Genomic DNA, 57,671 nt, shown 5'->3' on the forward strand with positions numbered 1-57,671 from the left:
CAATTCTGCCATTTTTTAATGTCCTATAACCAAAGGCCGGCATCCAGCGCCAGCCGCACCCGGAGCAAGGCGGTTCGGGCCTGTGGCGTGAAGGCCGGCGTCAACAATTCCTTAGCCCAGGGCCAGATGGTCCAGCCTGAAGCTGGCTTTAACAAGAAGCGGTTGTTTTTAAATTCTAGCTCAAGCTCATCTTTTTAAAAAGAGCGGTTGCTATCTTCGGCAACGGCTCTCTGCGGTGTTCAGCGCGGCGGACGGGCTGAATGGCCGATCATGCGTATCATCAGCCGATAGGCAGGTTTAATGGAGCAGGCGCTATTCCCCGGCCAGTTCCTGTATGCGGTAAAAAACTGCGCCGTTTTCGCTCAGCACATCGGCCAGCCACGGCAGAACAGCTTCCATGTCAGGCTTCAATGTCCAAGGCGGGTTGATCACGATCATGCCGCTGGCGGTCATGCCGTGTTCATTGGTATCGGCCTGAAGGCCCAATTCAAACAACTGGATATTTTTGATGCCGCTGTTTTGAAGAGCCTGTTCCAGTTCTTTATTGCGTCTGCGTTCGACGACTGGATACCAGAGCGCGAAAATGCCGGTGGCAAAGCGCTTGTGCATTTTTACCAAGGTGTCCACGACGTCCTGATAATCGCTCTTCATTTCATAAGACGGATCGATCAAGACAAGGCCGCGGCGCTCGGCCGGCGGCAACAGGCCGATGCTGTTTTTCAAGCCATCTTCATGGAAGACCTTGATGCGCCTGTCCCTGTCAACGGCTTCCGCCAGTAAGGCGATTTCCGTCGAATGCAGTTCGTATAAAAACAGCCGGTCTTTGCTGCGTAATAAATGTTGTGCGATCAACGGCGAGCCTGGATAGCGCGTGAGCTTGTCCAAGCCGTTGAATTGCCTGATCAGCCCGACGTAGGCGGCAACGCTGGCCGGCAGGTCATGCCGTTGCCAGAGTTTGCCGATGCCGTTGTCGAATTCCCTGTTTTTCAGCGCAAAGTCGCTGTCCAGTGCGTAAGCGCCGGGACCAGCATGGGTATCGATGCAACTGAACGGCTTGTCTTTTTTCCTCAGGTATTCAAGAATCTGGATCAGCGTCAGGTGTTTCAGGACATCGGCGAAATTGCCGGCATGGAATGAGTGGCGGTAACTGAGCATAAGGAAAGATTTATAAGGAAATGCAATGGCTGGCAGGAATTCTCAGGCCACTTTTTCAAAAATGGTCATGCCGATTTCAAACGCAATCAGCCAGATGATAATCCATTCCAGTTTTGAAGAATGTCTGTGCTTTTGCTCGTCGGCCAGCATTTCAAACAGTTCATGGATGGTTTCGAGTTTTTTGGATAACACTTCGATGCGTTGCGCTATTTCCAGGTATTTGGCGGCAACGCTGTAAAAAGGTTCATATTCCGGGTATTCCCAAAAAAAATCGGGAATATCGAGCAGGTCGTAGTTCAGGATGATGTCGCTTTTGGTCAGGAACAGTTGGCCGCGGATCTTGGCTATTTCCTGGCGGTTCAACTTGATGCGGCCATTCTGGGCCAGCGATTTCGGAATGTAATTGGTATTGGTGATGGTCCTGAGCGCGTGGGTTTCAAAAAAGGCCAGCTTGATCGATTGCGCCATGCCCTGGGACAATGAAAACAGCAGGATGGGATCGGCAGACTCGATTTCGATATGGTCTTCAATAATGCGCGTCGTCGAGCAGTTGAGCGCGTAGGTGAAGTTATCTTCCTCCACGATATCGAGCGGGTTATCCGCATGTTCCAGCAATAAACGATGGAGCCGGGCCTGCTGCTCCGGATCGATGTTCCAGTGCACGACGGCTCCATACGCGAAAATAACCGACAAGGCCTCGTGATCCTCAACCAGCAATGCACCTTTAATAATCCTGACCTGTTTCGATTCGGAAATTATTTTTGATAACGCGGCAATATCGAAACGCTGCGCCAGGCAGTAGGCCACACATTTCTTGATGGAAAGGTTTTCAGTCATGCGGCATTCTCTAAAGCTCAGCCAGGGCAGGGGATATGTACATCATCAGGCCTGACCGGTGCTTCTCCTTGAATTAAGTTGATTTATTCGGTTATTTTAACCAGCCATCCGTTTTCAGCCTCACACCTTGGCGATTTGGCGTTGACCTTGACGTTAACTCTGGCGGTTACATTTTTCAGCTCGGCCGGCAGTTTGCCTTTTATCAGATAGAAGCTGTCTTTATCTTCGCCAGTGATTTCCACCGGGATCGTTTTTACGGTGACCTCGACTTGATCGGGGCTCTGAATGCCGGTAACCATGAACGAAAATTCCGCTTCCGGCGCAACGGTGGCCATGTGGCCGGGCTGGAATTTGCTGAGACGGGCTTTTACGCAACCCGCCGCGCCACCGCTGCCGGTACCCGGCGTATGGCCGGCATGGCCGCTGGCTCCGGCTATGGCGTCGGTCATGTTAAATAAGGAAAGACTCAATAAAACGACGAGCAAGTTTGGTATTCTCATGATTTCCTCTCTAATTATTATTAATCAGCATTCAAGCGATGCTGTGTTACAGCCACAAAACCTGCGTCGGCACGGATTTCCGTCGGCGGATGCATGACGTCCAACACGTCTGCTTTTTTGGGGCGATGGGTTCGATTATAGAACATTGGCGTAGTCCTGCTCCAGTTGCCGGAAGCTCATCGATGACATAAAGCGGCTGAAGCTCAACCAAGCCGACAGCCCCATCAGGTCCTTGAATTGCGGCGGCAGGAAGCGCGGCGCGATGACGGTTCCTTCTTCAACCAGATCGACCAGCACCCTCATATCCTCGATCATGGTCTTGCCGCAAAACAGCAGCGGGATGCGGTCGGGCTTGCCCGTGCTGACCGCCAGCCGCATGAAGTTATAGGTCAGCACGAAACCTTTGATATAAGTCAGGTCCTTGGTGAAAGGCATGCCGTCCGCGCTGCTGCCTCTGAATACCCGGCTGCTCAGCGTGTAGCTTTCTTCCGGGTCCAACCCCTTGTCCCTGAAAAAATGAAAGATATCCATGAAGTCGGCGCCGTCTTCGGCCAGCGTAATGGCGCGCACACGGTTGATCAGGCGCATCAGCCGGTTAGGGGTGGAGCTGAAGGTCAAAATTTCCATCAACACCGCCAGTCCTTCCTGCGTGACCGCGGACGAAGGCGGGCCTTTGCCGAGAAACGTACAGTAAGGCTGAGCCAGGCCGTTCAGCGTCGTGCCCAGGTGCACCCAGACCTCATGCACTTCAAGTACGCGCAGGTCGCGCATATTGAACAGGGCATCCGCGCGCAGCTTGACGTAATCGGTGCCGGCGGCGGCATCGGCGACGATGCCGTCACTGATCATCGCGCGCAGGCCATTGCCCGGAAACAGATTTTCAATTCTTTCGTTGAGGATGCCTACCGCTTCTTTTGCAGTGATGGTCTTGGGCTCTTCATTCAGGAAATCCAGTTTCAGCAATTGCGACAGCGTTGCTTCCATCATGCTGCCGAGATCGGCGATCGTCGGGTCGCCGACATGGAACACATCGCGCGAGGAGCCGTACAGTTCCTGAGAAATATCGGAGAAGATGGGCGTGCCCCGGGACTCCAGCATACGCACGACGGACTGGTACTCGCGGCAAATCCGGCGCATGATGACGCTGAGCGGATTGAGCTGGCCCAGCTTGCGCGACAAATCCCGCTCGATCTGGTAAAACTCGCGTTTTTTCTCGGTCGGATCAAAGCCCAGAGGGCGCTGCAGATAATAATCGGGCGTTACGAGCGGCGGTTTCTTGCATTTGCCTTCAAAAAAAGCCTGCTTGATGCTGTCGTCCCATTTGGTCGCATCCAGAATGCGTATGGGCTGCTGGGCCTTGACGATACGGTCCGAAAGCATTTTGACTTCAGTCAGATAAGCCGAAGGTTTAGTGGTTTTTTTACTCATCCAATGTTGGTAAGCAGTGAAATGGCCGGAAAATTCTCAGGGCTTAGTTATACCAGTAACTGAGCCACGCCCAGTATATCAATAGATTGATAAAGCCCAATGGAATTCCGATGCGGGCAAACTCGAAAAAGCCCAGTGTTGCTTCGTGTTTCTCGGCATGCTGGATGATGATGACGTTGCTGGCGGCGCCCAGGATCAGGAAATTGCCGGCTACCGTGCTGCCGGCTGCCAGGGCCATCAGCGAGGCGGCATCCGTATGCGTCAGCATGGGCAGATACAACGCGACCAGCGGCACATTGGAGACCAGCTGGCTGAGCGATGCGCTCAGCAGCATGATTGCCGGCACGGTCGTCAGGTCTATCGCCAGATCTTCGACCTGCCGCTGCATGACGCCGGTTTGCCAGACGCTGGCCGTCAACACGAACATCGCGGCAAAAAACACCAGGGTCGCCCAGTCCAGACTCTTCAATAAGTGCAGGCGGGCAGGACTCAGCAATACCGGCGGCAGGGCGGCGATCAAAGCAATATGGCTCAGCTTGATCTGTATCAGGCTGTGCAAGCCGACCAGAATGATTTTGACGATGATCAGGCCGATCAATAAAAACAGCGAGATGCGGCCGAGTTTAGCCAGTTCCGGGTCCAGCAGGCCGACGGGATTATGAGTCAGCGGCAGGCCATTCCTGAACTCGTCCCGGTAAACCCATCGCAATAGTAAATAGGTGACGATCAAATTGATCAGCGTAGGCACGGCCAGGGCCTTAAAAAATGTCTGAAAAGGTGCCGGTAATTCCGCATGCGTGGCAATGAGCAGATTCTGCGGATTGCCGATAGGACTCATCACGCTGCCGAGCGTGATGGCGTAGGCCAGCGTCAGCAAGAACAGTTTGCCGCTGAGTTTATGTTCTAGTGCTAATCGCAATACGAGCGGAGTACCCACTATGGCAAGCGTGTCGTTCATCAGCAGCGCCGAGCTGAAGGCGGCGCCGAACAGGATGCCCAGAAGCAATTGCTGCGCCGACCTGATCCGGTTGAACAAGCGATAGGCCAGGTAATACAGATAACCGCTGGCGACCAGTGTCTGGCCCACAATAAACATGCCCAGCAAAAACAGCATGACGTCGAGGTCTATCGCCCTTAAGGCATCGAGCCAGCTGATTTCGCCAAAGGCCAGTACAATCAAGGCGCCCGCAGTCATCGATTGCCAGATTTTAATCGTAAATCGGCCGATTTTCCGCACGGCGATTAATAAAAAGACTATGAATAGTACAGCTAAAGATAAGTTCATTAATTTTTATGGTCTAAGCGTGATTATCAACTCAGGAGGCATTTTACAGCTTAAGAACGGGCAATCGAATAACGACCTTTCCAATTTAAGTACGAATACTTATTTAAGGTTAGTTTAAGACTTGCAAAAAATAATGACATCTACAGCGGTACAAAAGACAAAACATGAACAGACAGATAGAAAGCCTAGATATTGATGAGGGCGGTTTTGCAACATCAAGGCGAAGGTTTCTGAAGACTATGGCATGTGGTTCTTTGCTGACATTGAGTGGTACCGGAATCGCAAACGCGGCAGCCAGGCGCCTTCCTTCGCATAAATCGCTTTCCTTACTACACGTCTATACCGGCGACAAGCTGAAGCTGACCTATTTTGAACAGGGCGGCTATCTGAAAGACGCCCTGCTGGAAATCAATTATCTGCTTCGCGATTATCATACCGACGACGTTCACCCCATTGATCCGGCATTGCTCGATCAGTTATATGATCTGAAACTTGCGCTCGGAATCAGTCAGCCTTTCCAGATCTTTTCGGGCTATCGTTCCCCGCGTACCAATGCCAGATTGCGCCGACAAATCCGTGGCGTCGCAAAGCACAGTCTGCACATGCAGGGCCGGGCTATTGATATTCATGTGGCCGGAATGGATATGCGAAGAGTCAGAAACGCAGCGCTCGCCATGCGCCGCGGCGGAGTCGGGTATTATCCACGCGCCGATTTTGTGCACCTGGATACGGGCGATTTCAGGTCGTGGTATAAATAGGTATCGGCCTGTTTTCGTGTCTGCCTTAATGATTCAATAACTCATGTTACGCAGTTGGTTGAAGTTAGATCGGTTTAATAAAGTGTCGCTAGCGCGACGGTTGTGTTAATCGGGTTTATCGCACCCGAAGGCGAGATCCTTGCCTTTAACAGCCTACCGCAGCTTTTAGGGGCGGTGCTCGGCGCAGCAAACGGGATGAAACCACCCATGCGTAACATATGTTGGATCAAATCCAGACTTTCAGGCATGAGTCGATTGGTTGCGCTTATCTCACCAACTGGACCGGCTCCGGACCATTGCTGATGAAAAGCAGCTGATCGGACAGGTCGGCCGGTTTTTCAAGCGCGCCCTGTAAAACAGGGTCCTGATCATAAATATCCTGATAGAACATCAGACTGTCATGTTGATCGAAGAAAGACGTCGTATAAAAGAACAGCACCGGTACCGGCTTTTTCAGGACAACGTGTTGCGTTTTAGGCGTCTGCATGGCTGTCTGTATGGTTTCCTTGCTCCACCCTTCCTGGCCTTTCAGAACGAACTCGGCCAGCTGCTGAGGATTTTCGACCCGTACGCAGCCGTGGCTGAAATCCCGGCGCGATTTGCTGAATAAGGCATTGGCCGGCGTGTCATGCAAATAGACATCGCTCTGATTGGGAAAAATGAATTTTACTTTGCCCAGGGCGTTCTTATTGCCGGGGCGCTGCCTGGCTTTTAATGTTCCCTGTTTCAGTTGCGCGATGGAATTGTCGGCAAACGGGACGGGCTTGACTTCATTGCCGAAGTTGGGGACCAGCTCTATATGTTCTTTGGCCAGATAATTCGGATTTTTTATTAATTTGGGCAATACTTCGGTCTTCAGGATGCTATAGGGAATGTTCCAGTAAGGCATAAAATCGATAAAACGCAATTCCGCCATTAATACCGGCGTCTGATTCTTCAGGGCCTTGCCGACGACCACTTTCATGTTCAGCATATCGGCATCCACTCTGCCAAGCGCATTGAACGCCCATAATTGAAAAGCCGGAATATTGACGATAATAGAGGGCCCGGCCGGGAGCTCAGGCAGCCAGCGCAATCTTTCCATCGCCAGTTCAATTTGCGCTGCACGTTGCGTTAACGGCACGCTGAGCGCGGCGGCTGTTTCCTTGCCGATAACGCCGTAAGCGCCAAGACCGTGCCGGTACTGGAATTTTTTAACGCCTTCAACGATTTCACCCGTATAAAGCGATGTTTTTTGGGCTTTGCCGTTATCTTCGGCTTTATCTTCAGGCAGGTCGCCGATTGCGACCAAAAATTGGCGCAGCTCTTCGATTTGCGGCAGTTTATCGCCGGGGTGAATGGTTTTGGTGAGAGTCAGCTTATAGGGCCGGGATTCGGCAGCCAGCCGACGGTAAGCCGCTAAAGCCTGCTTCAGTTTTTGATACTGTTTTAATTTCGGCTCGACCAGTAAAGGCAGTTGGGAAACGGTATCCTGCGCCAGACTGTCCTTGATCAGCGTCGGCAGATCAGCCAGTTTTTTTTTCCTCAGTTTCAGGTTGAAATTGATGCCTTGGGGATTAACGCGGCCGTAATGCACATCGTGCAGAAAACGCAGCAGGGACAGGCTCAGCGCTGTATCGTACAGCGCGATTGAATTATACGCTTCCGGAGCCAGCTTTAAGGCCTCGGGCAATTTTTGCTGCAGCATTTCAGCATCATAATTCGCCGCGCTCAAGCCGTGCTCCGAAGCTTTTGCCAATAGTGCCAGGGCGTCGACAATCTGTTTTTCCGAGCGTCCATGCCCTAGCCATAAGGGCTGATAGCGGGCGATCTTATAAAGATTCTCAAGATCCTCCGCACGATTGAGAAAGCCGGAGCGTTTCAGATATGGATGTTGTTGGGCCGCTATAATGGCCTTGATTTCTTTTTCCATGCCCGGCGGCTGGTCGGCAACGGCTTCGGCATGCAGCCACGGAGCAGGCAAGGCCAGGGACAACAGCATCAGCAGCCGGCTTGCATAGCGCAGGCTCCACAGCTTTAAATCGTTTTTTGGCGGGAATTCGGGAAGGTGGAAAACAGAACTAATCCTGTGATTGTGACCGCTCGCTGATATTACCGGATGCATGCAATGTAACGCCTAATTTTTTTAACTTAACTCTTAATGCCTCACTGAAGCATTAATACTGCCGACAAGCTCAGCATTTTATCACAGAGCTGGCGCGCGGCGGTCATTAATGAGGCAATCAGAACTTAAGAAAACTTTGCTAACCTACTGCGCTAATGTTTTGCAAACTAGCGCTCAATTTTAAATAGTGGCTCGAAGTCGGGCTGATAATGATGAGCTTTCTGGTAAAATGGTTAAAGAACGCGCTACAAAATGAAGCATGTCGCTCGCTCCAAGATGTTATGACCTCCTATTCATTCTCTCCTAGCTGTAAATAATTCTTCATGAAAAGTATGGATTCTCACGCCGTTGCCAGTTCAATGGCTCATAATTTACTGTATTTATTGCTGATCCTCTGCCTTGGATCGTCTCCCGCCTGGGCTGAAAAAACGGCGTCTACGCCAAGTACGGGACAAAAAAACAGCAATTCCAGCATTACCTCGGATGCGCTGCAGGCCAAGATTGATTCATTGAATGCGCGGCAAGACCTGGATGCCGCCTTGAAAACGAATGTGCTCAAGCTCTACCAGTCTGCGCAGGATAATCTGGCCAATACCGAAGGATTCAATAACCAGACGGCCGGGTTCAAGGAGGCCGTCAGCAAAGCCCCCGATAAAACGAAAAAACTGCAAAAAGACATTGATCAGTTTCAGCAAAGGCTGTCTAAACAGAAAATCGAGGATTTCGGCAACATACCCATCGAAGAGCTGGAACAGCGGCTTATTCTTGAGAAAGGGAAAATCAGCAGTCTGGATGAGCAAATAAAAAACCTGGAAAACGAGCTTGTTTTGCAAAACAGCCGCCCGCAGCTCATACGGGAAGAAATCGTAGCGGCAAAACAGGATCTTGAATCGACGCAGAAGAAGCTGGAAGTACCCGCCGGCAATTCTGTTTCAAAGCTCGAGGCAGAAGCCTGGCAGATGCAGTTGAAAACGCTGATCGAGTCGCGCACGGCTGAGCTGAAAATGCTGGATATCGAGGCGATCAGCAATCCGGCCAGAGTGGAACAGCTCAAAGCCGAATTACAGCTGCTGAATATGCAGAAGGCTGCGCTGGTGCCGGTTGTGGCTGCCATAGAAGATCTGGTCAACGAGAGACGGCAGCAGGAAGCGCGCGAGGTGCAAGAAGCGCTCAGTCAGGCTGAAAAGGCGGTCGCCGGCAAGCATCTTGCAATTCAAGCCTTCACGCGCGAAAACATCCAGTATAGTCGGGATTTGCAACTCATTACCGGCAAGATTGACAGATACGGCGAACAAAAAAACAGAGTGGATGAACAAGCCGCCGACATCGGCAATGACTTTAAAAGCGCCGAAAAAAAAATCAGCCTGGCCGGCTTGAGCCCCGCGCTGGGCAAAATATTACGCGAGCAGCGGCGCAATCTGCCGACCGATGGTCAGTTTGCGCTGCAATCGCAGGCAATCCAGGATGAGACGGCTTTAGTCAGTCTTGAGCAATTCAAGATTGAAGACCGGTTGAAAAAGCTCGCCGATATTGATGACGAACTGCAGGCGATTATGGCGCAGCAGGTCGATGCGGCGTTGCCGGCCGATCAACGCATGATGATTCAGGCCGAATTGCGCATGCTGCTGGACAGACAGAAAGAATTGCTGAATAAATTATCGGTGGCCTATACGACCTATCTGCGCACGCTGGGCGATCTGGATTTCGCCAGGCGGCAGATGATCAAGCAGGCCGATGACTTTGCGGTCTATCTGGACGAACGGCTGCTGTGGGTGCCCAGCTCCCCGTCGATCAATCAGGATTTTATCGTCGGCCTGTATCATTCGGTACAGTGGCTGCTGTCGCCGTTCAATTGGCTGGCCGCGCTCAAGGATACCGCCCACATCGCCTTGGAAAATCTGTTTCTGGCTGTCATTGCCGTATTCGGTCTGGTCGTTTCCATATTGGCCAGAAACTGGGCAAAGCAGCAATTGGCGGCCGTTTCCGAAAAAGTCGAAAAAATTTACACGGATAATTTCAGCTATACGGTGCGGGCTCTGGGCTACACACTGATTCTGGTGTTGCCGCTGCCGCTGTTTCTGTATTACCTGGGCTGGTTTTTGAACAGCCATGCCCATCTTGCCGATTTCAGCAAATCGATCGGGGCGGGGTTGCTGGGCGTTTCCATTCCCTTGTTCTTTCTGGAATTTTTTTATCGCCTGTTCGCCTCCAAAGGCATCGCGAGCAAGCATTTCCAGTGGCAGAAAAGCACAGTCAGCTTGCTGCGCAACCAGATTGCCTGGATGCGCTTTGTGCTCCTGCCGGCTGTGTTCATTATTTATGCGACCGAGGCGTCACAATCTTCAAGCCACAGCGATAGCCTCGGCCGTCTGGCCCTCATTGCTGTCATGACGGTTCTGGGCATGTTTATGAGCAAGACACTTCATCCGTCGAAAGGATTAATAAAGGATTACATTGAAGCCCAGCCTGACAAATGGCTGCCCCGGCTGCGCTATATCTGGTATCCGGCTATCATCCTGGTGCCTGTCATCGTGATCGGTTTTGCCGTCGCCGGCTATTACCAAAGCGCAGTAGAGTTGCAGCAGAAGCTGATCGTAACGCTGCGGCTGCTTTTTGTGTCCGTTATCGTGCACCAGATGGTTTTGCGCTGGCTGACGCTGGTCAATCGGCAGCTGGCTCTGAAGAACGTCCGGCAAAAACGCAAGATTGCGGCCAGCGGCGCGAAGCATGCGGTAGCGGGCGCGGAAGACCCAGTGCTGCCCACCGATGAAGAGCTGATCGATATCCCTAAAATAAACGCCCAGACTACGAAGCTTCTGAACGTTTTCATCGGTTTCGCCATCGTGATCGGCTTCTGGATGATCTGGCGCAATATCCTGCCGGCGTTCTCGTTCCTGGATAACATCGTGCTTTGGCAGCACAAGGTTATCGTCGAAGGGCAGGAAAGCTATCAACCGATAACGATGACCAATGTGCTGCTGGCCGGACTCTATGCTTTTATCGTCATCGTTTCGGTGCGCAACTTTTCCGGTGTGGTCGAGTTATTGATCTTCAGGCGTTTATCGGTAGCCGCGGGCAGCCGCTACGCGATCAATCAGCTGGCCAAGTATGTGCTGATCTCCATCGGTTTTCTCGGCGTTGCCAATGAGCTGGGCGGCAGCTGGTCGCAGGTGCAGTGGCTGGTAGCGGCGCTCGGTGTCGGTTTGGGTTTCGGCCTGCAGGAAATCTTCGCCAACCTGGTGTCCGGCATTATTTTGCTGTTCGAGCGCCCCGTACGCGTCGGCGATACCGTGACCATTGGCAATGTCAGCGGTAAAGTCAGCCGCATCCAGATGCGCGCGACCACGATCATAGACGGGGACCAGAAAGAGCTGATCGTGCCCAACAAGACCTTTATCACCAGTCAGCTGGTGAACTGGACCTTAAGTGATGCGATCACCCGGGTGGTGATTCCGGTAGGCATCGCCTATGGCTCCGACGTCAAACTGGCGCATAAAATCATGCTGGACACGGTGCGTGCCACGCCGCTGGTCCTTGCGGACCCCGAGCCGAGCGTATTGTTCGTCGGTTTCGGCGAGAGTGCGATGGATTTCTCCATTCGTATTTTTGTGGGCGAGTTGGCAGACCGACTGCCTGTCACGCACGATCTGCATGTCCGGCTTGAACAGGCCCTACGCGAACACAACATAGAGATTCCTTTCCCACAAAGGGATATCCGTGTGCATTCAGTTGAACAGGGAAAGAAAGTTGTTAAAGCTCAAAAAGTTGTGAATGCTGAATAAAAGAGATTGAGGCGGGATGGCCAGCCGCCGCGAAACCGGATGTGTTTCACGGCGGATAGCTTGATGGATTGGCGGCCGGGTTTGTCAACCCGGCCTATGAAAGCTGCTTACGCAAGCTGCCGGTAATTGCCGCAATAATACAGCAGCGGATTGCCCGGACGGCAAATCGTATCCTGCACTTCGCCGATAATGATCCAGTGCGTGCCGGCGCGGACTTTTTCAACAACCCTGCAATCCAATGACACGATGCTGTCAGTCAGGATGGGCGAACCTGTTATGCCAGGCTCCCAAGCTGTATTTTCAAAACGTTCTTTCTGACTGCTGCCGCCTGCGAATTGATTGGAAACGTCCTGTTGTTCTGAATTCAGCACATTGACGGCAAAGCACCGGCTTTCTTCAATGCCGGCGCCGGTATCGGCCGAATCATTGATGCACACCAGTATTTGAGGCGGATTGACCGACACGCTTGAAAATGCGGTGACGGTCATGCCTTGCACGCCGAATTTTTCAGATTGAGTAGTAACGACAGTGACGCCGCTGGCCCATTGTTGTAGCGCTTTCTTAAAATCATCAGCATTGACAGGCATTCATTTCTCCGATTACTCGAGTTTGAGACGAGGCTCAGCATTTAAAGACAGTTTAATCATTATGGTACAACATTTGGTCATTATTGTTAAATAATCGGGCATGCGTTCTATTGATTGCATCTTTTTGGGAAACAACTAAGGCCGGCGCCGTCAGTCCTGCGTCAATCTGCCGGTCAATTCTTCAGGGCTGAAGTCATCCACGCTGATGGCGGCTATTCTGGCCTGTTCGGCGGCAGCGATCAAGTCCGCTTCCTGCGGCGTGATGATGTTCTTCGCCAGCGCTTCAGCAATCACTTTGGATTGATCGCCTTTGGACAATTGCTTGTGCAGTTGAGCGACGCGGATTTTGGCTTCCACAGGCGCCGCCGCCAGTACGGCTTTAAAGGCGACCTCGATGCGGCCGGTTGCATCGTCGGGGTTGCCGTTGATGTAAATGCCGTCGGTCAAGCGGTCGCGCATCGCTGTATCGGCAAGCAGCAGCGAGGCCGTTTTATGCGCCAGTTTGTCATTGGGCGGCCCATAATGCTTGCCGATCGGGAAGGTAATCAAGCGCAACAGTATGGCCACTGGACGCATCGGCAGCTTCCAAAGCACGGCCAGCAGGGATTGCTGAGTCCGGTGCAGGGTATGCTGGCAGGCCCAATTCAGCAGGGGCGCGTCGTCAGCGGGAGAGCCTTGGTCGTGGTAATGCTTGAGCACGCAGGAGCACAAATACAGATTGCTCAGGACATCGGCAAACCGGCCCGAGATTCTTTCACGGCGCTTCAGCGAGCCGCCCAGAGTAAACAAAGCGAAGTCGGCAACCAGCGCGAAATTGGCGCTGAGGCGGGCGATTCGCCGGTAGTAGCGTCGGGTCATGCGATCGCCGGGCACACGCAGAAAACAGGCATTGGTAAGCCCCAGCCAGAAGCTGGCAGCCATGTTATGCATGAAAAAGCCGATATGCCGGAGCAGAACCTCGTCGAATTGCTGCAAAGCCTGCCCGGACGGCGCCTGCTGCAAGGCGGCCATTTCTTTCTGGATGAACGGATGGCAGCGGATGGCGCCCTGGCCGAAGATCATCATCGTGCGGGTCAGGATATTGGCGCCTTCGACGGTAATGCTGATCGGAATGACCTCATAAAACCGGGCCAGATAATTGCGCGGCCCCATGCAGATGCCCGAGCCGCCCTGGATGTCCATGCCGTCGTTGACGATGCGGCGCATGCGTTCGGTCAGTTCGTATTTGACGATGGCCGAGATCACGGACGGTTTTCTGCCGTAGTCCAGGGCGGCTGTCGTGACCTGGCGCGCGGCATCGAGAATATAGGTCTCGCCGGCCATGCGCGCGAGCGGCTCCTGTATGCCCTCGAATTCGCCGAGCGGCAGATTGAACTGTTTGCGGATGCGGGCGTAAGCGCCGGTATTGCGGCAGACGGATTTCGCCGTGCCTACGCTCAATGCCGGCAGGGAAATGGCCCGGCCCGTGGACAGGCACTGCATGAGCATTTTCCAGCCGTTGCCGACCTGTTCGACGCCGCCGATGACCCAGTCCATCGGAATAAATACGTCCTTGCCCCAGTTGGGGCCGTTCTGGAACGCCGAATCGAGCGGGAAATGGCGCCGGCCGATCGAGACGCCGGGCGTGTCGGTCGGAATCAGGGCCACGGTGATGCCTCGGCTTTCCTGATCACCGATCAACTTATCCGGGTCATAGAGCTTGAATGCCATGCCCAGCACAGTGGCGACCGGGCCCAGCGTGATATAGCGTTTTTCCCAGTTAAGGCGGATGCCCAGCACTCTCCGGCCTTCGAATTGGCCGTAGCAAACGATGCCGGTATCGGGCATGGCGCCGGCATCGCTGCCGGCATGCGGGCCGGTCAGCGCAAAGGCCGGGATTTCTTCGCCCGATGCCAGGCGTGGCAGATAATGGTTCTTTTGCTGCTCGGTGCCGTATTCCAGCAGCAATTTGGCCGGGCCTAGCGAATTGGGCACCATGACCGTGACGGCCGCCGTGGTGCTGCGGCTGGCCAGCTTCATGACGCAGGCCGAATGCGCCGTGTTGGAAAAATCCAGCCCGCCGTATTGCTTCGGAATGATCATGCCGCAGAATTTGTGTTTTTTGATGTAGTCCCAGATCTCTTGGGGCAGATCCTGGCGGTTGTGCGTGATGTCCCAGTCATCGAGCATGGCACAAAGCGTTTCCACAGGGCCGTCCAGAAAAGCCTGCTCTTCCTCGCTCAGCCGCGCGGCCGGCAGGTTCTGCAACACTTTCCAGTCCGGATCGCCCGAGAACAATTCCGCATCCCACCAGGTATTGCCTGCTTCCAGTGCTTCGCGTTCGGTCTGCGACATGGTCGGCAACGCATCCTTCATCCGCTTGAAAATCCTGGCGGTGATGATCTGCCGTCTCAGCGGCGAGTAATTGATCGGCACGGCCAGAAACAAAAAGCCTATCCATAACACGGCATTCAGTAAGGGCAAATTGCTTAACAAGGTATAAATGCTCAGCAGCAGGGCGATAGCGATCGTCGACTTCAGCAGCGAGATTTTGTAATAGGCAAGCACCCCTAGCAGGATGAGCAGGGTGAGTAACCAGAGCATTGTTGTTCTCCTCGGTATGGTATAGATGCGCATCGCCGCAAACTTAGCGGGCAATGCGCAGTTTATCGGCGTCTAATTCCTTAACGGTTTGCCGGTCTTCAACATATGATCCAGTCTTGCCAGGGTGCCGGGCTGCCGCACCAGTTGCAAGAATGCTTCCCGTTCCAGCGCCAGTATGTCGCCTTCCGTCAGCGGTGACGTGATATCGGCGTCGCCGCCGCTCAGGACATAGGCCAGCTTGTCGCCGACTTCAACGTCGTAATCGGTGGCTTTGCCCAGCAAATGCAGGGCTTTGACGCCCATGCTGAGCATTATTCCGGTGGTCTTTCCCGGCATCGCATAGACGCAGGGCTCGGGCGGTCGGTAATCCTGTTTGAGCTCCAGCGCTTTAGCCTTGGCATCCGCCAACAGGCGGCTTTTATTCATGGTGATGCCGTCGGTGTGCGCCAGGAACATCAACTCCTTCGCGTCCATGGCCGATTTCGATACCCTGGCCATGCCGATGGTTTCGAAGGCTTTGACAATCGGCGGAATGGGGCCGCCGGGCCGTTTGGGAAACTTCAGCCAGCGGCGCAGGTATTCCTTGCAGCCGCCCCAGGCTGGAATCAGACCGACGCCGACTTCCACAAGACCCATATACAATTCGGCATGCGCCTGTATGGCGTCGCAGTGCAGCAATATTTCGCAGCCGCCGCCCAAAGCCAGCCCCGACGGCGCGCCGACCACCGGAAAAGGCGCGAATTTCAGGGCCTTAAAGGTTTGCTGGCCCTGCAGCAGCAATTGCTCGACGGCCGACCAGTCGCTGTTGTGAATGGCCTGCATCAGCAAGGTCAGGTTGGCGCCGGCGGAAAAATTCTCGCCGTCGTTGTGGATGACCAAAGCGGCAAACTCGTTGCTGACTTTTTCGATGCTCTGCCGGATCAGCGTCATGGTGTCCATGTCGAGCGTATTCATCTTGCTGTGAAATTCCAGGCAGGCGACGCCGTCGCCGATATCCCACAGGCTGGCCGACGGATTGACCAGCACGGGCGGCTGCCGCAATTTTACGTCGGACAGCAGCAATACGCCTTCTTCTCTGCGGACCGGCCGGTAATCGCCCGACAGATCGGCAAACGTCAGCTGGCCTGAGCTGACCTGATACAGGGGCCGTCCGGCAGCCAATAGCGGCGGCACCTCGCGGTTTTCCGCGCGCAGCTTGTCGACGAACCAGCCGACGCCGATCTGGTCCAGCAGTTCAAACGGTCCGTATTGCCAGTTGAAGCCTTCGCGCATGGCCGTATCGACGGCGACGATGTCATCGGCAATCTCCGGCACAAGTCCTGCGGCGTAGCTCAGCGTCCTGGACCAGACTTGCCAGGCATAAAGCGAGGCCGGGCCCGAGCCTGACAGCAGGGCACGCAGGGGCGACTTCTCGATCGCGCCCACGGACTCATGCAGATCGTCGGCCTTGGGCTTTTCGGCCGGATGATAGGTTCCGGTTTCAAGATCGAGCGCTTCCTTGACGCGCTTGCCGCTGGTTTCGTTGAGCCGGTAAAAGCCGCCTTTGCCTTTTCGGCCGGTATAGCCGTCCTTGATCATGCCGGCGACCCGATCCGGCAGCCGGTTGACCCGATGAAAGGCATCGGCCTTTGGCAGGGCCAGTTCCATGCCTTTCAGGATATGCGGAATCAGATCCAGGCCGACCAGATCCAGCAGGCCGAAGATGCCGGTTTTAGGTATGCCGAAGGGAGTCATGACAGCATCGGCCTGTTCGACGCCGAGATGCCGGTCCATTGCTTCCAGCAGGCCGCATTGCAGCCAGTACACGCCGATGCGGTTGCCGATAAAGCCGGGCGTGTCCTTGCAAATCACGCAATCCTTGCCCAGTCTGGTATCGGCGAAGCGGCTGACCATTTCAGCCAGTTCGGGCCGGGTATGAGGGCCTGCCACCAGCTCCAGAAGCCGCATATAGCGGGGCGGGTTGAAGAAATGCGTGATCATGAAACGCTGCGTGAAGCTTTCCGGCAGGCCTCGCGTCAGCAGCGCCAAAGGCAGCGTCGAGGTGTTCGACGAGATCAGGCAATCGTCGCGGCAGACGGCCGTCAATTTCTGATAAAGCGATTGTTTAATTTGCAGGTCTTCAATGACGGCTTCGATAACCCAGTCCACATCAGCCAGCCAGTTGAGATGATCCTCGACATTGCCCGGCGTGATCAGGCGCGCATTGTTTTTGTGCATCAGCGGCGCGGGGTCGGCTTCAAGCAGTTTCTTGATGGCCGCTTCAGCGATGACATTGCGGTTTCTGGCGTCTTTGGGAACGATGTCGAGCAGATAAACAGGCACGCCGGCGTTAGTGATGTGAGCGGCGATACTGGCTCCCATGACGCCGGCACCGATGACGGCGACTCTTTTGATATCCATCAGATTGCCTCCAGAATGGTCGCGATGCCTTGTCCGCCGCCTATGCATTGCGTGGCCAATGCGTAGCGTTTGTTTTCGCGTTTCAGCAGACTGGCCGCCTTGCCGGTGATTCGGGCGCCCGATGCGCCCAGCGGATGGCCCAGCGCGATGGCGCCTCCATCCAGGTTCAGCTTGGATAATGGAACCGGCAGGGCTTTCAGGACGGCCAGTGTCTGCGCGGCAAACGCTTCGTTCAATTCGACGATATCGATATCGTCCAGCTCGAGCCCTGCTCGCTGCAGGGCTTTGGCGGAGGCGCCGACTGGGCCGATGCCCATGATTTCCGGCGCGCAGCCTGAAACGGCGATCGACTTGATTCGGGCCAGTTTGTCGAGGCCATGCGCATCGGCGTATTCCTCGCTGCAGACCAGCACTGCGGCGGCGCCGTCTGTGATCGGTGAAGAAGTGCCGGCCGTGACGCTGCCGTTGGTCTGAAAGGCGGGAGGCAGTTGCGCCATGGCTTCCATGCTGGTACTGGTGCGGATACAGCCATCCTGGTCCACGATGCCTGAGTCCGGCGTGCTGATCGGGATGATTTCATCGGCAAACCGGCCTTGCCGCTGGGCCTCGGAGGCCTTTTGCTGGCTTAACAGGGCGAAAGTCTCCTGGTCGGTGCGCGATATGTCATATTGCCGGGCCAGGTTTTCAGCGGTATCGCCCATGCTGATATAGGCCTCGGGCAGTTTCTCGAAAAGGGCCGGATTGGGCATGTAGTTGTAGCCGCCCATCGGAATCCGCGTCATCGATTCAACGCCGGCGCAGATGAACGCGGAGCCGGCATTCAGCTGAATGGCGCCGGCGGCGATATGGATGGCTTGCATGGATGAGCCGCAGAAGCGGTTGACCGTCATGCCGGCGACGGAAATCGGCAAGTCGGCCAGATTGACGATCAGGCGGGCGACATTGAGCCCTTGTTCGCCTTCGGGAAACGCACAGCCCAGAATCAGGTCTTCGAGGTCATGCGGGTTGACGCCGGTTTTCTCGATGAGCCCTCTGACAACCTGGGCTGCAAGATCGTCCGGTCTGACTTTAATGAGGCGGCCTTTATGGGCGGGCGTAAACGGCGACCGGCAATACCCAGCAATAACGACGTTTTTCATAATCCTTTCTCCAGTGGATAGGCTTAAGTTCTAGCGGCTCGATTCCGGCAAGGGATACAGGTTAAATTTATTAATTCTTCTTTGACCTGACTCATCCTTATTGGTTTCATCGATGCGGCCGGCCATGAAATCATCGATCATTTCCCAAGTGTTGCCCAGGTTGTGCAACAGGATGCCGTGGCGATCGGCATTGATGATCTTGAGCTGCTTGCGGGGCGCCCCGAGTTTTTCGAAGAGTTCTTGCGCGCTTTTAACGGATACGATAGGGTCCTGATCGGCATAAATGACCAGCACGGGGGTATTGATAAGGGGCAGAACCTCATCCATGTCCTCAATCAGCAGGCGCAGTTCATACAGACTTCTGATCGGCGTATGCCGGTAGTTGATGGTCGGGTTTTCCGGTACGTTTTCGATAAACCGTTTGACGCCCTCATAGGCCGAAACCCAGCCGACCAGTTTATTGGTGCCGTGCAATAAGGGCACGAGCATAAAGGTCGAATTGATGAATTTCAGCGGCACGGCGATCGCTGTGATGCCGATAATTTCCGCGTGGTTTTCCGATGCCAGCTTAAGCGCCATCGCGGCGCCGGTGGAAAAACCGGTGACGAAAATCCGCTTGCAGTGCGCTTTCAGTATGTTGAAGCCGCGCTGCACGGACGAGTACCAATCCCGCCAGCTCTGGTCGCGCAGCGCATATGGCGAGGAGCCGTGGCCTTTCAGTCTGACGCCCATGACCGTATAGCCTTGTCTGGCCAGATACTCGCCATAGCTTCGGGTTTCGGCCGGACTTGCCAGCAGGCCGTGTATCAACAGCACGCCGATGCCGTTACCGTGTTCGGGCCGCAGGAAAAACGGCATAGGATCGGCCGTGGCCGTTTCCTGCTCATTGATGTCGTCGAAATGGGCTTTGCTGTACAGATGCCGCTCCCAGCTCAAATCACGGCGTTCGTCATCGAAATGCCAGGCGGCCAGTTTTTGCGGGTCGACATGATCATGCTCGGCCATGGCCTTGACCATGGTCTTGCGGACGGCGGTTATCGGTTCGGCTTCGTTATCATAAACGGCGATCAGGTTTTCCAGCCGGATGTTGTCAAAGTCATGCTCTTCCTGCAGTTTGGGCAAAAACTGGTAGTAATCCTCGTATTCGAGGATGAGCCCGTTTTTGATCGCCACAGAAATGAATTGCTCGAAGCGTTTGCTGGTGCCGGCGATCAGATCGCTGTAATCGGCCGGGTTTAAAAGGCTCCTGTGCAGGTTGATTTTGGTGTTGTTCTGCAAATGCTTGACAGCGATATACAGTATCGTGAAAAAACGCTGGCGCTCGATCTGCTGCTGGCCGGTCTCGATGCAATGCATGATCAGCGTCGAGGCCAGGTGGCTTAAATTGATCGTGACATTGGCGTAGATTTCCTCCATGTACTGGTTGCGTGTGGCGGCGGCGCTTTTTTTGAAATACGAGCCCAGCATTTTCTGCTTCCAGTTCCTGGGCCTGGCATGCAGTGCAAACACTTCGTCGAGCGTCCTGAATTCGGAGGCCACCAGGCCCAGCAGATAGCGGTTCCACCAGTGCCAGACTTTATAGGGATCGACCGGCGCGCCCATGCGGACATCCATGTCGGTATTTTTGAGCATGATGTTGCCTTCGATCAGCAGTTCCTCGGTCTGGCGCAGATTCAATCCGTCTGCGAACAGTTCGACGCTCGTCAACAGCAGATTTTCATCGGAGCGGATCGGATAAAACGTGATATTGGACGGTATGATCAGGGTTGGCTTGAGCGCGGCGGTCAGCAGTTGATCGAGGCTGTCGAGGTGCAGGTCTTCCTTCCAGCGTAATAATTGATCATAGTTTTTGTCGGTGTAGGCATTGCGGATCGTGGCTTTGAAGGCCTCCAGCCCTTGCGCCAGCACGGCGGGGCCGGTGTGATGCTTGCGCCTTTCGCCGGTCAGCCGCGAATAAACGCTGTAATGGCCTTTATGGTCCATGACCCGGCGGTCCTTGACCATGCCGCCTTCGGGAAAGACGATGACCTTGCGGCCGCGGAGTATCTGTTCGGCAAGCAGAGGGAACAGGCGCGGATGATCATGGGGGAAAACGCCGACGTTCCTCAGGTAGCGGGCCAGCACCGTGTCGCCTTGAAAGAATTCACCGGAGGCGATGGCGCAGCTGTAGGCGCCGGTTTTCTCGTAGATCAGATATTGCGGGATAAACGTTTCAAAGCGCGAGAAATGGTTGAATAAAAAGATATCGCCTTGTTGAACCTGGGTGTCGGCATGGAGCTTAAGCTTGACGCTCAGCATTTTTTTGACAGAGCTGAATACCTTGACCGATCTTTTATAGAGTGCGGTATCGATATCACTCCAGTTGTCGGGATAAGGTGCTCTGGGCATGGCCTTATTCCTCCGGAGCCGACAAATCGAGGAAGTGCTTGGTCACCGGCACCGCCTTGGGCGACCGGCCTTGCTTAGGATCCTCCAGTTTCAGCGTATGGGTGACAACAGGGGCTCTGTCGGCGATCGGCGTTATCTTGACGGCATTGTCAGGAGCCGCTTTGACTGCGCGCACCTCGGCCGCATTCGCTCCGGCCGTTGCCGGCGCCGCGTTATCGGCATCCTCCAGGGCGGAAACTTCTTTATCTATATCAAAGCCATCCGCTTCCTGTACCGGTACATTGCCGTCATTGACCAGAAATTCACGGTGCTGCTGGTAGGAATTTTTAATGAATTCATAGCGGTCCACAGCCGCTTCGTCGATCATTTTTTCGGTCGACATCAAGCCGGCCCGGGTATCGGCGACATCGACCGCGCTGGAGGCCATCGATACGACATTGACCATGCCGCCGGAAAGCAGGAAGGCATAAGTCAAAGGGCTCAAGAGAGCGTCGCCAAGCAGGCCGACCGCATCGCGCGGCGAACTGGCGCCGGCGAACGGCAATACCAGATAAGGGCCGGAGGGGATGCCCCAATAGCCTAAAGTCTGGCCGAAATCTTCATCGTGCTTGGGCAAATCGATATGCTTGGCCACATCGAAGACTCCGACTACGCCGGCCGTCGTATTGACCAGGAAACGGCTGGCGTCCATGCCGGCCTGCAGCATTTTAAACTGCAGCAAATCGTTGACGGTGACGCCGATGTCGTTCAGGTTGCTGAAAAAGTTGGACACGCCTTCATCGACGGCATCCGAGGTTATCCACAGGTAACCTTGCGCCATCGGTTTTAAAATAACATCATCGACGTCGTCGTTAAATGACTGCGCGCCCCGGTTCCAGCTTTCCAATGGATCGTTCGGGCTGGTTTCACCGTTCTTGGCCGTGGTCGCGCAACCGCCTAGCGCACTCGATATAATCAGGCCGGCGGCTAACAGGCGGGTATTAAGAATGGGTTTTTGCATTTTGGTTTCAACCTGTTTTTTAAAATGGTTTTCTGGTAGTCGGCTCCAGTTAGTATACCAAGCATTCACACCCTATACCTCATGAAGGTTGTTTGTGCCGGGTTGGTTAACAGCCGCATCCTCCGTTAACTTTATGTCATGTGTCAAGGCATGCATCGAACCAGGTTTTCCACTGTTGATATTTGCCTTTTAAGGCATCGGCAGTTGCCGATACTTTTACCGATTTTCTTGCGTAAGCCGGCGGCAGACCGGCAGCCAGGATAGCAGCGCCGAGCAGGCTCGCCTCTTTTTGCAGCAGGTTGTGGACCTCCAGCGAACTGCAGGCGGCTATGCCTTGCTGCAGCGCCGGCACTTCGGACAGGCCGCCCGACAGATAAACACGGCCTATGCCATAGTTATGCCGGAAATCATCCAAGATGCGGGTTACGCGAAAAATGATGCCTTCCAGCAACAGGCAAGCGATCTGGCGTTCATCAAGACCATCGACAGGCGCCGAAAAGACAAGGCCGGATAGCTCGCGAAAATACGGCGCGCCCAGACCGCTCGGCTCGCAGATGCAGAACAGCTGCGCCGTTTCGGCCAGATCCTCCAGCCGGCAGTCCCGGTAAGGGTAAGGGGCCAATGCGGCGGCGATGGAGTTGATCGTGCCTTCGATGGCGATGTGCGTCTTCGAAGCGTTGTCCTTGTAAACCAGCGTCTGTAGGTAACCGTCCGTCTGTATCGGCTCCTGTTCAGGCAGGTAGCGGACCACGAAGCCGCCGGTGCCCAGATTGACCAGTGCTTCCGCACTGTCGGGCCGGAGGCTGGCGATTAGGGCGGCGGACTGGTCCGCGATATCGGCTTGCAGCGTGCAGCCGTTTTTCAGCGTCAGATTCAGGCCGGAAGAAGGCGTGATGGCCGGCAGCCAGTTCAAGGCAATTCCGAACAGGTCGCATAAAACCGGCGACCAGGCGGCCTGCCGGACATCCATCAACAACGTGCGCGCCGCCATGGAGACATCGGTTTGATGCCGGTCGCCGCCCGACCAGTGATAGATCAGGAAGCAGTCCAGCGTGCCGACGATCAGCTCGCCTTGCTCCAGGCCCTCGCGCAGCGGCGGACGATCCTCCAACAAGACGCGCAGCTTGGGCGCGAAATAATACGGCGTCAGGCGCAGGCCGGTCAGGTCTTTTATCAGCGGTTCCTGCGCTCGCAGCGCCTGGCAGCTTGCTTCGCCGCGTGTGTCCTGCCAGGAAATCAGCGGCGTGACCGGCAGGCCGCTGATCTTGTCCCAAATAAGAAAAGAAGAGCGCTGGCAGGATAAGCCCAATCCGGCGTTGCCGCCTGCATCGGCAAGACATTCATCCAGCAATGCCGTGGCGGTGGTCAGATAGGCCAGCGCGTCGCTTTCGCAGATGCCGTTCTCGCCCGTCGTGGTCGGCGCAGGGCGCGAGAGCACGGCGGCGAACTCGCCGTTATCAGCCAGTATGCCGGCCTTCAGGGCGGTCGTGCCCAGGTCAAGCGCGATAGTCGGAATCAATGAAGCAGCCATTTTTCGGTACACGTGTCGAGTTGATGGTGCATGGTGTCCTGGTCCCATCCCAATACCTCTGCGGCGATGCTGGCCAGGCGCTGCAATTCGGCCGGTGTCAGCTTCGCCAGGATCAGCAGCGGCAGGCGGCGCCGCAGCAGATCTTCCAGATGCACGACCATTTCATGCTGCGCACAGAAAATCAGGTCGGCCATGATGAACGGCAGGGTCGGCGTTATGCGCCGGGCCAGTTCAGGCTCCTGTTCGCACAGCTCGAATACGGCCGGCGTCCGGCTGCCGTGGCGGCGCAGCAGCCAGTGCGCGCTGAGGTTGTCGATGCCGAGATGCGTGGCTTTGTGTGAAGCGTCGGCGCACCATGGCGCATAGTCCGTATCAGGGCGCCAGGGAAAAGGTTTGCCGAAGGTCTGGCCGGCGGCGCCGATGCCTAATTGCTCGCACACCGCATCGACGATATGTTCGGCATCTTCTCGCGCCGAAGTCAGCTTGCCGCCGATCGAAGAAAGCAGGCCATCGGGGGCAATTTTTAATGTCCAGTCACGGCTGACGGCCGAAGGCGACGGGTCATCGCTGGGCTTCAGCACGCGCAGGCCGGCGTATCGGCCGATGATGTCGTTTTCAGTCCAATTTGTATTCCTGAGTACGCGGTTGGCCTCGGACAGCAGATAACGGATGTCTTCGGCTTCGACCCTCACATGCTCGATATCGCCGCTATAATCGGTGTCAGTCGTGCCGAGCAGCGTCAGCCCGTACCAGGGCATCATGAAAAACACGCGCCCGTCGGTTTGCGCGGTCAGCAGCAGGGCTTCGTTTTCCAGCACCTTCGGCAGGACCAGATGCACGCCTTTCGAGAGCCTGTAGCGGTTGTTGTCATGAAGGCGGGCCGACCACTGGCCGGCCGTGTTGACGATCCGGGCGGCGCCGACATCGGCCGTCTCGCCCGTGGCCTGGTCCTGACAGACGGCGCCGCAGAGCCGGCCGTCATTTTCCAGAAAACGGTTGACCCGGCAATAGTTCAGGCAAATTGCGCCGCTGTCCTGCGCACCGGCTATCAATTCCAGGACATAGCGGGCATCGTCGGTTTGGGCGTCGAAATAGGTAAAGCCTGCCGCCAGGCCGGTCGCCTCAAGGCAGGGGAAACGCTCGGCGAATTCGGCAGGGGAGTGGTATTGGTAAGTCTGGGTTTTCGGCATTGTGCCGGCCAGCAGATCATAAAGCAGCAGGCCGATTTTTAATTGCAGCGAGCCGATGCGGCTGTGTTTATAAACCGGTATGCCGAAACGCAGCGGCCAGACCCGGTGCGGCGCGGTTTTCAGCAACATCTGCCGTTCAGCCAGGGTTTTCCTGACCAGCTTGAAGTCGAGGGATTCCAGATAGCGCAAGCCGCCGTGGATCAGCTTGCTGGATGCGGAGGAGGTTGCACAGGCCCAGTCGCCCTGGTCGACAATGGCGACCTTCAGGCCGCGCAAGGCCGCATCGTAAGCGGTCCAGGCGCCGTAAACGCCGCCGCCGCAAACCAGCACGTCAACATTGCGGTCTTTAAGCTGCGAGAAATCCCGGTGCATAAATCACGCTTGTGTTTGAATCAGTTTCTATCATGACAATACAGACTCCTGAACTCAATGATCGATGCGAAGCGGTAAGGTAAATGCCTCACTCAGAAGCGGTAAGGTAAATGCCTCACTCATGGTTTTGGGCTTGACGAATTTTCGACCTTGCCAGGAAATGAAAATTCATAAAAAAAACGTTAAAAATCCGTTTGGGCTTTTGGATGCAGCGGAAATAATGGCTAGAGGTTTGTCATAGAAAATATCTGGCGCGTTGTTTGGGTTGAAAGCTGTGAATGTGAAAGAACGCCTGTCTCCCCATTCAGAAATTCAGCTTATTGGGTGTTTTGGCATGAGTCGGTTATGAGAATATTTTTTACCTTGCTGGTGCTGCTTGGACTTCTTTTGGGCATCGTCTTGGCGGTGGTCCCGCATCCCAAGGCGGTGTTATCGTTGATAACAGCCGATGCGCCGTTGACATTGCCGATTCCTGTGAAGGGATTGTCGCGCAAGGCGATCGCCGATTCCTGGGGCAATCCGCGCAGCGGCGGCCGGGAGCATAAAGGCATCGACATTTTCGCCAAACGCGGCACGCCGGTGCTTGCGCCGGTTTCGGGGCTGATTGTCGGCATCGGGCAGAACCGTCTCGGCGGCAATAACGTCAGGTTATTGGGGTCAGGGCTTCAGCTTCACTACTTTGCCCATCTGGACCGCTTCGGGCCTGTCAAACTATACGATTTCGTTCAGAGAGGCGATGTGATCGGCTACGTCGGCGACACCGGCAATGCTAAAGGCGGGCCGACGCACCTGCATTACGGAATTTATACCCATAACGGCGCGATCAATCCATATCCGTTGCTTGTGGCGGGGAATAAGTGAAATTTGGAATCGTGAAAATTGAATGAATGGGTTATGCAATAGTTCTGGCAAGGTACGCGATGCATACCCTACAAATTGAGGGCTGCCATTATCCCGTTTGTCGCGCCAGCGCGGCACAACCAGATCATTGCAACTACTGAACACGATACTGCACAAACACCCCAAAAACATGTTCGCCATAATTTTCCGGCATCGCATTCAGAAACAGATGATTGCCGATCAGCGGCGTGAGGCCGTCGTAATGCCAGTCCTGTATGGTGTTATGTTCATAACGATGATAGAAGCGCATCGATATGTCCTTGCGCAGATTCCATCTCAGGTTGGTTTCCAGAATATGCCTGTCGAAATTGATGACTGGGAAACTATTGCCGGTGGCCTGATTACGGATGTCCGGATTGGCGAAGGCCAGGTTGGATGCGGCGTCATAGTCAACATTAGTATTGGCCCAGTTGTATGAATAACATATGTCGATGTCGAACGGGTCGAACTGATAGCGGAATCCTAGTCCTATCATGTGGTTGATGTCGTCGACGGCTTCTTTCCAGGCTGCGGCATAAGGAAAGCGGCTGCCGCCGGCATAAGGATCGGCCGAGATGCCAATGTCGTTGATATTGCTGAGCTGGCTTTGCTGTTTCTGAAAACTGTAGAAAGCGTAGGCATTCAGCCGGGACGAAGGCTGATAGTTGCCTTCCAGATTGGCTGAGATGGTCCGGGCGGTTTGCAATCCGTAACGAGCGTCATAAACGTTGTTGGTCCAGTTGGCGGAAGCGATCAGATCCAGGTCGTCGCGCAGCAGAAAATTGGCCTGGGCCTTGATCCGGTGCTGCTGCCGGTCGCTCAGATCGTATTTCCTGAGATCGGCGAGCGTAAGCGGCGTGACGCCGTCGGTCAGCGACGATCTGAAGCCGGGCAGCGAGCCGGTATAGAAGGGTACGTAGGGGTTGTAGTCATAATCGCTGCCGTCCCGGGTCGAGTATTCGTAAGACAGGCGCAAGGTCGTCCAGGACAGCGAGCGGTTCGATAAATGGAATTTCAGATGGTTCTCATCGGTGCTGATGCGCTCGCGGTAGCTGGGTTCATGCTGTTCAAAATGATAGCCGAAGCCGGCCGTGGTCTTGTAGCTGAGCCGGTAATCGGCATCGAAGAACCAGTCCATGACTTTCTGCGAGAAGGGAATGCTGCGGTAATGAAACGGGCTTTGCGGCGTTGCCGGCCTGAAAACCTCGCCACCTTGCGCGCCGTCTTCAAGGATCATTCCGTATTGGTTGGTCAGCCGGTTGAACGCCGTATAATCGGTGTCATTGGCTTCGTTGTAATAGCGGAATTTCGCTTTCAGCGTCAAAGGATCCCACGGCGCCAGTTGCAGGCCCAGTTGAAACAGCCAGTTCGTAATCTCGACATCGGCGGTTCTTCGCGGCAGCGATGCGATTGAATTCCACTGATCCATGTTGATGCCGGTAAAGGTCTGTCCCGAGTTGAGAGTCGACGGGAGCAGGTCATCATTCTGATACATGCGCGACCAGGACAGCGTCGAGGTCAGCTGCCCGCGCATCGGCAGCCGGTAGGCGAGATCGCTCTTGATCTGGTGGAAAGTGTTGTCGGGATATAAATCGTAGCGGCCGCGTTCGACGATAAAGTTCGTGCCGGGAAGGTTGGTAAACGGGTTGTCGAAGGTCAGTTGGCCTTTGTCGTTGGCGAAGAACGAGCCGGTATAGTTCAGGTTAAGTTCCAGATCGGTGCCGGCATAGCTAAAACCGGTGCGTATTTCATTGGTCACATAGTCGATGGGCTCGATGGTTTCGACCATGCCGCCTGAGTTCGCGCCGGCATAGAACGGCGGCAGGAACGAGCCGCCGAAGGCCCGCCGGCCTTCCCGCGTTTCATGGGAAAAATCGGCGAAGAATTTCAGGCCCAGCGTCGGCGTATAGTTGAAGCCGATACGGCTTTCCTCCCGGTTGATGCCCAGATCGGGGTTATAGGCCGATGCCAGGGCCTGCCGGATTTGCTCGCTGCTGTTGCGGCCGGGAACGAGTCCGAGAGGCAGCGTCAGGTTTTCGCTGCCGACGCCCTGAAAAATCGTTACGGCATTGTCGGTATAGGTATGCGGCGTCTGGTTGAAAAAGCCGTTGATCCTGAAGGTGCCGAGCTGGCCTGTCGATAATTGATAATACTGATCGTCACGCCCGACGCCGCCGCCTTGCGCGTCCAGAAAATAGCCTTCGCGTTCCTGCCAGCCTGACAGCGAAAAGTAATTGAGCAAGGGCCCGTTGCGCCAGTCGCTGTAATCGCTGAATTTCGAAGACGATTTTCTGCCGCTGCCGAATAAATAGCCGAAATCCAGGCTGCCCCGGTATTGCCAGTCGTCATTGAGCTTTTTATAGCTTAACGGCTCATAGGGCGTATCGTACAGCAGGCCGCTCGGCGTTCTGGACGGTTTCTGTTTAACCAAGGAAAGCCCCTGCTGGGATTTGGTCCGGGTTGTATCGGTGCCCGTGGGATTGAGGTTGTTTCCGGGCGGATTGCCGGCGCCGATCGCCGATGAGGTAAAGGCCAGCAATGCAATAAGCAAAGCAGTACGTTGATCGCCTAACAAGCCGGCGCTGACAGCGGGCGGCATCGCCGCCTCGCTATCGATGGAAAAGCATGCCCGCGGCATGATTGGAGCCATGAATCTGGGCATGGCAGTTTTGGCAGCTTCGGTTGATAAGGCGCGCATCCGGATTGGAAGCCGACGCCAGATTCGCGGTCGTCATCAAATCGTTGGGATGGCCGCGGTTGGTATGGCAGGTCTGGCACAGGAACGGCCTGGTGCTGACCAGCAGCGATTCGTGATTGGAGCCATGCGGCTGATGGCAATTCAGGCAGCTTTCCCGGACCGGCGCATGCTCCCAGATGAAAGGGCCGCGCTTTTCCTGATGGCATTGATAGCAAACCTGATTGACCGTATCGGCTTTCAGCATCGGATCGGTGTTCGAACCGTGCGGATTGTGGCAGTCGATGCAGGTGACTTTGCCTTCGGGCAAGGGCATGTGCGAACGTTTTCTGAACTCGGCGCGCTGTTGCTGATGGCAGCTGTAACAGGTCTGATTGATGCCGTCCTTGCGCAGCAATCCTCTTTGCGAGAACTGCGCCATCGGATTATGGCAATCGCTGCAGCTCAAGTCATTCATTTGATGGACCGAGCCCGGCCAGGCGATGCGCTCCTTGCCGCTGTGGCACTGAAGGCACATGGAGTTCTGCTGGCTGACGGTCGCGCCTGACTGATGCGTGAACGCCATGATTTTCGATTTATCGGCAGGGGCCGATACGTGCTCTGACCCGGGGCCGTGACAGGTCTCGCAGCCTTCTACTTTCGGATTGTCCGGCGCGGCAAGATGGGGAATGCGCGCATGAACCGTATGGCTCCAGTGACTGTTTTCAAGTTCATGACAACTGGAACAAACGCTTGCTCCGACATACTGGGCATGGCTTTGCGCGGTATTGAGTTCCGGTTTCAGGGACGGCGGCGACAATGGCGAACAGCTCATTATCGCCGCCAGACCGGCGATTAAAGTTAAATAAACCAGTCTCATACGTGAGAAAAAATCCTGCATTACTTACTACCTTATTTACACACATAGCCTTATTGGCAGAAAACCGGCGATGTTCAGGTTTTATGCGGGTCCGGCATATCACTGTTGGATGGGGGGGTATTTGAGTAATCTGAACCGCAGCGGGTTAGATCCGGGTATCAATTCCATTTCAGCGCTTACCGGGGTCTGGCTGACGCCGTCTTTTATCATCTCTACATAAGGCAGAGTAATTAGACCGGTTTCAGTATCAGCATTCACGGCGCTGTCTGAATTGGTTGCGGTCAACTCAGCAGTTTCCAGTACGAATCCAAGCCCGGTCGGGCTATCCTGGAGCGGAATGAGCTTCAAGCCAGCCCTGAATTTTTGCGTGCCGACAAAAACGACCGGCAGGGTCAGCGTAGTGGTGTCATAAAAATAGGAGGCTGTCGTTGAAAGATTCGGAAAACCGGGCTCTTCTAAAATAAACTGCATGGGATCAGATCCTGCTATCAGCGTCAAGTAGGCTTCTCCCGTGCCCAAGCTGGTGCCGCCTTGCGTTACCTCTACCGAAGGTATCAGCACTTGCCCTGTTTCAGGGTCGAATGTCGCGGGATTGTTTGAAGAAGCCGTAGTCAGCTCAGCATTTTTCAATACGAATCCGTAGCCGGTTGGGCTATTGTTGGGCAGAGTGAGTCCGAGGGTGGCGTTGAATTTTTGGCTGCCGACATTGACGACTGGCAGTTTCAGCGTTAAACCGTCAAAGGAAGCGTTGGGAGCGACCGTTGCCGCAGCGAAAACATAGTCTGTGATGAGTAAAGAGAGCAGAATAACCAACGAGCTTTTTATCTTCATAGGTTCACCCTTGATATAGGCCTGAGATATAAAAATATGACACAGGCTATCTAACATAAAAGATCATTACATTGATTTTAATCAGATAAAAAGCCGATATTGAATATGAGTCTATTTTTACTGTCAGCAGGGTTTGTCATCATTCCGGGCAGAATATAATTGAAACTGGACAGTATATTTAAGAGGTTATGCTGAATTGCGGATTTTGGGAGAGCGGCGGCAATGACGGACAATTCATTGTCGCCGCTAGGCTGGCGGCTAAGGTTAAATAAATCAGTCTCATGCCTTATCGGCAGAAAACCAGCAATGATCAAATTCATTGCTGGTTTGATAGGCATCATTGCGTGATAGGCGTGTAGCTGGTTAAGCTGAACTGTAACGGATCGGAGCCCGGTACTAATTGCATTTCAGCGCTTACTGAACTCTCAGTGACGCCGTTTCGCTGTAGATTGATTAAAGGCAGGGTGACTATTCCGGATGCAGGGTCATAAGTCGCGGGAGTGTCCGAAGTTAGTTGGGTCAACTCTGCGGCTTCCAGTTGGAATCCAAGGCCGGTCGGGCTGTCTGAGAGTTGGATGAGATTCAGGATTGCACTGAACTTTTGCTCTCCGACATTGACGACCGGTATTGCCAGCTTGTTGGCGTCATAAGAGAAGAAGGCGACGGTTGGAATCTCTAAGCCGCTTTGTTCTAGGTTAAACGTCATAGGATCAGAGCCAGCCACTAATGTCAATTCGACATTCGTGACCTGATCTTGGACAGCGCCATTCTGTACCACATCCACCGCAGGGATGAGTACTTTTCCGGATGCGGAGTCATAAGTCGCGGCAGTATCCGAAGACTCCGTGGTCAACACGGCATTTTCAAGCACGAATCCAACGCCTGTCGGACTGCCTGTGAGCGGAGTCAGCCTCAGGGTAGCATTGAATTTTTGACTGCCGACATTGACCACCGGAAGTTTCAATGTTGTTCCATCAAAAGTGGCATTGATGGGGGTGTTCGCCGCTCCTTGCGGGAAACCGGCGCTTTGCCATGCGAGCATGGCATCTTTTTGTTCCTGGTTAAGCGGTGGTTTGGTACCCGCGGGCGGCATTGTCATTGCCTCAACAGCCCTGGTGATGGCATTATCAGCATTTGGTAGCGTTGCCTCATAGGTATCCCAGTTGACTCCGGGAGGCGCGCCGTTGCGCGCCGCTCCGGTCAGCTCAGACGAATGACAGGACAGACAGTTGGTGGCAAATACTTTCTCTCGAATGCCGTTGGACCCTTCATAAACCGGATCAATAGCGAAAGCATGGCCTGTGATAAGGAAAGAAAACAGTAAGACTAACGAGCTCTTTATATTCATAGGGTCACCTTTGGGGCTTGCAAATAAAGTCGTGATCTCAGGTTATCTAACTTAAAAAATCATTACATTGATTTAAGTCAGGTAAAATCTACTGATGAGTATGAGCTTAAAACTTCCTGCATCAGTTGGCATAACCTATCTCGGACCGAGCATAATCAGGTTGGCGTATGCGTTTAAGAAGCTGTATTGAGTTCCGGTTTCAGGGGATGGCGGCGACAATGGCGGGCAACCTGTTAGCGCCGCTATGCTGGCGATTGAAGTTAAATAAATCAATTTCATGCCTGAGATAGAAAGTCCTTCATCGATTAACACATGGTCTTATCGGTAGAAAACCGGCAATGATCAAGTTCATTGCCGGTTCGATGGGCTCATTGCGCGATAGGCGTGTAGTTGGTTAAGATGAACTGTAACGGATTGGAACCCGGTACCAATTGCATTTCGGCTCGGACCACGCTTTGGATAATGTCGTCTTGTATCAGCTCTACATAAGGCATAGTGACTAATCCGGTTGCAGTGTTGGCAGTCGCGGCAGTGTCCGAAGATGCGCCGGTCAGCACGGCGCTTTCCAGTACGAATCCAATACCGGTGGGGCTGCCGCCCAAAGAGACCAGTCTCAGGTTTGCGCGGAATTTCTGATTGCCGACAATGACAACCGGCAGATTCAGGAGGGTGGTGTTAAAAGAGTAGCTGGCGTTAGTGGGTACCGTCAAACGGTTATCCAAGCTGAACGTCATTGGATCTGAGCCCGGAATCAATGTCAGCTGGATAGCCACTGTGCCTATATCGGCGCCGTTCTGTATTACCGCTACCGAAGGTACAAACACTTTCCCGGTCGCAGGGTCGGCAGTTGCTGGATTGCTGGAAGATGCCGTGGTCAACGCGGCGTTTTCCAACACGAATCCGTTGCCGGTCGGGCTGCTTTCGAGCGGAATCAGCCTCAGGGTGGCATTGAATTTTTGATTGCCGATATTGACCACCGGAATTCTTAATCGGGTGCCATCAAAAGAGGGATCGGTAGAGCCGGCAGTGGTTATGATGCCTTTGGGGAAGCCGGCGTCTTGCCACGCGAGCATGGCGGCATTTTGTTCTTCGTTAAGCAATGAACCGCTGGTACTGGGCGGCATAGACCCCTGCTCAACGGCCGCGACGATGGCGCTCTCAGCATTCGGTCGCGCTGCCTCATAGGTATCAAAGTTGACGTCGTCCGGAGCGCCGTTGCGCGCCGAGCCGGTCAGATGGGAGGCATGGCAGGCCAGACAATTGGTGACGAATACCTTCGCTCGAATGCCGTTGGGCCCTTCATAAACCGGATCAATGGCGAAAGCGGGGCCTGTGATAAGGAGTGAAAACAGCAGGATCAACGAACTTTTTATATTCATTGGTTCACCTTTGTGTGTAGGCTTTAAAAAGTCGCAATACACAGGTTAGCCTACGCCAAAAATCATGACATTGACTTTAGTCATACATGACATTGACTTTGGTCAGATAGAAAGCCGCTGTTGAATTTACCTCATGAATTGGCGTCACACTGCCTCGGGCTGGACATCATCAGGCCGGCGTATGTATTTAAGAAGCTGTGTTGATTTCCGGATTCAGGGGCAGCGGCGATAACGGAGAGTATTCTCCGTTATCGCCGCTTTCTTATAAAAAGCGTGGCCCTATTGGTAAGGCGGTAATGCCGGGCTTATTGTGGGTTTGCCGGATACCATGGGGCTACAGGCATAACGGTAGAGGCAGTTATGTTGAACAGCAACGGATTAGAGCCTGGCACCAATTCCATTTCGGTAAGCATCTGGCCCAGCCTGACACCGTTTTGCATCACTTTTATCACAGGCAGGACAACCTGTCCGGTTTCAGGATTATAAGTTGCGGCATCCTCTGAAGATGCCGTGGTCAGCTCAGCGCTTTCCAGCATAAAACCGGAATTCGATGGGCTGGTGAGGAGGGGGATTAGCTTCAGGGTTGCACGGAACTTCTGGTCTCCGACATTGACGACCGGCAGGGTCATGATGCCGCTGCTATAATTGTAAGTAGCCGGGGGCGAAATTGTCGGAAAACTGGGATTGTCCAAGGTGAATACCATTGGCGCTGAACCGGTTACCCAGGTCATCAGGACATCTCCGCTGCCCAGGCTGACGCCCTTTTCCATCAACTCTACCGAAGGCAGATGCATTTGCCCGGTTTCAGGAGCAAAAGTTGCCGGATGCTCTGAAACCGCTGTGGTTGGCCCAATGCTATCCAGTATGAACCCGTAACCGGTCGGACTATTTTTGAGAAGGGTTGATCTAAACGTGGCTTTGACCTTGCGATCGCCGATTTCAAGGACTGGGAGAGTCAGAATACTGCCGTCAAAAGAGGAAGCAGCCGTTTTCGGGAAGCCGGCGCTTTGCCACGCGATCATGGCAGCTCTTTGTTCTTCGTTTAGAAATGGTTTGGTATTGGCGGGAGGCATCGACACCTTATCGACGGCCCTGACGACGGCGCGCTCAGCCTTCTTTAGCGCTGCCTCATAGGTATCAAAGTTGACATCGGCCGGGGCGCCGTTGCGCGCCGAGCCTGTCAGATTGGATGTATGGCAGGCCAGACAATTGGAGGCGAATACTTTCGCTCGAATGCCGTTGGATCCATCATAAACCGGATCAATGGCGAAAGCGGGGCTTGTAACAAGAAAAAGGGATAGTATGGCTGATGTGTTTTTTATATCCATAAGTTAATTTTTATTATTAGGCTTGAAAGAAAAAGTCGTGATCTCGGGGGGGGGGGGGGCTTGTGTTCATAATCATGAAATTGATTATGATACAGGTAAAACACAAGTAAAAGTCATTTCTGAGCACGAGCTTACTCCCCAGCTTCAGCTGAACGCCATACCTTTTCAGGCAAGATATAATCAATTCGGATAGTATGTAGCTAAGGAAAACTTTTTGTTTGCTACCGTAAATTATTTATGACTGATGCCGCAGTACGTTCAGACTCTCCAGCATTGCTGAAAGTCCATAAGCAAAAGGATGGCGATAAAGTGGCCAGATTGTCTGGCAACTGGACGCTGCGCAATCTGGCGATGGCGCCGCTGTTGCGGCATAAACTCAAAAAATTGGCCGACAACAAAACGATGCAATGGGATATGGAAGCTGTCGATGTGCTCGATAGCGGCACGGCCTTGATTCTCTGGCGGGATTGGGGGAAGCAGATGCCGGCGGCGCTCCGGATGCGGCCGGAGCATCAGCGTTTGTTCGAGCGCTGGCAATCGCAGCAGCTTGCAGAATCCAAGCCTAAGCGTTCCCGGACATTCCTGATAATGCATTATCTGCAGCGGACGATTGAGAGTTTCTGGCTTCAGCTGCTGGACCTGGTCATGCTGCTGGGCCAGCTGGCTCTCGATATAGCTTATCTGCTGCGGCATCCAGGTGCTGTTCCCTGGTCCGAGATTTCCGGCACGATCTATGAGGCGGGCGTTCGGGCTTTGGGCATTACGGCACTGGTGGGTTTCCTGATCGGCATCGTGCTCAGCTATCTGTCGGCATTGCAACTAAAGCTTTTCGGGGCCGAGATTTACATCATCGATATCCTGGGCCTGAGCGTTATTCGCGAGCTGGGGCCACTGCTCGCGGCCATTCTGGTCGCCGGCCGTTCCGGTTCGGCTATGACCGCGCAAATCGGCATCATGCGCGTCACCGAAGAACTCGATGCGCTGTCCGCAATGGGCATTTCCCACTCCATGCGTTTGATTCTGCCCAAAGTGGCAGCGCTGACGATTTCAATGCCGCTGCTGAGCGTCTGGACCAGCGCCATGGCGCTGATCGGCGGTATGGTTTCGGCGCAGAATACGCTGGATATCAGTTACCAGCAGTTTTTTCTCAAGTTGCCTGATGTGGTGCCGCTGCTTAATGTCTTTATCGGGCTGGGCAAGAGCATCGTGTTCGGCTTGATGATAGCGCTGATTGCCTGCCATTTCGGATTCCGCATTCAGCCCAATACCGAAAGTCTCGGTTACGAGACGACAAATTCCGTGGTGGCCGCGATTACCGTGGTGATCATGAACGATGCCGTATTCGCGATCCTGTTTATGAATGTGGGCATGCCATGATTGGATTTCCGAGAAATACGTCTGCATCCGTTGAGTCACCGGATTCATCGGCAGGTGCTCCCGGCGCTGCTCTACCTCCTGCATCCATGCAGTCGTCGGCAGGTGCTCCCGGCGCTGCTCTACCTCCTGCATCCATGCAGTCGTGCGCGATACGGATTGAACACGTCTGGACCCGCTTCGGCGAGAAGCTGGTCCACAAGGATATCAATCTTTGCCTGCCGCATGGCCAGATTATGGGATTGGTAGGCGCATCAGGCTCCGGCAAGACGGTTTTGCTGCGCGAGATCATCGGCCTGCAAACGCCTACGCAGGGAGAGGTGTTCGTGATGGGGCAATCCATGAAGAGCGCCAGTGTCGGTAACGGGCGGCGTTTGCGCAACGATTTCGGCGTGCTGTTCCAGAAAGGCGCGCTGTTCAGCGTGCTGGACGTTTTCGATAATATTGCCTTCCCGCTGCGCGAATTGGGCATTCGGGATGAGGAATTGATCAGGCATCTGGTGTTCATGAAGCTGGAAAACGTAGGACTGTCGGCCAGGGATGCCTGGCTGAAGCCGGCTGATCTGTCCGGCGGCATGACCAAGCGGGTCGCGCTTGCCCGTGCGCTGATCGTGGAGCCGCAGTTGCTGCTGCTGGATGAGCCCACCTCGGGCCTGGACCCTATTTCCAGTGAGGACTTTGTCAAACTGTTATCAAGTCTGCATCGCGATCTCAAGTTCACGGTCGTCATGGTGACGCATGATCTGGATATATTGAGGGATTTATGCACGCTGGTGGCGGTTTTGGCCGATCATCAACTGGTCGCATTCGGGCCGCTGGCCAAGGTCCTGAGCAGCAAGCATCCTTTTGTTGAAGAGTTTTTCCACAATAGGCGCGCTGAGCGGGTATTTCAATATCAAGAGACTACGCATGGGTAGAAATAATCACGCATTGATGACCGGTCTGTTTTTGGTCGCTTTAATTACGGCGACGGCGATCGTGATTTACTGGATAGGCCATTTTGAGCGCGAACGCGATCTGTATGTGATTTCAACGCGCGAATCCGTTTCCGGCCTCAATCCTGAATCCACGGTATTTTTCCGCGGCATTGCCGTAGGCAAAGTGCGGAAGATCCAGTTTGATCCGAAAGATTTCGGCACGATTCTGGTGCCGATTGAAGTGGACAAAGACATCACGCTGACCAAAGGCGTTTATGCCACGTTGCGGTTAAAAGGCGTCACCGGCTTAACCCAGATCGAATTGCAGGACGACGGCAAGATTCGGGAAGAACTGCCGCCCGGCAATAATCCCATGACGCGCATTCCCCTAGTGCCATCATTGACCGATAAGCTGATGCTGACAGGCGAAGACCTGCTTAAAAAGGCCGAGCTGATCATGGACCATCTTAACTCATTGCTGAATGACGAAAATGAAAAACATATCGGCGATATTCTCAGTAATTTCAATACGCTGACCGCCAAGCTTGCCGACTTGCAGGTAAGCGTGGATAAAGCGCTGGCCGGCGTCCCGGCGTTGAGCGCCGATGCTCAGAAAACGTTGATGCATGTCAATGCCTTGACCGCAGATTTACAGCATTTAACCAGCAATGTGCAGAAGCTGAGCAATAAAGCGGAGAACCTTGCCGATACCGGCAAAACGGCCGGCGATCTTCTGTTGCAAACGACGCTGCCGAAAATCAATGATCTGTTGTCAGAACTGCAATCGACCACGACCCAGGTCAAACGCGTGGCCACGATGCTCGAAAATAATCCACAGAGCCTGCTGTTGGGCCCGGCTGAGCCGGAACCCGGCCCGGGCGAACCCGGTTATAAGGAACCGAAATGAACTATTCAAGCGTATTATTGTTGCTTGTTATTGCAATCAGCGCCGGTTGCAGCATTACCCCCAAGCAGCAGCAAGCCGCACTGCACGATTTCGGCGCTCCTTATTCCCGTAATGAAAGCGGTCAATCGATTAAACCGGCTGTCACGGTTACCGCACCTAAATGGTTATGGGACAACCGCATCCGTTATCGACTGCTCTACGCGGCCCCGACTCAGATAAGATTTTATGCCCTGGACCGCTGGATCGCAGCGCCTCCGGAATTGCTTGAGCAGCAATTGGTTGACGATACCCGGTCGCTGGATTATTTGCTGAATATCCGTTTGCTGGACTTTGAACAGCAGTTCGAGTCGTCTGATCGGGCCCGTGTCGTGATGCGTTTTTATCTGGAGGCTTATGCGCCTGATAATAAAGTTCTGCTCGGCGCTCATGAATTTCATTTGGAGCAAACGACACAAACGCCTGATGCATCGGGCGCGGTAACGGCTTTCGCCGAATTGGTGCAGCAAGCCGAAGACAGGATACAGGCCTGGCTGGCTAGACTGCCCGGTACAGCTAAAGGGGACGGCCGGAGCGGCATTTCTTCTGCACTATAAGGCAGAGAACAGTTGTTTGCGGACAAAAAAAACCTCCCGGAGCCAATGGCAACGGGAGGTTATAAAGAATACAGAATCATAAAGTTCTGAATTTCCATAATCCGAGGAGGTATATGAAACAGGTGGAGACGAGCTTTTCAGTCTCTATCTCATGGCTACGTGCCAAACATTCGGACACTCGCCAAAAACGGTTACAAGCAGGCTGGAATGATTTCTCATAGACCAGCGAAAATAAGTATAGCATCGGCTTAAAAATTTGCTTGAAAGGCTAAGCATTAAATTTCGCCGTTAGTTGCTGTGTACTATACGCAGATAATTAATGGTTTACAATATGGCTTGTTATTAATAGATTGTTTCTATTTTGTTGATAGTTGCTGAAATTGCACTGCTTAAACATGTATTTGCAAAGTTTATCCAGGACAATTTCTAAGCACGCATCACACATTATGCGCGAGGATCGATAGAAAACCGATTTTGCAGGAAGCAGGAAAATCGGCCTCACTGTCTATATAGTCCAATTCTTTTGCCGACAGGCGATCAAACTTGACCAATACAGTTGGTTTTTTTATATTGAGTCGATACCATATTTCATAAGCGCGCGTTTATGCTGAAAGTGGCATGGATTGTTGCGAGTCACGATGACCAATAATAAGGAGTTGTTATGAAGTTTCTTGCCGTCCATCCCAGTCCACTTATGTACACTAAAGTGTTCTTGCGCCTCGAACCGCTCGGCTTGGAGCAGGTCGCCGATACGGCCCGCCGGAGCGGTTATCAGGTCCGCCTGATCGATTTGCAGGTGGAATCGCACCAGGCTTTGTACCGCCTGCTGGATGACTGGCAACCCGACATCATCGCCTTTTCGTTGAATTATCTGGCCAATGTACCGGAAGTGATCGACCTGGCCAAAGCCGCTAAGGATCGGTTGCCGCACAATTTTGTCTTTATCGGCGGCCATAGCGCCTCATTTACGGCGGAAGAAATACTGGAGCACGGCGAAGGCAAGATCGATGCTATTTTGAAAGGCGAAGGCGAATCAGGGCTGCCGTTATTGCTGCAGGCTATCAGGGAAGACCGGGAAAACATTCATTGCGTGCCGGGCGTCGTGACCATGAAGGGGCAGGGCGGGCAACCGACTTTTATGGCCGACTTGAATAATGTGTCGCCGGCGCGGGATCTGGTCAACTATCGCAAGAAATACTTTCTGGGCACCATGGACCCGTGCGCGTCGATTGAATTTTCCAGGGGCTGTCCGTGGGATTGCTCGTTCTGTAGCGCCTGGACTTTTTACGGGCGCAGCTATCGCGTGCTGAGCCCCGAAAAAGTCGTCGAAGAAATGCAGCGCATCCGCGAGCCGGGTGTTTTTATTGTCGACGACGTGGCGTTCATTCAGGAAAAAATGGGTTTCGAGATCGGCGAGGCGCTGGCCAGGAAGGGCATCAAGAAGGAGTATTATCTGGAAACCCGCGGCGATGTGCTGTTGCGCAACAAGGACGTCTTCAAGTTCTGGAAGGAACTCGGCATGAGTTATATGTTTCTGGGCATCGAATCGATTGATGAAGAGGGCCTGGAAAAATACCGCAAACGCATCGATTTGAGCCGCAATTTCGAGGCGCTGGAATTCGCGAGATCCTTAGGCATCAATGTCGCCATTAACATCATCGCCGATACGGACTGGGATCATGAACGCTTTCGTGTCGTCAGGGAATGGTGTAAGGAAGTGCCGGAGATCGTCAATATCAGCGTCAATACCCCCTATCCGGGCACAGAAAGCTGGCTGACGGAATCACGCAATCTCACGACCCAGGATTACCGGCTGTTCGACATCCAGCATGCGGTGCTGCCGACCCGCCTTCCGATTGACGAGTTTTATGCGGAGCTGGTTGAAACGCAACGGGTAATGTTCACCAAGCACCTGGGCTGGGCCGCCATACGCGATGTGACCAAGATTATCGGCGGCCATTTAATACGTGGCCAGACTAATTTTGTCAGCAACCTCTTCAAGTTCGACAAAGTCTTCAATCCTGCGCTTCAGTTGGAAGACCACCGTATGCCGGTCAAATATCAAATGCGGCCCCCGGTTCGCGATAGGCAATTTACCAATGCGAAGGCTCTTTCCAAATCTCTTTATATTCATCAGCCTTTGGGCCGCGCCAGTCGGCAGCTGGATGACGAAACCGAACAGTTCGTCGACAGGAGCAGGGAAGCGTAATCCAAAATGGTCGGCGGCACGCATATCAGGACATCTTGATTCTGCCTCATCTTGTTGAGATTTTTGATCATGGGTCCGTGGGGCTGATGCCGCACCGCTTGCTGCAAGAAGACAAATGATTGGTCTGGCGGATTACGTGTGCTCAAGTCTCGCCTAGCACTGCAGGCGGTGGATTTTGGGAAACCATTGTTGATGTTGAAGGCCACTTAATTTTGTGATCAGCCCGGTAAAAATCGGCAGTCGTAAAGCGAGAAAATGCGCGCCGATCCGCAGCCATTTCCAAAACTGTATGGGCAATATGCCGTGCCTGGATTTTTGATTCTGATTGTATATTCATTTGAGTTACGCACGGACGATTTTATCCTGTTTGCTGCGCCGAGCACCGCAGCTTTTAGCGGCGGTAGACTGGGTTGATAAATCCAGCATTTCGGTCGCCCATGCTGGGTTTCCGCTAAAGCTCCAACCCAGCCTACACAGGCTACCAACAGTAGGCGCTCTAGGAAGTCTCCCCACAAGTTTTAAAGCCACTTGTTTCGGCCGTTGAACAAGCAAACGGCGTAAGTCCTGATTCAGTGCTCTTAACTCTTATTTCTGGTTACAGCTTTACTGTTTTTATCAATCAGCATTTGGATGACGCTGTCAATCGAGCCTGATTGCGCAATTTCCTGGTTAAAAGAAGTGCGATAATTAGTTACCAGGCTGACGCCTGCAATGATGATGTCATAGACTTTCCACTCGTTTTGTTTATTCAGCAGCATGCGATAGTTGACATCAACAGGCTGCTGCCCAGGTTGATGGACCACGGTCTTTACAATGGTCCTGCCGTCGTCTTTGTCATCGTTATAAGGGTTGTAGGTAATGGTCCAGTCTTTATAGTCCAGAAATGCCCTGGTGTAAGTGCGCACCAGCAAGGTTTGAAATTCTTTTATGAAACGCTGTCTTTGTTTAGGGGTAGCTTTGTGTATATTTTTGCCTAATACCAGTTGCGACACTCTGGTCATATCGGCGAATTTGGCCACGATCCCGTCGACAAATTGGACCGACTTATTAAAGTCGTTTTGATAGTCGGGTTGTTTTAATGTCTGTTTTATTTGTTCCGAGCTGTCCTCAATGATCTGCCGGGCCTGGGCTGCGTCCTCGGCGGCGAGCGCAACAGGGGGCAGGGTGATAAAGCTGAAGAAGGGTATCAGTAGTAACAATAGCTGCCTGTGAAACATGGAAATCTCCAGAAAAGATAGTAAAGCCGGTTAAAAAATCGGCCAGCTTTATGGCCTGATTTCAGAATTACATTAATTCAGAACCGACAAGCCTCTCTATAATTTGTAAATTAAAAGCAAAGCTCATTCAGACTTCAACCGGTAACAATATGAATACCTTTGCCTGTTACGGGCATGTCCCTGCTTCTATCCCGCGTTAATTCAAAATACACATCTGAATGACTAATAAGAGTAGTAATTGGCCTATTTTTATCCAGCTATGCGTATCCATAAAAATAGGCAATTTATAAATATCGCCATGCTTATTGGTCAACGGTGCGCTTTTCAAAACCGGTATGGCTTTGTTAAAGCCGATGCCAGTAAAGAGCCGAGAGCGTGAAAAGACGCAAAATTTTAAATTTTCGCAACAACCTGATTCATATTGGAATAAGGCGCGATAGAAGGGAAAACTGAGCCAGTTGTTTCAGATTTTTACATCTGAAACAGCTGACAACCGCGCACTCCTAACAAAAGCACGGCCTTATTTTCCTATCGTTCTCCCGGTTCATCGCCAGGCATGTCTTTTCTATCAGGTTGCGCATTGGGAGGAGACGTTTCGGGAGCGTTCGGGTCGATAATCTTTTTTGGCGTCGGCGTAGGTTTGGCCTTCTCCATTTTTTCTTTTGTCCAGTAAGATTCGATAGCTTTTGACTCATCCCTTGTCTCCGTTTTATCGGTTCCTGTCACCCTGCGTTGGTCCGCATCGGTTTGCGTTTGTCCGCAGCTTGTTATCGAAATTAGCCATAAACCCAGCACAAGCTTCCATTTTGAATAATGCATGATATAACCTCCAGCTTTATGAACCAAGGCTCAAGTTGCTTGAATCCATTGCCTTAAAGGCTTCGGCTAAAGCTAACGATGCCAATTCGCTTTAAGGGTCGTTGTTGGAATGCGCAAAACATGCGGCTATGATGTCTTCGGATTCGTCATTATCAGATGTAGTGTTTCTAAACGGAGGCGAGCTCATTTCCTGCCAGAATAGCCCACTTGTAGTGGTAGGGGGCGTGTTGCAATTAACCAGACAGCGGCTGTGGCTGTTCACCCCATTGACTGCATTACTTAGAGGGTCCGTTGCACTCGATGCGTCGGTATCAGGCGTTTCACCGAGCCCGCCTGTCCATCCTAAAATCCAAGGTCCTCCGCTTGATCCGCCTGTTAAATCGCTGCCAATTACTTTAGAAATCTGTCCTCCACTCGTCGAATCATAGGTGTACCACTCAGTCGATGCAGTTGTCTGTAAAGTTCCTCCCCTGAACGGGAGGATGCCCGGATATCCGAACGTGCGTTCGGCTTGGTTAGGGGGAAAGTTCCAGGCATGAGCCAGCCATCCCGTGATATTGCCAATTTTATCCGCTATTTTCGTTCCCGTGGCTGCAGTTATTAAGCAAGAATAATCGTAATCCGCGTCGCCAGAGGTGTGCCAGCGGTTCGGTACAACTCTTGCAATTATTGCCCAACAGCCTCTTGCCGGATGTGCGCCGTTGGCATAGCTTGGGCAAAACAGCTGGTTCGTAGCCAAATGTCCTTTTCCATCCGAACTGCAGTGGCCCGCAGTAATCAGTGTGCTTCTATTAATTACGGAAGCGGAGCAAGAGGCATCCCTTCCATTGAGAGTGTAAAACAGTATTCCAATAGTGGATTTGGGATAGGCTGTAATGGGTTCGGCCTCTCTCCACCGCTGAAACGGACCATAGGGACCGTCTTTAGGGTTAACGGGGCTACTGCCATGCATCAGTTGAATCAGATCGCCATGAGCTACGCTCTCGGAAGACAGTAGGGATTCAGATGACACGGTACGTGGCGCGGTGTCGCAATTTTTAGCTTTAGGCGGACAGCCGGGAGAGTATCCAGGAAGGGCTTGCTCATCACTTTCCTGGCCGGCCGAGGAGAAAAGCAATGAATCCGACTTGATAACGACTTTAGGCATTTGCGCAGGCTTGGTCTTGGACATTTTTGCTGACGTCCAATAGGATATAATGGCTTGCGCATCGGCAGTCGTCATGGCCGTTTTTCTTTCGTCCATATTGACCATAATGACCCCATCTGTAGCCTCCGCAGCGGCTTCCAGCGTCGGTTGTGCATAAGTTATTGTCATACAAGACCATAGCCCTGCTACGACAGTTTTTGAATATCTCATGCTAATGCCTCGCCATTACTTTGTAAGTGATATTTCACTCGATAAGGACAGAACCGAGACCTTGCAAAACACACTTAATTCATCAGAAAACACAAAAAGAATCCTGGATAAGCATTTTCAATGCCTGTTTGGCGGCGACAAGTACGCGATGCGGGGCAGTGTAACGGTTAAAAGATTAACCATTAAAGCATTTATTTTTAGCCAGAAAAGAAGTTCAGGCATTCGCCGGCCTGAAAACGATCCATTAACTAGCCGATCGTGAGCCAGAGCGTTTCCGTTCTTGATAAGACAGCCTGAACGGGCGCAATCTCAATTCAGGTGTCGGGAATAACAAGAGCCTTATATCAGCGCTTGATTATTTCTTGATGAGTTCTTCAGATTTAACTGTTTTTTCAGATTCGTTTTATGGAAATTTAAGGCTAGATTGATTAACACTGTAGTCGAGATTGAGCTGGTTATTTTACTAATGCGGTATTTACTCTAACTTCGAATTATCCTCAATAGCACGAAGCTCGGCCGGAAGTACTCGGGTTTCTGTATTTTATCTCGGCTTTGATTTAGTGGCGGCAAACGTCATCAGAATTTAATAATTGATTTTTATAATTAAATGTCAAGCATGGCGCCGAGCCGGATTTATGGTCGATAAATCGAGTTAAGCTTTTGCAGGATTGATGCATGCCGTGCCAGGACTTATGTAAGTCTTGCCGGACATTGACGAGGTATTCTCCGACAAGCATCATGCATGCGGTTCTATACCGGGCGGAGTTCCCGAACGCCCGTTGCATCATTTTTGATTCTCTTCATTTTTGCTGGATAAAGCAAAATCTGAGCTGGGAAATTCAGAACCAGAAGAGTATCATAAGAATATACCTTATTTTTTATAAGGTTAAAGATCGGGTATGCGAGCCGGCGTGTGATTACAGAAATTGATCCTGTCTCAGACTGGGTTGGGCTATTGCATGATGCGGTCCTGGCAGGGCTTGTGTAAGTTTTGTCGGACATTGGTGAGCAATCTCCGGCAGGCAATCATGTATGTGACGCTATATCGGATAGCCAAACGCCAGGTGGATCGTAAAGGGAGGGATTGTCGACTCCATCACATTGTGATGGATATAACAAAACATGAGCAGGGAAATCTGTATTATAATCGTCACCCCTTAAGATTTTTTTAAGAAAGGAGAGAATCGATGAGTTGGAGCAAGGAAGAAGACAGGATGACTTATCAGGTCGTTGTCAACAAAGAGAATCAATATTCAATCTGGTCGGACTTCAAAGAGATTCCGGACGGTTGGCAGGCAGTCGGCAAGTCCGGAAACAAAGAAGCTTGCCTAACCTATATCAAGGAAATATGGACCGATATGCGGCCTCTCAGTCTCCGCAGTCAGATGGATGTTGCCGGAAAGCCAGTGATGGCAGCCAGAGCGTCAGGACAACGCTGAGAAGAGGCTAGCGCATGTCTGGGCACGATTGCGAGTCCTCCGTCTGGTTTCCGTCTGCAAACCGCAAGTCGACGGCAAAGATCCGGCTTTTCTGTTTCCCTTATGCCGGGGGGAATTCTTCCCTATTCAGTGCGTGGCCAGAATATTTTTCTGATTTGGTGGAGGTCTGTCCGGTAAACTTGCCAGGACGGGGAGTCCGCTTTCATGATAAAGCGTTTACGCAATTGGCGCCGTTGGCGCGCGAACTTGCAACGGCGATAGCGCCGTGCCTCGATATACCCTTTGCCTTTTTCGGACACAGCCTCGGCGGTCTGTTGGCTTTCGAACTGGCCCACGAGCTGCGGGCGGCGCACCGGATGATGCCCTTTTGCCTTTTTGTATCGGGCTGTCGCACCCCTAGACGAGACGTACCGAAAAGGACACTCCACGACTTGCCTGAGGATGAATTCTTGACCGAAATTAAGCGGATCGGCGGCACTCCCGAAGATATACTGAACAATCGTGAGCTGATGTCAATGATGCTGCCGACCCTGCGCGCCGACTTCTCGCTCTGGGAAACGTACCGGTGCATGCGGAGCGAGCCGCTGACGTGTCCTATCGTGGCATTCGGAGGTCTGCAGGATTCTCGTGTTAGCTGCGAGCAACTCGAATCATGGTGTAAAGAGACGCGCGGACAGTTTTCACTCCATTGGTTTCCTGGCGGCCATTTCTTCCTTCATGCCCAGACGATGCCGCTATTGGCTATGATCGCCCGGTATCTCGAACCGCAAGTTCACAGGATGGCCTTGCACATGCCGCTATCGGCTGTCCGATACCGTCAAAATGGAGCACAGGACTACGATTTATTTTAAGTTTCAATTATGAGTGGCATGTTGTCGAGCGCTACGATCACGCTATCGCGAAGGCAACCAGAATCGCAACATCTTTTACATGATGAAGATACTGGATAATGAAGAATGATTACCTTCATTGCGCACCATAAAATAACTGCCTATTGGCGAAAGACTCACTGAATCACAAGTAAAAAGAAAAATTATGTATGAAACTCAACGTTCGAAAGACCAAGAACAACCCTCAACGGATAGCAAAGCTTATAGCGGGCTGACATTCCCGTTGTCAACCGCACAGTCCGGCATGTGGTTCATGCAAAAGCTAATTTCGCCGGACTCGACATTTAATATTGCCGAAGCCATAGAAATCCATGGCCCGATCGATCCCGTGTTGTTCGAGACCGCGTTGCGACAGGCGGCCATGGAGGCTGAATCGGTGCGGCTACGTCTGATCGAAACGCAAGACGGGCCGAAATTGACTATCGCCCCCACTTTTGACGGACAAATCCCGTTTTTCGATGTCAGCGCCGAATCTGACCCGCGAGAAGCAGCATGGCGCTGGATGAAGGCCGAATGCGCCAAACCCGTCGACCTATTGGTTGGCCCTCTCTGGGTGTCAGCCTTGTTCAAGCTGGCACCCGAACACTTCATCTGGTATCACTGTTGCCACCATATCATCTTGGACGGTTTTAGCGGTGGCCTTATGACTCGTCGCGTCGCCAGCCTCTATAACGCTTTGGTCGAAAAGCGCCCCGCATCCGATGACGATGCGTTTGGTTCTTTGAATATTTTGTTCGAAGAAGAAAAAGCTTATCGCAATTCGACGCGCTTCACGCGCGACCGCGAATATTGGATGCAGCGTTTCGCCGACCGGCCGAAACCTGTCAGCCTTGCAACCCGGCACTCGCCGAATGTTGGCAGTCCGCTCCGCCAAACGATTCATCTCTCAGCCGACAGCGCGGGCTTACTGCGCAGGTTTGCGCGTGCGTCCGGCGTTAGCCTGCCTCAACTCATGATTGCCAGCATCGCAGCTTATTTGTACCGGATAACCGGCACGGAGGATCTGGTGGTCGGCATGACGGTCACAGGGCGCGCCAATTCCCGTGTGCGGCGGGTACCCGGTATGATGGCGAATGTGTTGCCGCTGCGGCTGGCGATGACGCCGAACCTGAGTGTGGTTGAACTGCTCGGTCAAGTCAGCAAGGAAGTCCGCCAAGTTTTGCGTCACCAGTCCTACCGTTATGAAGACTTGCGGCGCGACCTGCATTTGATGGTGGCTCAAAGCCAACATCTGTTTTCAACAGTCGTCAACATCGAGCCCTTCGACTACGATCTGCGCTTTGCAGGCTATCCGGTCACACCGCACAACCTCTCGAACGCTTCGGCCGAAAATCTCGCTGTCTTTGTGTATGACCGTGGCGATGATCAGGGCCTCTGTATCGATTTTGACGCCAACTCCGCTCTTTATTGCATTGAAGAATTAGCCGAGCATCAGGAGCGCTTAGTAAAATTTATCGAGAGCATGATTTGCGATGCAGATCAGCCCATCAGTCATATCGACATCCTGACTCCAGCGGAGCGTCAACGATTGCTGATTGGCTGGAACGCTACAAAAGCCGATTATCCGCAGTACTGCTGCATCCACGAACTGTTCGAGGAGCAAGTGCGCAATACGCCGGATGCAGTGGCGGTGGTGTTCGAAGACCAGCAGCTGACCTATGCCGAGCTGAACAGCCGTGCCAACCGGCTGGCCCACCACCTGCGCAGTCTGGGTGTAAAGCCGGAGGCGCGCGTGGCAATCTGCCTGGAACGCAGCTTTGAAATGGTGGTAGGATTGTTGGCGGTACTCAAGGCCGGCGGAGCCTATGTGCCGCTGGATCCTTCCTATCCGGAAGACAGATTGGCCTATATGCTCACTGATAGTGCACCGCAGGCGCTACTGACCTTGGGCAATTTAGCCGCAAATTTTCTCGCCGCCGCTCCGGAAGTGCCGGTGGTTGATCTCGCCGAGGCGGGGCAGTGGGCGCGTCAGTCCATTGAAAATCCGGATCCAGCGGCAGTTGGCCTGACTCCCCGACATTTGGCCTATGTAATCTACACCTCGGGCTCCACCGGACAGCCTAAAGGGGCCATGAATGAGCACCGAGGAGTGGTGAACAGACTCATTTGGAAACAGAATGCCTATAAGCTGACAGCTCAGGATACGGTATTGCAGAAGACCCCATTCAGTTTCGATGTCTCAGTCTGGGAGTTCTTCTGGCCTTTGCTCACTGGCGCTCGACTGGTCATGGCGCGCCCGGGCGGGCACAAAGACCCCTCTTATCTCGTAGATGTCATTCGGCAAAACAACATCACAACACTGCACTTTGTGCCGTCGATGCTGCAAGTCTTTCTCGAGCATCCTGAGGCGTCCACCTGTTCCAGTCTGGTGCGCGTGATGTGCAGTGGCGAAGCCTTGCCGGAACCTTTTGCGCGACGATTCCACGAGCGATTGCCGCATGCCGGTTTGCACAATCTTTACGGGCCAACCGAAGCCGCGGTGGACGTTACTGCTTGGGCGTACACCCCGGATTTTTCGGGCACGAGCATTCCGCTTGGACGGCCGATTGCCAACACGCAGATTTACATTTTGGACGAACGGGGCGAACCGACTCCAACCGGTGTGGAGGGAGAAATTTTCATCGGTGGCGTGCAAGTGGGACGGGGCTACTTGGACCGCCCCGATCTGACCGCTGAGCGGTTTGTACCGGACCCGTTCGGGAAGCCAGGTGCCCGGCTGTACCGCACCGGCGATCTGGGGCGCTGGCAGGCGGACGGTACGCTCGAATACCTGGGGCGCAATGATTTCCAGGTCAAGATCCGCGGTTTCCGCATCGAACTGGGCGAGATCGAGGCGCAACTGGCCAGCCATCCGGATGTGCGCGAAGCGGCAGTGGTGACCCGGGAAAGCCCTGCAGGTGATCCAAGGCTGATTGCCTATTACAGTGCCGAGACTACACTGGCGGCGATGTCCTTGCGCAGTTATCTGGGCGAGCGGTTGCCCGACTATATGGTGCCGGCAGTCTTCGTCTGGCTGGAGACGTTTCCTTTGAGTCCTAACGGCAAATTGGATCGCAAGGCGCTGCCAGTGGATATCGGCTTGAGGCAAGACAGGGTAGCCATCGCGCCGCGCAATCAGCATGAGCTGCAAATCACCCAGATTTGGCAATCCATATTCGGGCAGGATGATTTGAGCATCGACGACAATTTTTTCGAATTGGGCGGGCACTCGCTGCAAGCGGTGCAAATGATAGCGAAAATTGAAGCCGAGCTTGGCAAGCAATTGCCTCTGGTGTCGTTGTTCAAAGCACCGACCATCGAGCAACTGGCGCGCTTGGTCTCGGACGACCCTACGGAAGAAATATGGGAACCGGTGGTAAAATTATACGCAGGCGGCTCCGGTTCACCGGTGTTTTGTGTGCCTGGCGTAGGCGGACAATGCCACTCTCTTTATCACCTGGCTGTGGCTTTGGGGCGGGAGCGTCCAGTTTACGCCTTTCAGCCCTATGGCTTGGACGGTTGCAGTGAGCCTCATGCCACCATTGAGGCGATGGCTGCCTATTACCTCGATCTGATGCTGGAAATCCAGCCCATAGGGCCCTATCATCTGGTAGGTCACTCGTTCGGTGGCTGTGTAGCGTTTGAGATGGCGAAACGTTTGGAAGAGACCGGCCGCGAAGTGGGGTTTGTCGCCTTGTTGGATTCGGGCATACCCTCCGGCAGTGACGCTACCGATGCAGCGCTGAATGTCCAGTCCCTGAGAGCACTGGCTTATGTCTATGGCCAAGAAATCACCATCGATGCCGAAGCGCTGGAAGGTTTGGCCGAGGAAGAGCAGCTCAAGCTGATCAGGCCGCATCTGGTTGAACTGGGTGTCGTGCGTGAAGACGCCGGCTTGAACATGGTACGCGGCCTGATGAACATTTCCAAGGCCCAAGTACGCATGAGCTATCAGCCGGATGGCGTTCCGGTGCAGCAAATTCTGTTTATTCAGGCTGAGGAACGCCGCTTCGATGCCACTATCGAATTGCTGGTATTGGAGCACGCCGTCGCACAATGGAAACGTTTATCCAAACGTCCCTTTGTGCATGTCCATGTACCTGGCGATCATTTCAGCATGCTGGATCAGAAAAACGCACACAAAGTGGCTGCTATCCTGCAAAGTTGGATGGCGTCGGAGAAATCGGACACTATTGAGCCCGAAGAGCTTGCCTCTGAAGTTGCGTAATTGTGTAGGATGGATGGAGTGCTAGCGCCTCCTATTCAAGCCAGTAGAATATATACTGCTGGCCAATTCCAGATACCGGCTCAGATATGTCTGGAAAACTACGCGATGCGCTACATCTGGGTGAGGCAGATTAACAGCTGCCAGATCGGCGATTGATAATTAACCACGATAAACTCCCGGTTAATACCGGGAGTGTTCAGTATGACCTATCAGGCTTTCGATTGGATTCGTTGAAATTTGAGCAATGGTTTGGAGAATCCAAAATGGGATCATCTCAGAGACTAGAACAAGACGATACTGCGTGCCAACGGTTGATCTTGATGCAGAGCAGAGATGGATCGCCATTGCATGAGAGCAGGAGCGCGAGGAGGACCTATAAGTTTGACCGCACGACCTGCAGGCTCTTGAAGAGCTTAAGTTCGCTTACATGCCGGCCCCAGGATTTTCAGCGAATATAGGGCTGCAGAAGTTCAATTGCCTTAGCTACACCATCATTGACTTGCATTGTTTGGCTTGCTTGTTGGGCACGGTTTCGATAACCCGTGGCCGCTAACGTAGCGCTAATGGCATTGGCTAGGGCTTGCACCGTCACTTTTTTGGCCGGCAGTGGTTTAACCGCCAATCCCAGTTGATGAAGCCGCCTTCCCCAAAACATTTGTTCATCCATGAACGGAATTGCTATCGACGGACAACCGGCGCGGGTAGCGGCATGAGTCGTTCCGGCACCGCCATGATGTACAACTGCCGCACAATGCTTGAAGACCGGCTGGTGCGGATGTTTGCCGATGAAATAGATGTTTCCTGTCTGGCTATCTGATGGATAGCGATCATCACTGGTCTGAATAATCGCGCGGCAGCCCGCCAGATCAACGGCCTGCAAAAATAAATCCATGCTCCATTCCGGAACTGACTGTTGGAAACTACCCAGCGTCATGTACACGGGGGCAGGCCCTTGATCCAGAAATGCCTGCAAGCTATCCGGCAATGCCCAACGCTGTGCATCTTCGGTAAATTCGAGAAACCCGCAGATTTTATTGAAAGGTTGCCATTCTTCACTGCCAATACAAAACAGCGGATCGGCCGCTACCAGATTGAGCTGCTGCGATGTTAACAGTTCAGTGAGAACATTAGCCGGTGGCGTTTGTCCTACCGAACGCCACAATCGAGTCAATGGTTGTTTGAAAGCCCAATTTCCTGCCGCATCCAACAGCTTCCAGTAGAGCGGGTTGAGATATCGACCTAAACTGGGTGCGCCGGTCGGTGCAAACTGCCCGCTGGGTATGGCGGAAGGGCAGAAATTCACGCTGAAAAACGGCTTGTTCTGTTGAAGCGCTGCCAATTTCAATGGATAAAGGATATGACGGCCGATGACATAATCGTTTTCAGCAACCAATGCTTGCGCTGCTTCATAAATGGCCTGTTCAAACGGAAAAAACGCTTCGTTGAACAAGATCCGCAGCCATTGCAAAGAGTTCATGTGAAGGGAGCGTTTGCTAAAGTCCTCCAGATCGAAATCTATCCGTTCGGGTATTTGCCGATAGGCGATCCCCAACTGGTCACAGATTCCCTGATAACTTTGATTATCGACACTGGTAGCGGCTAAAGTAATTTGATGACCGGCTTTTTGCAAACCGTCCGCTAATGCCAGAAGTGGACGCACATCACCGTTTGATCCCCAAGTTTGAATTCCGATTTTCATAATTTAGCTAGTTGATAGTGAAAGTAACCGCATAGGCGCCGCGCGCAAATTGCCATTGAACGCCTATGCCAGCGCTTAATGCACAGATAAAGTGGCGCTGCTGCCGGCCAATTTTTCCTCATTGCCGTCACCGGCCGACTGATTCCGTTTGCCGCGCCGGAGCAACTGCTGCAAGCCATCGACATAGGTCAACACCACCGGCACCACCAGCAGACTGAGCAGTGTGGAACTGAGTAGGCCCCCGATCACCGTGATCGCCATCGGCTGTCTGAAGCCGGCGTCGGCGCCTAAACCCAGGGCAATCGGCAACATGCCGGCCACCATCGCCACGGTGGTCATGATGATGGGCCGGGCGCGCTTCCTGCAGGCATCCAGCAGGGCCTCATGCTGAGATAAACCGTGGTCGCGCCTGGCTGACAGCGCGTATTCCACCAGCAGAATCGAGTTTTTGGTGACGATGCCCATCAGCATGATCAACCCTATCGTCGATGAAATGTTCATCTCGCCGCCGGTGAGCAGCAGCGCGATAAACGCCCCGCCCATCGACAGCGGAATCGCCGACAGGATGGTCAGCGGCTGGAAGAAATCCTTGAACAGCAGCACCAGCACGCAGAACACGCAAAGCAGGCCCGTCAGCATCGCGAAACCGAAGCCGCTGGCCATCTCTTCCATGATTTCCGCATCGCCGGTCGAAATCAGCTTGACGCCGGCCGGCAGGTTTTTCGCCGCCGGCAGCGCCTTGGCATCGGCCAGCGCCTTGCCCAATGACAGTCCGCCCAGATCGGCGTTGATGACGACGAAACGGCGGCGGTCGTAACGATCCACCTGCGCCGAGCCGCCGGCCAGCGACAACTCGGCGACGCTGGACAACGGTATCAGACCGTTAGCGGACTTGATCCGCAGATTGGACAGCACCTGCAGGTCCCGGCGGGCAGCATCGGCCATGCGCACCCGAATCCCGAGCTGCCGGTTATCCAGGTTGAGCTTGGCCAGCTGCGCGTCGAAATCGCCGATGGTGGCAATGCGCACGGTCTCGCCGATCAGCTCCGCGGTGACGCCCAGTTCGGCGGCGCGCCGCCAGTCAGGCCGAATCACGATTTCCGGCCGTTCCAGACTGGCGGTGCTGGTGATGCCGCTCAGGGTGCCGAGGCCGCGCAGATCCCGTTCCAAGGCCTGGGCGCTGGCTTTCAGCGCCGCGACATTATCGCTGGACAGAATCAGCGACATTTTTTCGCCCGGCCCGCCGATGCCGATGGTGAAACGGGCGCCGGCGACATTCCTCAAAGCTTGGCGCACCGCCTTTTCGATGGCGAGTTGCGAGGGTCTTTGATCGCGTTCGTTCAACGTCAGCGTCATCGAACCTTCACGTACTTCGCCGGCCCGGATCATACCGTTGCCCGGCCGGCTGCTGCCGATCGCCGTGAACAGATGGCTGATGCCAGGGATCGGTTGCAGTGCCACCCGCATGGCTTCGGCCACCCGGCCGGCATCGGTGATTGAACTGCCCGGCGGCAATTCGAAACGCACCAGCGTATGGTCGCGATCGGCAGCCGGCACAAAGCTGGACGGAATCAACGGCAACAACGCACAGGAGGCAATGAAGAACAGCGTCGCCAATGCCATGGTGGTCTTGCGCCGATCCAGCGTCCAGCACACGGTCTGCAGATAAAACCGCATCAGCCCGCCGTCTGCCGCCTCCGGATGCTGGCGATCAGTGAGTAGAAATACCGCCAGCACCGGCGTCAGCAACCGCGCCACCAGCAGCGAGGCCAGCACCGCCACTACGGCCGTCCAGCCGAATTGCTTGAAAAACATCCCGGAAATGCCGCTCATCAATGCCGTCGGCATGAATACCGCCACCAAAGTCAGCGTAGTGGCAATCACCGCCAGCGCGATTTCATTGACCGCCTCGGCGGCGGCCTGGCGTACCGTTTTGCCCATCTGCACATGACGGGCGATGTTTTCGATCTCGACGATGGCATCGTCGACCAAGATGCCGACCACAATAGCCAGTGACAGCAAAGTCAGCATGTTCAGGGAAAAATCCAGCCAATACATCGCCGCAAAGGTCGGCAGTATCGATAATGGCAGAGCCGAAGCAGACACCAGCGTCGCCCGCCAATCGCGCAGGAACCACCACACCACCAGCACCGCCAGCGCCGAGCCTTCGTACAGCATTGTCATCGAACCCTGATACTGTTCCAGCGCATAAGCCACCGAACCGGAGATCAAGGTCACGCTAATGGTCGGATCGGCCTGCTGCAAACGTTGCAATGCTTGTTGCACGCCTTCGGCGATGCGGCTTTCATCATGGCCTTTGGCGCGGTAAATATTGAAGCCTATCACCGGCTTGCCGTCCAGCATGGCTAACTGGGTACGCTCGGCCACCGTATCCCTGACCGTGGCGATCTGATCCAGGCGCACGTCGCGCCCGCTGCCCAGCGCTATCGGCAAGGCTGCCAGTTCCGAGGCCTGGCGTACCGTCGCCAGGGTCCGGAACGATTGTTCGGCCAGACCGAGATTGCCGCGTCCGCCGGAAGACTCCTGCTGCACCTGTTTCAGCGCCCGGGACACATCGGTGGCCGTCACGCCCAGCGCTGCCATGCGCACCGGATCGACTTCCACCTGGACCTCGCGCTGCACGCCGCCCAGACGCTCGAAGCGGCCGACGCCGCGCACGCTGGACAGGGTTTTGTTAACGGTATCGTCGATAAACCAGGATAAGGCCTCCTCGTCCAGCCGCGAAGAGGCAATCGCATAGGTCAGCGTCGGCGCGCCGCCGACGTTGATGGCGCTAATGCTGGGCTGCTGCACGCTGGTCGGCAAGTCCGAACGCACCTGGTCGACGGCATCCTTGGTTTCGATCAAGGCGTCCGACAGTTTCTTCTCCAGCTCGAATTCGGCAGTGATTTGCACCAGGCCGTCGGTGATCGAAGTGCGTATGTGCTTGATGCCCGACAGGGTGGCGATGGAGTCTTCGACCTTGCGCGCTACTTCGGTTTCCAGCTGTGCCGGCGCCGCGCCGGGCTGGCTGAGCTTGATGCTGATGCCGGGCAGGTCAAGGTCCGGCAGGCTTTGGATGGACAACTGCTGAAAACCGCGCAATCCGGCCAGCGTCAGCAGTATGAACAACAAGATGGCCGGTATCGGGTTGCGTATGGACCAGGTTGCCAGATTCATCGTTTAACCTCGTTGCCGGCGAGCTTGTTCTGTTCCTGGACGATCTGCACCAGATCGCCGTCGTTCAGAAAGCCTGCGCCTTCAACCACGACGCGGTCGGCTTCATGCAGGCCTTGTACGATCTCGATCTCGGTGCCTTGCCGGCGGCCGGTGTCGACCGCCTGCAAGCCGACCGGCGTGACGGGATTGTCGTTTTGCAGTTTCAGCACATAACTGCGGCCGTCGCGGATCACCACGCTGGCGGCCGGCACGGTCAGCGCCGGACTCTCGGTCAGCAGCACCTGGCCGGCGGCATACATGCCGGAGCGCGCCTTGCTTCCCGGCGCCAGGTCGGCATAGACGATGCCCAAACGGGATTGAGGGTCCAGGGTCGGAGCCAGTTGCCGTAAAGCGGCTTCGGCACGGCTGCCGTCCGGCAGGCTAAGATTGATGTGCAGGCCGGGCCGAATTTGCGCCATCTGCGCGGCCGTCAGTTCGCCGCGCCATTCCAGGCGGTTCTGGCGTATCAGCCTGAACAGTTCCTGGCCGCTGGCCGCCACCGTGCCTAGCGTCGCCTGACGGGCACTGATCACGCCGTCGTCCGGCGCCAATACCTGGGTGTATTTTAATTGCAGCTGTTTGGCCGCCAGCTGGGCCTTGACCGCTTCGACCTGGGTGCGGGACGTTTCCGCTTCGGTTTCATAGCGCAGGACCTCCTGCTGGCTCAGGCTGCCGGCGTTGTTCAGCAGCTTCAATACCCGCTGTTTGTTAGTTTCGGCCTGCGCCGCCGTGGCCTGAGCCTGGGCCAGATTGGCTTTGAGCTGGGCCATATCGGCGATCAGCATGTCATCATCGAAGCGCGCCAGCAGCTGACCGCGTTTGACCACATCGCCGACATTGGCCCGCACCTCGGTCAAGCGCACGCCCGACAGCTGGGCGCCGATGACGGCCTCCTGCCAAGGCGCAATGGTGCCTGCCGCCTCGATCGTCGCCGACCACTGCCGCCATTGCGGCGCGGCCCGGGTCACTGACAATGCCGCCACCGGCTGCGTTTGGCCGGCTTCCGTGGGCTTGGGCGCGGCCCGCAGGTACACCAGGCCGGTCGAAATGGCCAGCACGGCAAAAACGGTGGTCAGTAAGGCGCCACGGCCGATGCCGCGCTGTTTCGATAAGCTGAAAGAAAGAAATCTGGGTGTCGTCATGACAGATAATCTCCGCAGGTAAGAGTTACACGGTGGCTCTATGGCTGAGTCATTGGGTTTGGAGCATTATAACCCAAGCTAGAGTTATAGATGCCGGCCAGTTTCACAAATCCCGAAGCGCAGTAGGGCATCCACATTCTGTTCGCAGATGCGGTACTCACATTGCACGTTCGGCGGGCAAAAAGGCAAATAACTCGCGCGGCTCCCGCTATACCGAATATCCAGATAACGGCCATGCCCAGACAGTCTCAAAAACCCTTGCCCTGTGATGGATAAAGCAAAATATGAACAGGGAAATCTGGTATCATTAGCGACCATTTTACGGTTTGATTAAGAAAGGATAGTGTTGATGAGTAGGGGGCAAGGAAGAAGACCGGAATACCTGTCGGGCCATTGTCATCAGAGCAGATCAATATCCATTCTGGCCGGACTTCAAGCAAATTCCAGACGCCTGACATACAGTCGGCAGGACCGGAAATAAACAATCCTGTCTAAATTTATAACAAGAAGATATGACAAGACGCTCCTTATCAAAAAAAGCCTTGGGTTTAATGATCATTTTAACCAGCGCTTCACCGTTACAAGCCCAGAACCTGATGGAAACTTACGAACTGGGCCTGCAAAATGACCCCGTTCTAAAGGAAGCCCTGGCTAACCAACTCTCTACAGGTGAGCTAAAAGATCAAAGCATTGCCCGTTTTCTGCCCAATCTTTCCGCTACGGGGACCAGCAGCAGAGACTGGCTGCATAATAGAAAAGCCAAGAAAAGCAGCTTTACTTTCCAGGGCGGCCAAGTCAACCAGGAATACTGGAACCATCGTTTTGACCTGAATCTGGCCCAGCCTTTGTTTCACTGGGAGCACTGGATACAACTCAGCCAGTCCGACAATCAGATTGCCCAGGCGGAAGCTTCCTATCAGGCGGAACTGCAGAATCTGATGGTCAAGATCACTGAGGCGTATTTCAATGTTTTATCGGCCCAGGATAACCTGGATTTTACGGTGGCGGAAAAAGACGCCATCGGCCGGCAGCTGGAACAGGCCAAGCAGCGGTTCGAAGTAGGCCTGGTGGCCGTTACCGATGTGCATGAAGCGCAGGCGGCCTTCGATCAGGCCAGCGCCGCGGAAATCGAAGCCAGCAACAATCTGGATAATCAGAAGGAAGCGTTAAGGGAAATCGTCGGCGATACGGAGGCCCAGCTGAATCCGCTCGGCGAAAAGCTGCCTCTGGCCAAGCCCGAACCGGCCAATATCACGAAATGGAGCGATTCAGCGGAGATGAACAACTTCAGCATCATTTCGGCCTTGAACGAGGCGGAAGTCTT

41 protein-coding genes (1 of these 41 running past the window's edge) are annotated in these 57,671 nt (G+C 53.9%); 13 read left to right on the top strand and 28 right to left on the bottom strand.

The window, feature by feature from the left end; genetic code table 11:
* Window positions 1-23 precede the first annotated feature (23 nt).
* The 6 genes from V2P20_RS13250 to V2P20_RS13275 form a co-directional block, all read right to left on the bottom strand.
* Window positions 24-155: a hypothetical protein gene (locus V2P20_RS13250; protein WP_331819057.1), complete on the bottom strand. Its 132-nt coding sequence runs from the start codon at window positions 153-155 to the stop codon at window positions 24-26.
* Between the two features lie 157 nt (window positions 156-312).
* Entirely contained in the window at window positions 313-1,155 is an 843-nt protein-coding gene (gene rlmJ / locus V2P20_RS13255; protein ID WP_331819059.1) for a 23S rRNA (adenine(2030)-N(6))-methyltransferase RlmJ, read from the bottom strand.
* A gap of 42 nt (window positions 1,156-1,197) precedes the next feature.
* Window positions 1,198-1,992 carry an RMD1 family protein gene (locus V2P20_RS13260; RefSeq protein ID WP_331819061.1) on the bottom strand — a complete coding sequence of 265 codons (795 nt, stop codon included), beginning with the start codon at window positions 1,990-1,992 and terminating at the stop codon, window positions 1,198-1,200.
* Window positions 1,993-2,075: 83 nt separating this feature from the next.
* Complete coding sequence (locus V2P20_RS13265) at window positions 2,076-2,492, bottom strand: hypothetical protein (protein ID WP_331819063.1); 417 nt, start codon at window positions 2,490-2,492, stop codon at window positions 2,076-2,078.
* A gap of 135 nt (window positions 2,493-2,627) precedes the next feature.
* Window positions 2,628-3,920, bottom strand: a complete 1,293-nt coding sequence (locus tag V2P20_RS13270) for a flavohemoglobin expression-modulating QEGLA motif protein (protein ID WP_331819065.1) — start codon at window positions 3,918-3,920, stop codon at window positions 2,628-2,630.
* A 43-nt stretch (window positions 3,921-3,963) separates the two neighbouring features.
* Window positions 3,964-5,205 (bottom strand): SLC13 family permease, encoded by a 1,242-nt coding sequence (locus V2P20_RS13275; protein ID WP_331819067.1) that lies wholly within the window; start codon window positions 5,203-5,205, stop codon window positions 3,964-3,966.
* A 164-nt stretch (window positions 5,206-5,369) separates the two neighbouring features.
* On the opposite strand from V2P20_RS13275, the gene V2P20_RS13280 reads away from it, so the two are divergent.
* Window positions 5,370-5,963, top strand: coding sequence for a YcbK family protein (locus tag V2P20_RS13280; protein WP_331819069.1), 594 nt, complete (start codon window positions 5,370-5,372; stop codon window positions 5,961-5,963).
* 265 nt (window positions 5,964-6,228) lie between these two features.
* Here the strand turns inward: V2P20_RS13280 and V2P20_RS13285 are convergent, their stop codons facing one another.
* Window positions 6,229-8,067: a L,D-transpeptidase family protein gene (locus V2P20_RS13285; protein ID WP_331819071.1), complete on the bottom strand. Its 1,839-nt coding sequence runs from the start codon at window positions 8,065-8,067 to the stop codon at window positions 6,229-6,231.
* A gap of 359 nt (window positions 8,068-8,426) precedes the next feature.
* On the opposite strand from V2P20_RS13285, the gene V2P20_RS13290 reads away from it, so the two are divergent.
* Window positions 8,427-11,849, top strand: coding sequence for a mechanosensitive ion channel domain-containing protein (locus V2P20_RS13290; RefSeq protein ID WP_331819073.1), 3,423 nt, complete (start codon window positions 8,427-8,429; stop codon window positions 11,847-11,849).
* Window positions 11,850-11,956: 107 nt separating this feature from the next.
* On the opposite strand, the gene V2P20_RS13295 is transcribed toward V2P20_RS13290, so the two are convergent.
* The 8 genes from V2P20_RS13295 to V2P20_RS13330 all read right to left on the bottom strand — a co-directional run bounded on the left by V2P20_RS13295 (window position 11,957) and on the right by V2P20_RS13330 (window position 25,039).
* Complete coding sequence (locus V2P20_RS13295; protein WP_331819075.1) at window positions 11,957-12,436, bottom strand: flavin reductase family protein; 480 nt, start codon at window positions 12,434-12,436, stop codon at window positions 11,957-11,959.
* A gap of 150 nt (window positions 12,437-12,586) precedes the next feature.
* Window positions 12,587-15,019: an acyl-CoA dehydrogenase gene (locus V2P20_RS13300; protein WP_331819077.1), complete on the bottom strand. Its 2,433-nt coding sequence runs from the start codon at window positions 15,017-15,019 to the stop codon at window positions 12,587-12,589.
* A gap of 72 nt (window positions 15,020-15,091) precedes the next feature.
* Window positions 15,092-17,419 (bottom strand): 3-hydroxyacyl-CoA dehydrogenase NAD-binding domain-containing protein, encoded by a 2,328-nt coding sequence (locus tag V2P20_RS13305; protein WP_331819079.1) that lies wholly within the window; start codon window positions 17,417-17,419, stop codon window positions 15,092-15,094.
* Window positions 17,419-18,558, bottom strand: coding sequence for a thiolase family protein (locus tag V2P20_RS13310; protein WP_331819081.1), 1,140 nt, complete (start codon window positions 18,556-18,558; stop codon window positions 17,419-17,421). Before V2P20_RS13310 ends, V2P20_RS13305 begins: the two co-directional genes overlap by 1 nt.
* Window positions 18,559-18,588: 30 nt before the next feature.
* Window positions 18,589-20,946, bottom strand: coding sequence for an alpha/beta fold hydrolase (locus V2P20_RS13315; RefSeq protein WP_331819082.1), 2,358 nt, complete (start codon window positions 20,944-20,946; stop codon window positions 18,589-18,591).
* A gap of 4 nt (window positions 20,947-20,950) precedes the next feature.
* Window positions 20,951-21,946, bottom strand: a complete 996-nt coding sequence (locus V2P20_RS13320) for a VacJ family lipoprotein (RefSeq protein ID WP_331819084.1) — start codon at window positions 21,944-21,946, stop codon at window positions 20,951-20,953.
* Between the two features lie 136 nt (window positions 21,947-22,082).
* Entirely contained in the window at window positions 22,083-23,477 is a 1,395-nt protein-coding gene (locus tag V2P20_RS13325) for an FGGY family carbohydrate kinase (protein WP_331819086.1), read from the bottom strand.
* On the bottom strand, window positions 23,462-25,039 hold the full coding sequence (locus V2P20_RS13330; protein WP_331819088.1) for a glycerol-3-phosphate dehydrogenase/oxidase: 1,578 nt from the start codon (window positions 25,037-25,039) through the stop codon (window positions 23,462-23,464). The genes V2P20_RS13325 and V2P20_RS13330 overlap by 16 nt, the downstream gene beginning before the upstream one ends.
* 345 nt (window positions 25,040-25,384) lie before the next feature.
* Here V2P20_RS13330 and V2P20_RS13335 point away from each other — a divergent pair, with 345 nt between their 5' ends.
* Window positions 25,385-25,900, top strand: coding sequence for a M23 family metallopeptidase (locus V2P20_RS13335; RefSeq protein ID WP_331819090.1), 516 nt, complete (start codon window positions 25,385-25,387; stop codon window positions 25,898-25,900).
* Between the two features lie 133 nt (window positions 25,901-26,033).
* Here V2P20_RS13335 and V2P20_RS13340 read toward each other — a convergent pair whose 3' ends face one another.
* The 7 genes from V2P20_RS13340 to V2P20_RS13370 all read right to left on the bottom strand — a co-directional run bounded on the left by V2P20_RS13340 (window position 26,034) and on the right by V2P20_RS13370 (window position 34,358).
* Window positions 26,034-28,556: an MtrB/PioB family decaheme-associated outer membrane protein gene (locus V2P20_RS13340; RefSeq protein ID WP_331819091.1), complete on the bottom strand. Its 2,523-nt coding sequence runs from the start codon at window positions 28,554-28,556 to the stop codon at window positions 26,034-26,036.
* On the bottom strand, window positions 28,528-29,472 hold the full coding sequence (locus V2P20_RS13345; RefSeq protein ID WP_331819093.1) for a DmsE family decaheme c-type cytochrome: 945 nt from the start codon (window positions 29,470-29,472) through the stop codon (window positions 28,528-28,530). Before V2P20_RS13345 ends, V2P20_RS13340 begins: the two co-directional genes overlap by 29 nt.
* A gap of 99 nt (window positions 29,473-29,571) precedes the next feature.
* The gene (locus V2P20_RS13350) at window positions 29,572-30,303 is read right to left on the bottom strand and encodes a hypothetical protein (RefSeq protein WP_331819095.1); all 732 of its coding nucleotides are present in this window, start codon (window positions 30,301-30,303) and stop codon (window positions 29,572-29,574) included.
* A 77-nt stretch (window positions 30,304-30,380) separates the two neighbouring features.
* A complete protein-coding gene (locus tag V2P20_RS13355) occupies window positions 30,381-30,623 on the bottom strand; it encodes a hypothetical protein (RefSeq protein WP_331819097.1) in 243 nt (80 codons plus the stop codon).
* A gap of 17 nt (window positions 30,624-30,640) precedes the next feature.
* Window positions 30,641-31,651, bottom strand: a complete 1,011-nt coding sequence (locus tag V2P20_RS13360; RefSeq protein ID WP_331819099.1) for a hypothetical protein — start codon at window positions 31,649-31,651, stop codon at window positions 30,641-30,643.
* A 368-nt stretch (window positions 31,652-32,019) separates the two neighbouring features.
* Window positions 32,020-33,030 (bottom strand): hypothetical protein, encoded by a 1,011-nt coding sequence (locus V2P20_RS13365; RefSeq protein WP_331819101.1) that lies wholly within the window; start codon window positions 33,028-33,030, stop codon window positions 32,020-32,022.
* Between the two features lie 305 nt (window positions 33,031-33,335).
* Window positions 33,336-34,358 (bottom strand): cytochrome c, encoded by a 1,023-nt coding sequence (locus V2P20_RS13370; protein ID WP_331819103.1) that lies wholly within the window; start codon window positions 34,356-34,358, stop codon window positions 33,336-33,338.
* Window positions 34,359-34,595: 237 nt separating this feature from the next.
* Here V2P20_RS13370 and V2P20_RS13375 point away from each other — a divergent pair, with 237 nt between their 5' ends.
* The 6 genes from V2P20_RS13375 (at window position 34,596) to V2P20_RS13400 (ending at window position 40,772) form a co-directional block, all read left to right on the top strand.
* Window positions 34,596-35,735 (top strand): ABC transporter permease, encoded by a 1,140-nt coding sequence (locus V2P20_RS13375; RefSeq protein WP_331819105.1) that lies wholly within the window; start codon window positions 34,596-34,598, stop codon window positions 35,733-35,735.
* 134 nt (window positions 35,736-35,869) lie between these two features.
* Window positions 35,870-36,649 carry an ATP-binding cassette domain-containing protein gene (locus tag V2P20_RS13380; protein WP_331819254.1) on the top strand — a complete coding sequence of 260 codons (780 nt, stop codon included), beginning with the start codon at window positions 35,870-35,872 and terminating at the stop codon, window positions 36,647-36,649.
* On the top strand, window positions 36,642-37,556 hold the full coding sequence (locus V2P20_RS13385; protein WP_331819107.1) for an MlaD family protein: 915 nt from the start codon (window positions 36,642-36,644) through the stop codon (window positions 37,554-37,556). Before V2P20_RS13380 ends, V2P20_RS13385 begins: the two co-directional genes overlap by 8 nt.
* The gene (locus V2P20_RS13390; protein ID WP_331819109.1) at window positions 37,553-38,149 is read left to right on the top strand and encodes a hypothetical protein; all 597 of its coding nucleotides are present in this window, start codon (window positions 37,553-37,555) and stop codon (window positions 38,147-38,149) included. The genes V2P20_RS13385 and V2P20_RS13390 overlap by 4 nt, the downstream gene beginning before the upstream one ends.
* Before the next feature lie 661 nt (window positions 38,150-38,810).
* Window positions 38,811-40,358 (top strand): hopanoid C-3 methylase HpnR, encoded by a 1,548-nt coding sequence (gene hpnR, locus V2P20_RS13395; protein ID WP_331819111.1) that lies wholly within the window; start codon window positions 38,811-38,813, stop codon window positions 40,356-40,358.
* A 255-nt stretch (window positions 40,359-40,613) separates the two neighbouring features.
* A complete protein-coding gene (locus V2P20_RS13400) occupies window positions 40,614-40,772 on the top strand; it encodes a hypothetical protein (RefSeq protein ID WP_331819113.1) in 159 nt (52 codons plus the stop codon).
* Window positions 40,773-40,936: 164 nt separating this feature from the next.
* Here the strand turns inward: V2P20_RS13400 and V2P20_RS13405 are convergent, their stop codons facing one another.
* The 3 genes from V2P20_RS13405 to V2P20_RS13415 form a co-directional block, all read right to left on the bottom strand.
* Entirely contained in the window at window positions 40,937-41,575 is a 639-nt protein-coding gene (locus V2P20_RS13405) for an ABC transporter substrate-binding protein (RefSeq protein ID WP_331819115.1), read from the bottom strand.
* A gap of 528 nt (window positions 41,576-42,103) precedes the next feature.
* Entirely contained in the window at window positions 42,104-42,394 is a 291-nt protein-coding gene (locus V2P20_RS13410; protein ID WP_331819117.1) for a hypothetical protein, read from the bottom strand.
* Between the two features lie 91 nt (window positions 42,395-42,485).
* Window positions 42,486-43,709: a hypothetical protein gene (locus V2P20_RS13415; protein ID WP_331819119.1), complete on the bottom strand. Its 1,224-nt coding sequence runs from the start codon at window positions 43,707-43,709 to the stop codon at window positions 42,486-42,488.
* A gap of 1,229 nt (window positions 43,710-44,938) precedes the next feature.
* Here V2P20_RS13415 and V2P20_RS13420 point away from each other — a divergent pair.
* From V2P20_RS13420 to V2P20_RS13430, 3 genes are all read left to right on the top strand, one after another.
* A complete protein-coding gene (locus tag V2P20_RS13420) occupies window positions 44,939-45,190 on the top strand; it encodes an MbtH family NRPS accessory protein (protein WP_331819121.1) in 252 nt (83 codons plus the stop codon).
* 14 nt (window positions 45,191-45,204) lie between these two features.
* Window positions 45,205-46,041, top strand: coding sequence for a thioesterase II family protein (locus V2P20_RS13425; protein ID WP_331819123.1), 837 nt, complete (start codon window positions 45,205-45,207; stop codon window positions 46,039-46,041).
* A gap of 184 nt (window positions 46,042-46,225) precedes the next feature.
* A complete protein-coding gene (locus V2P20_RS13430) occupies window positions 46,226-50,287 on the top strand; it encodes an amino acid adenylation domain-containing protein (RefSeq protein ID WP_331819125.1) in 4,062 nt (1,353 codons plus the stop codon).
* Between the two features lie 445 nt (window positions 50,288-50,732).
* Here V2P20_RS13430 and V2P20_RS13435 read toward each other — a convergent pair whose 3' ends face one another.
* From V2P20_RS13435 to V2P20_RS13445, 3 genes are all read right to left on the bottom strand, one after another.
* Window positions 50,733-51,986, bottom strand: a complete 1,254-nt coding sequence (locus V2P20_RS13435) for a glycosyltransferase (protein ID WP_331819127.1) — start codon at window positions 51,984-51,986, stop codon at window positions 50,733-50,735.
* Window positions 51,987-52,061: 75 nt separating this feature from the next.
* Entirely contained in the window at window positions 52,062-55,166 is a 3,105-nt protein-coding gene (locus V2P20_RS13440; protein WP_331819129.1) for an efflux RND transporter permease subunit, read from the bottom strand.
* On the bottom strand, window positions 55,163-56,347 hold the full coding sequence (locus tag V2P20_RS13445) for an efflux RND transporter periplasmic adaptor subunit (protein ID WP_331819131.1): 1,185 nt from the start codon (window positions 56,345-56,347) through the stop codon (window positions 55,163-55,165). The genes V2P20_RS13440 and V2P20_RS13445 overlap by 4 nt, the downstream gene beginning before the upstream one ends.
* 551 nt (window positions 56,348-56,898) lie before the next feature.
* On the opposite strand from V2P20_RS13445, the gene V2P20_RS13450 reads away from it, so the two are divergent.
* Window positions 56,899-57,671, top strand: partial view of a TolC family outer membrane protein gene (locus V2P20_RS13450; RefSeq protein WP_331819133.1) — the 5' portion only. The gene runs 541 nt beyond the window's last position; 773 of the gene's 1,314 nt are visible here — the first part of the coding sequence; the start codon lies at window positions 56,899-56,901; its stop codon lies off the right edge, out of view.

The organism is Methylobacter sp. Wu1 (assembly GCF_036553575.1).
In the GTDB taxonomy this organism is placed as follows: Bacteria; Pseudomonadota; Gammaproteobacteria; order Methylococcales; family Methylomonadaceae; genus Methylobacter.

What these genes read in the sequence shown, in the direction of transcription:
- rlmJ (WP_331819059.1), bottom strand. Translation starts at nt 1,155, where the DNA reads ATGCTCAGTTACCGCCACTCATTCCATGCCGGCAATTTCGCCGATGTC.
- V2P20_RS13260 (WP_331819061.1), bottom strand. Translation starts at nt 1,992, where the DNA reads ATGACTGAAAACCTTTCCATCAAGAAATGTGTGGCCTACTGCCTGGCG.
- V2P20_RS13265 (WP_331819063.1), bottom strand. Translation starts at nt 2,492, where the DNA reads ATGAGAATACCAAACTTGCTCGTCGTTTTATTGAGTCTTTCCTTATTT.
- V2P20_RS13270 (WP_331819065.1), bottom strand. Translation starts at nt 3,920, where the DNA reads ATGAGTAAAAAAACCACTAAACCTTCGGCTTATCTGACTGAAGTCAAA.
- V2P20_RS13275 (WP_331819067.1), bottom strand. Translation starts at nt 5,205, where the DNA reads ATGAACTTATCTTTAGCTGTACTATTCATAGTCTTTTTATTAATCGCC.
- V2P20_RS13280 (WP_331819069.1), top strand. Translation starts at nt 5,370, where the DNA reads ATGAACAGACAGATAGAAAGCCTAGATATTGATGAGGGCGGTTTTGCA.
- V2P20_RS13285 (WP_331819071.1), bottom strand. Translation starts at nt 8,067, where the DNA reads ATGCATCCGGTAATATCAGCGAGCGGTCACAATCACAGGATTAGTTCT.
- V2P20_RS13290 (WP_331819073.1), top strand. Translation starts at nt 8,427, where the DNA reads ATGGCTCATAATTTACTGTATTTATTGCTGATCCTCTGCCTTGGATCG.
- V2P20_RS13295 (WP_331819075.1), bottom strand. Translation starts at nt 12,436, where the DNA reads ATGCCTGTCAATGCTGATGATTTTAAGAAAGCGCTACAACAATGGGCC.
- V2P20_RS13300 (WP_331819077.1), bottom strand. Translation starts at nt 15,019, where the DNA reads ATGCTCTGGTTACTCACCCTGCTCATCCTGCTAGGGGTGCTTGCCTAT.
- V2P20_RS13305 (WP_331819079.1), bottom strand. Translation starts at nt 17,419, where the DNA reads ATGGATATCAAAAGAGTCGCCGTCATCGGTGCCGGCGTCATGGGAGCC.
- V2P20_RS13310 (WP_331819081.1), bottom strand. Translation starts at nt 18,558, where the DNA reads ATGAAAAACGTCGTTATTGCTGGGTATTGCCGGTCGCCGTTTACGCCC.
- V2P20_RS13315 (WP_331819082.1), bottom strand. Translation starts at nt 20,946, where the DNA reads ATGCCCAGAGCACCTTATCCCGACAACTGGAGTGATATCGATACCGCA.
- V2P20_RS13320 (WP_331819084.1), bottom strand. Translation starts at nt 21,946, where the DNA reads ATGCAAAAACCCATTCTTAATACCCGCCTGTTAGCCGCCGGCCTGATT.
- V2P20_RS13325 (WP_331819086.1), bottom strand. Translation starts at nt 23,477, where the DNA reads ATGGCTGCTTCATTGATTCCGACTATCGCGCTTGACCTGGGCACGACC.
- V2P20_RS13330 (WP_331819088.1), bottom strand. Translation starts at nt 25,039, where the DNA reads ATGCACCGGGATTTCTCGCAGCTTAAAGACCGCAATGTTGACGTGCTG.
- V2P20_RS13335 (WP_331819090.1), top strand. Translation starts at nt 25,385, where the DNA reads ATGAGAATATTTTTTACCTTGCTGGTGCTGCTTGGACTTCTTTTGGGC.
- V2P20_RS13340 (WP_331819091.1), bottom strand. Translation starts at nt 28,556, where the DNA reads ATGCCGCGGGCATGCTTTTCCATCGATAGCGAGGCGGCGATGCCGCCC.
- V2P20_RS13345 (WP_331819093.1), bottom strand. Translation starts at nt 29,472, where the DNA reads ATGAGACTGGTTTATTTAACTTTAATCGCCGGTCTGGCGGCGATAATG.
- V2P20_RS13350 (WP_331819095.1), bottom strand. Translation starts at nt 30,303, where the DNA reads ATGAAGATAAAAAGCTCGTTGGTTATTCTGCTCTCTTTACTCATCACA.
- V2P20_RS13355 (WP_331819097.1), bottom strand. Translation starts at nt 30,623, where the DNA reads ATGAATTTGATCATTGCTGGTTTTCTGCCGATAAGGCATGAGACTGAT.
- V2P20_RS13360 (WP_331819099.1), bottom strand. Translation starts at nt 31,651, where the DNA reads ATGAATATAAAGAGCTCGTTAGTCTTACTGTTTTCTTTCCTTATCACA.
- V2P20_RS13365 (WP_331819101.1), bottom strand. Translation starts at nt 33,030, where the DNA reads ATGAATATAAAAAGTTCGTTGATCCTGCTGTTTTCACTCCTTATCACA.
- V2P20_RS13370 (WP_331819103.1), bottom strand. Translation starts at nt 34,358, where the DNA reads ATGGATATAAAAAACACATCAGCCATACTATCCCTTTTTCTTGTTACA.
- V2P20_RS13375 (WP_331819105.1), top strand. Translation starts at nt 34,596, where the DNA reads ATGACTGATGCCGCAGTACGTTCAGACTCTCCAGCATTGCTGAAAGTC.
- V2P20_RS13380 (WP_331819254.1), top strand. Translation starts at nt 35,870, where the DNA reads ATGCAGTCGTGCGCGATACGGATTGAACACGTCTGGACCCGCTTCGGC.
- V2P20_RS13385 (WP_331819107.1), top strand. Translation starts at nt 36,642, where the DNA reads ATGGGTAGAAATAATCACGCATTGATGACCGGTCTGTTTTTGGTCGCT.
- V2P20_RS13390 (WP_331819109.1), top strand. Translation starts at nt 37,553, where the DNA reads ATGAACTATTCAAGCGTATTATTGTTGCTTGTTATTGCAATCAGCGCC.
- hpnR (WP_331819111.1), top strand. Translation starts at nt 38,811, where the DNA reads ATGAAGTTTCTTGCCGTCCATCCCAGTCCACTTATGTACACTAAAGTG.
- V2P20_RS13400 (WP_331819113.1), top strand. Translation starts at nt 40,614, where the DNA reads ATGCGCGCCGATCCGCAGCCATTTCCAAAACTGTATGGGCAATATGCC.
- V2P20_RS13405 (WP_331819115.1), bottom strand. Translation starts at nt 41,575, where the DNA reads ATGTTTCACAGGCAGCTATTGTTACTACTGATACCCTTCTTCAGCTTT.
- V2P20_RS13410 (WP_331819117.1), bottom strand. Translation starts at nt 42,394, where the DNA reads ATGCATTATTCAAAATGGAAGCTTGTGCTGGGTTTATGGCTAATTTCG.
- V2P20_RS13415 (WP_331819119.1), bottom strand. Translation starts at nt 43,709, where the DNA reads ATGACAATAACTTATGCACAACCGACGCTGGAAGCCGCTGCGGAGGCT.
- V2P20_RS13420 (WP_331819121.1), top strand. Translation starts at nt 44,939, where the DNA reads ATGAGTTGGAGCAAGGAAGAAGACAGGATGACTTATCAGGTCGTTGTC.
- V2P20_RS13425 (WP_331819123.1), top strand. Translation starts at nt 45,205, where the DNA reads ATGTCTGGGCACGATTGCGAGTCCTCCGTCTGGTTTCCGTCTGCAAAC.
- V2P20_RS13430 (WP_331819125.1), top strand. Translation starts at nt 46,226, where the DNA reads ATGTATGAAACTCAACGTTCGAAAGACCAAGAACAACCCTCAACGGAT.
- V2P20_RS13435 (WP_331819127.1), bottom strand. Translation starts at nt 51,986, where the DNA reads ATGAAAATCGGAATTCAAACTTGGGGATCAAACGGTGATGTGCGTCCA.
- V2P20_RS13440 (WP_331819129.1), bottom strand. Translation starts at nt 55,166, where the DNA reads ATGAATCTGGCAACCTGGTCCATACGCAACCCGATACCGGCCATCTTG.
- V2P20_RS13445 (WP_331819131.1), bottom strand. Translation starts at nt 56,347, where the DNA reads ATGACGACACCCAGATTTCTTTCTTTCAGCTTATCGAAACAGCGCGGC.